Below are 56,669 nucleotides of genomic sequence, written 5' to 3'. Positions count from 1 at the left end.
CGCGTGCATGGCTGGCCCACGAATGATCTACTGACTACGCACGAACTACGGACTTCCAAGGGTTCGCTTCCCGTCGGTGACGGCCAATCTCAGTTCGACAGTCCGTTACGGACCGCCACCATGACAGCGGAGCGCAATATTGACGCTCATCAAGTCAAAGGAGAACAACGATGTCGAACAACCCCGGACGCAGCACCGCGTGGCAGTCAGCGCTGACCGTCGTCCAGACCGCGACACCTCCGGTACTACCCGACGGTGCGGAAGTGATGACCGTGGTGATCGAGTACCCGCCGGGCGACGCGGGCGCCCCACCGCATCGCCACCCGGGCGGACCAGCGTTCGGCTATGTGCTCGAAGGCGAGATCATGTTCGAGCTGGAAGGTGAGCCGCCGCGGGTCCTCAAAGCCGGCGAGGCGTTCTGGGAACCGGGCGGCGACGTCATTCACTACCAGGATGCCAACAACCGCTCGGATATCCCGCTGCGATTCCTCGTCACGATGCTGTGCGCGCCCGGCCAGCCGATGCTTGTCCTCGTCGACGACGAGGAAATCGCCGCGCGCCAAGACCGCCGCGTACCAGCCTGATCGACGGTTCCGCCCGGTCCTGACTCGTGTCGGGCGAGCCGGGCTACAACCGGCTGTGACCACGCCGTCCGCGCCAGCGCGGATAGTTTCGCATGACCAATGAGTTTCGGCGACAAGTACATCGGCGCTGAGATGTGTGACGACCAAGCCACGCCGCCTATCAACCCGCCGAACTCTCACTGCGGCCGCAGCGACTAGCAGGTGAGGGACTCAGTAAAGATCTGGAGCACAAGTTGCCGCGCGTGATGCGGACGTCTTGCGTAAATGGTGAGCGGTCCCCTCAGCTACCCGCCCAGGGCGCAGTCAATAGCGCCACGCTGGACTGCTGACGAACCTGGAGCGCGACTAAGGCGACCACGGCGACCGCGATCGCGGTGCGGCGCGGCATCCGGATTTGTACCCAGCGTCGGGTCCACCACCCGGCGGCGCCGCGCAGGACCATGCTGGCTGCCACGATGAGTAGCAGGGGAGCGGCGGGGTTGTAGCGCAGCGCAGCCTCCCATTGACCGTGCATCGTCAGATACACCGATCGTGTTGCGCCGCAGAGCGGATCCATGATGCCGGCGTAATGCAACGGCCCATGCATGTCAACCGACGGAACGCCCAGCACAGCGAGGACCAGCGCGCCCAGCAACCCGCTCAGCGCCAACCACGTCCAAACCGGCGATTCCGTTCGCCGCGCCGTCAGCGACACGGCCGGCCACCTGCCCGCACGAGCGGCGGATGAAGTGAAGTAGCCCATGTGGTCTCCTGCGATTGGCCCGACTTCCGCCATGTTACGAGCCCACTGTGCTGCAGCACCAGTGGGCTGCGAAGCCGCATCGGCATCGCAGGGGCGGCCGAGCTGCGCGGGCACAGACCGCTCACGGCCTAAAGCGCTCGACGACAACGAATTCCCGCGCTGTTCCGGACGGGCATGCACGGACATGGGCACTCGGCAACGATCTACGGTCGCGCCCAGTAAGCAGGGTGCGTTCGCCGAAGCGCCGAGGAAAGGCGGGTCGGAATGCGGTTTCGCGCTCGGGGTGGCGGCCTCTGGTGGCAACTGGTCGCACTGGTCGCGGTGATCGTGATCATGGGCGCGTTCTCGGTAGAGGCCGCGCGGCTTATCCGGCTGGGCACCGACGAAGTGGATTGCTCCAAACCACGCTGACCTGTCAGCCACGACCTACATGCTCAGAACCCGAGTCAACCCCGGCTCCGTGGAGCTATTGCACTACACCTATCTCCAGCACCGTCGACCTGCCCGGCGACCGCGCACCCGGGAGCAGCCACGGAGGACGGGAAAACGGTCCGCCACCCAAGGCGATCGCCGACACCGGGCGCCCGGATGCAGGAACTGTCAGACACTTACTCACCCAAACCGGCACCCAACCTGCTCCTCACCGACTTACCAGAATCCGAGCGGTCCACCGGCGGAGCAGTAGCCCCACAGTCCCGACCTGGACGGAGCTCACCGCATCCGCCTCAGCCACGCCGTGATGTCGCGATGTTCGCGCCAGGGGTTGTATGGCGTCGATCGGGCACCCGCACACCCTCTCCGCGCGGGCAAGTTAGCTGGTAACTCCGTTGCGAGGTCCGCGACGGCCCGTTTCCGGTACGGGCAGAGTGAAAATGCGGTAATTCCTACACGCGTCTGGCAGTGTCAAGGAGCTTGTCGGGCAGCTTGACCAAGGCGTTGATCTATACATCGACACGGCAATCAGCGTGGTAACAGTGGGATTTCTGGTTTTAGTGTGACATGGGCAGATGCACCCGCCAGAAGGGCCCCCGCCGGGTCGAGGCTCGCCGGGAATCGCCGTGGAAGTGCCGCGCGATTTCTACGTACCAGAATAGTAGGTGAGCTGCGCACATGTATAGCAGGTGACGCATACCGTCGGAAATAAACCAAACCGATTGCCCCAGTGAGATAGTCGCGCAGATCACACAATCGGCATGTCTCACCTGCGTAACCGGTTCTAACTGTCGAATCGCGAGCGCATAACGACATGGACTCAGCTCGAGGACCTACGGAGGATGGCCGTACAAGCTGCTACAGTGGGCGACATTGAGGTACAACGAGGTCCGCGCGAAATGGCGATTGCGGTCAGCGATAGCGCTGACGGTCGCTTTCTGGGCGCTGCTCATCGGCAGTGCGCCTGCCTCGCCGTGGATGGAACGTTCGGACAACCACGCGGCCCACGTACTCACAGCCAACGTGGCCGACCAGTTAGCTGTCGTTTCGGACCATTCGCACCTCGGACGAGATGCCGCAGCCGGATTTCCAGACACCTTCGCCACCGCTGTGCTCCCACGGGCAACTTCGGTTCTGGCGGCCCTCGGGTTGGCTCTCGCCGTGGTGGCGGCTTGGCTGTACGGCGGCCAAGCGGTCTTTGGGACGGTGCGCGGGCCACCGGGTGGCCCTAGAACTGTTACGTCAGGCCGTCAGTTGCTGACGCGCTTCTGTATTTCGCGGCGCTGATCGGGCAGCGCTAGACCGACCGCACTCACTCGAGAGCGGCTGGTCGCTGCCCGCTGCCATTTATCAATTGCCGCGCAATCAAGCCGCGGCGCTAATACAGAAGCGACGCCAATATGACCAATGTTCTGTCCATCCATTCCACCGACTATCACTCGTCGCGCCAGCGCGGGCTGGGCCGAAACCACCGGCCAGGGACGATGGTGGGACATACCCCGGTGCTGCGGATATCTGCGCCCCTCAGTGACCATAAGCGCGGCTTTTGGGCCAAGCTGGAAGGTTCTAATCCCGGCGGCATGAAAGACCGGCCCGCCATGTACATGGTGGAGCGCGGCAGGGCTCGCGGTGACCTGCGACCTGGTGCGCGCATCGTCGAATCCACCAGCGGCACCCTGGGTTTGGGGTTGGCACTGGCCGGCACCGTGTACGGGCACCCCGTAACCTTGGTCGCCGACCCTGGCATGGAGCCGATCATGCACCGGATGCTGTCTGCCTACGGCGCCGACATCGACGTGGTGACCGACCCGCATCCGCAGGGCGGCTGGCAGCAAGCCCGCCGAGACCGCGTCGCTGAATTACTGGATGCCCATCCACACTCGTGGTATCCCGATCAGTACAACAATCCTGACAACGTGGAGGCTTACCAGGGCTTGGCGCTCGAACTGCACGCGCAGCTGGGCCACATCGATGTGTTGGTGTGCTCAGTGGGCACCGGCGGTCACTCAGCGGGGATAGCGCGCGTCCTGCGTCAATTCAATCCCGATTTGCGATTGATCGGGGTGGACACCGTCGGGTCGACCATCTTCGGCCAACCGGCGGCTACCCGTTTGATGCGCGGACTGGGCTCGAGTATCTATCCGCGCAACGTCGACTACGACGCGTTCGATGAAGTGCACTGGGTAGCTCCGGCCGAGGCGGTGCGGACGTGCCGCACACTGGCGGCAACCCACTTCGCCAGCGGCGGATGGAGCGTCGGCGCCGTCGCGCTGGTCGCCGGCTGGGTGGCCCGAACCCACCCTGTGGACACGACCATCGCCGCTGTCTTCCCCGACGGACCGCAACGCTACTTCGACACCGTCTACAACGACGACTACTGCCGCCAGCACGGCCTTCTCGATGGGCATCCGCCCGAAGAGCCGGCAGCCATCGCCAATCCGACCGAACAGGTTGTCAACTCCTGGACACGGTGCGTCAATGTGGTCGATCCGGTGCGGGGTGACCGCTGATGGGTCTGGTCCGGCAATTCAGCAGCTTCGGCTGGCCCAGCCGCATCTTGATGGTCAACCAGTTCGGAATCAACCTCGGGTTCTACATGTTGATGCCGTATCTGGCCGGCTATCTGGCGGGGCCGCTGGGACTGGCGGCATGGGCAATCGGTCTGGTTCTGGGAGTACGCAACTTCTCCCAGCAGGGCATGTTCATCATCGGCGGTACCCTCGCTGACCGGCTTGGCTACAAGCCGCTTATCGTTGCCGGCTGCCTGTTGCGCACTGTCGGATTCGGGCTGCTGGTCTTCGCGCACTCACTACCTGCCATTTTGATCGCCTCGGCGGCAACAGGTTTCGCGGGAGCACTGTTCAACCCCGCGGTGCGCGCCTACCTCGCTGCTGATTCCGGACACCGCAGAGTCGAAGCGTTCGCAATGTTCAACGTGTTCTATCAGGCCGGCATCCTGGCCGGCCCGCTGGCAGGACTAGCGCTGATGGTGGTGGACTTCCGCATCGCGGCTGCTGTCGCCGCTGCAGTGTTCGCCGTGCTGACGGTGGCGCAGCTGTTCGCGTTGCCTCAGCACAGCGCCGACCCGCTCGATGAGAAGTCGGCCATACTCGACGACTGGCGCGTCATCGTGGCCAATCGACGATTCCTGTGGTTCGCCGCCGCGATGATCGGCTCCTACGTGTTGAGTTTCCAGGTCTATCTGGCCTTGCCGCTGCACGCCGCAGCACTGGCACCGCAACACGAATCCCTGCTTGTTGCAGCGGTATTCGTCGCTTCCGGGCTCGTCGCGGTGGGCGGACAGTTGCGCATCACGCGATGGTTTTCGGCCCGCTGGGGCGCCGGACGATCTCTGACGATCGGCATGACGATTCTGGCGATGTCCTTCGTGCCGCTGTTCGTGGTTCCCAACAGCGGGCGCTTCGGCGCCGCGGCGGCCATCGCGGCATTGCTGGTGTCGGCGACGCTACTGGCGGTCGGATCGGCGGCCGTGTTCCCCTTTGAGATGGACACGGTGGTGTCCTTGGCGGGCAACCGCCTCGTGGCGACGCACTACGGGTTCTACAACACCATCGTGGGAGTTGGCATCCTGATCGGCAATCTCGCCACCGGTGCACTCCTGCAGGCCGCCCGCGACGCCGGCACCGACGAATTGCTCTGGGGCGGACTCGCACTGGTGGGATTGGTAGCAGGACTTGCGTTGCATCGACTTGACCGCCGCGGACATCTAGCGCCCGCGCCAGTACTGGCTACATCGGCGCGAGAGTGAGTCATCGCGCTTTCTAGCCGGCGTGAGCACGGCGCAGGAACGGCGAAAATGGGCCGCTGTACGTTGGGCCGGCGATTTCGATGGCATAACGGCCCGGTGAACCCAAACCTGTGACGTCAAACGCCGAAAACACCGTCGGATAGAGCAGGCACATAGGGATCCAAGTCCGACGGTTGATCACCTCGGTGTTTGCTGCACGCCAGTTGTCTCAGGCTCTTTGCAGCGCTGCCTGTAGGCGCATGTCTGATGCTCAGACGAAATGAAAAGTATTGGTGCATAGGATATTTACTCGTTATCGAATCGTGGCGCATTGCACTTGGCATACGTTCACAACCATGTATTCTGAAACTATCTACTAATTAACTCCGTACTAAGCTCAGTAATAGATGTGCGTGGTACGCGAGAGGAGAACAACCATGAAGATGACCACTGCGGCGACCATTGCTTTTTCAGGTATCGCCACGTTCATGATCGCGTCGGCACCACCGGCCACTGCGGCGCCGACCGGACCGGGCACGGTGCAGGACACTGTCAGCAAACTAGAGTCGAACGGCTATAAGGTGATCCTCAACAAGGTGGGGTCCGCACCGTTGGATCAGTGCAGGGTCACCGGCGTGCGCCCGGGCCGCGACGTCACCGAATATCGCCAGAATCGCAGGGATCAACTCGTCGAGCGCGTCTTGTACACGACGGTCTACGTCGACGCTTCCTGCTGACCTAGGGCGGACGGGGTGGTCTTGTGTCGTACGACCACCCCATCCCTGCATCTGAGACGCTGCAGAATGGCATTGAGTTGTGCTGCACCGAAGGGCCGTTCGCGCTGTTGCCCTGCCTCGCTAAAGCCGCGAACGCAGTATCGCGGCTAGAGCGAGGACGTTTCGACGTGATTCGGACCGGCCGTGTGCGGTCCCCGTATGGCGCTATCGTAGATCCCCCACTACCGGAGCGTCCTCCCGTGATGGTTTCGAATCAAATGATCAGCCATCGGCGGCGGCTCAAGGTGTTGTGCAGCATGGCCTTGGCCGAACCCATTTGTCTCGGCATAAGCGTCGATGCCCAGACGCTACCCACGAACGCGGCCGGTACCGGCACACACATGCCGGACCCGGCGACCGCCGCCCTTTGGTTACGACGATCACCGTCGTGTGTGACGGGACTGCACCTCAGAGCCCGGTGCTCATGGGCAGCACTGGTTGTCGTGCTTCCTCGCGCTTCGATGCTTGGTGTGAGCGCCGAGTGCGCACATCAGCGCGCACTTGGCGACCGCGCGAACCACCGGGTGCCGCGCAACGCGTACCACTCCCGACGCTTTGGGCTTCACTTCTGTGCTCATCCCGTCTCCTCTCCGCATCGCGGAATACCCCCTAAGGGTATCGCTTGACCGCGGGCCACGTACAGCCGGCAGCCCACTTCTGTGTGGACCGAGAATGCGATTCGGGTTCATCGCGGTAGCGACGGCGTTGTCGGCACGCCATCGACCTACTATCGCACTTAGTAGCGGTGATACTATCTCGCTTAGTAGTAGGGGGCATCGGCGTACTGTCCCAGCAGACTCCGCAGCGATTGGCACACCAATTTGGCGAAGAAGCGCAATAAGGCACGAGGTAAGAGACGCACACCACCGACGAGCAGACAACGCAGCGCCGCGCGACGATCCCGCTCCCAACGGTCTGCTGGGGCCGCGCAATCCTCACATACCCACGGTGGTGCTTCCGGTGTAGCCGACGGCGGCCTGCGCGCCGTCCGCCCGGCTACGGCGATGGGCACATCGAACCCACCCGTGGGGGCCCATTTGTCGCCTTCCCGCGCGGTGGGTGCCTCATCACCGACATCCGTCGATCCCCCCCGTACGGGGGCGCAGCGCCGCGGTGTTGTGACATTTGGCTGCTCGCAGATCTTCGAGCAGCTGCCGCAAGTGCTCGCGGTGACTCATTGGGGACAGGCGGAGGGTCGGCCGATTCCCATCCGGATTACCGGCTGGCGCCGAGACGGTGCGGCCGCGTCGGCTCCACGATTGGAGCGGCTGGCCACCGTGCCGTCGCTGCCGGCCGGTAGCGGACGATTCGCCTATACCGTCAGTGTGTCGAACGTACCGGGCGGTGACTGGGAAGTCGGCACCGAGCGTACCGACGTGAGTCGGAGTGGAACGCGCCTACGGCGCGTCGTCATGCCGACTCGGCCCGCACAGCTGGCCTACGGCCCTGCAGTGACAGTGTGGTCGTGGCCGGTGCTGGTGTTGGCTGGTGCAGCACTGGCCTTAATGGTGCAGGCGCTACTTCTGGCCCGCACCGATGCCGACGTGGCCGCGGTTGTGATGGTCTCGGTCGTCAGCTGTGTGGTCGGATTTGCCGGCGCCAAGGCATGGTATTTGGTCGCGTCGCGCAAGCCGATACGGCGGTTCCTCAGCGGAGGGGCATGTATCCAGGGCTTTCTGCTGGCTGCGTTGACCACGCTGGCGATCGGCGGGGCCCTGATCGGCATCGGTGCCGGACAATTGCTGGACGCCACTACACCGGGCCTGTTCCTGGGGATGGCCCTGGGTCGGCCGGGCTGCTTCTTCACCGGTTGTTGTGCGGGCCGACCGACCGTGTCGCGGTGGGGGCTGTGGTCGTCGGATCGAACGATCGCGGTACGGCGGATACCGGTGCAGCTCTGGGAAGCTGCCGCCGCGCTGGTGATCGGACTGACGAGTTTGGCAGGCGTTCTCCTTGGCGGGTTACCCGTTGCAGGGTCCATATTCGTCGCCGCAATAGCCGCCTATACCGGTTTTCGACAGCTGCTGTTTCCCCTGCGCGCCGATCCGCACACCCGCCGCGGCCGGCATATCACGCTGGCCATCTGCGTCGTGCTGCTTGTCGGCGACCTCGCCGTCGCCGCGGCCGTCGGGTGGGGTGCATGACAACCGCTCGCCCCGACAGGTTCCGTCCAGAACCAACTGGGCCAACCCGGCGCGTGTTGTCACGTTCGAAACCCAGCGCCATGATTGAGGTGATGTCGTTGCTCTTGAACCCACGTGCCCACGTGGCCACGGCCGTGGTTGCGATGCTGACACTGGTTGGATGCAGTTCTCCGGCCGACCCGCTGAGTTCGCCCCCGGTGGTGCCGCCGCCCGCAGCACAGACCGAGTCTGCGGCCCTTGAGGCGCGTTCGGTAGGACCTCAGCAGTTCGCCGAGGTGATCGCCGCACCCGAGCGGGTCACGATCAATGTGCACGTGCCCTACGAAGGCGATATCGCCGGCACGGATCTCACCATTCCGTTCGACCAAATCGAGGCCCAGATCAACCGGTTGCCGACCGTTCGCAGCACTCCACTGGCGGTTTACTGCCGTACTGGACGGATGAGCCTGATCGCCGCCAGAACTTTGACCGACCTGGGATATCAAGACGTGGTGGAGTTAGCCGGCGGAATGCAGGCCTGGCAGCAAAGCGGCCGTACGCTGGTTTGGCGCTGACGGTCAACGGGGCTAAGTCAATCCTATCAACCCCGGCGGGACGATTTGCGCCGGACAGTACTGGCCGCGACGCAGTGCGCTGTCGGGTGCGCTCGTCCATGGGCGCCGAACACACTAACCATCCTTCACGTTGAGCTGCCAGCCATCCTCCGGTCGGCACTTTTCCCGTAGCGCCGCGAGAATGGCGAGTCTCTGGCGCTCACAGCGACATCGCATAGCCCGGCGTCGTCATCGTTGCGGAACGTCGCGCACTCGCCGTTGGCATTCCCACCGTTCATCGAGAAGCGCATCGATCAACGAGGTGTCAGGGCGTCCGCCTAGCCTGCGAATGGACGCGCTGATCGCGCTGAGCAGTTCGAGTTGGCGGTCGATGGCTTGGAGCTTCCCCATGTTCTCCCATTCGGCTCCACCGGTTCGAACGGCGGCGTTGACGCCTGCATCCAGATCTACTGTTCTGCTACACAGATGCTAATCGAGTCGTCTTCACACTCGACGCGACTCCTCGGTGACGCGACAGCGGTCGGAATTATCGACGGCGTCCAACGCGGTCAACAAGCTGGGTAGGCGAGATGTCGGCGATGCGAAAGCTGATTCATATCAACAGCATTCGGCGAAATCGCCGCTGCAGGTGGGAAGCGCCGCGCGGGCCGGCCGCTCGTCACGCAACAGGGTTAGACCGCAGGGGGATGGGTATTCGGCTGTGGACCGTGGGCCACGTCACGGTCAGCCCATGCGATACGTGTCAGGGAAATGGAGGACGGTATGAGTACGGCGAGCAAGATGCTGGAAACATATCCGCAAGACCTCGGTGGTATCGACCGCGCCGCGTTGACGTCCTGTATCGAGGCGTGTGTGGAGTGCGCGCAAGCGTGTACGGCGTGCGCTGACGCCTGCCTGAGTGAAGACTCGGTGCAGCAGCTCACCACCTGTGTGCGCACCAACCTCGACTGTGCCGATGTGTGCGCGGCGACCGGGCAGGTGCTGTCGCGCCATACCGGTTATGACGCCAATCTGACCCGCGTGGTTCTGGAGGCGTGTGCCACGGCATGTCGCTCCTGCGGGGACGAGTGTGACCGCCACGCCGGTCACCATGAGCACTGCCGCATTTGCGCGCAGTCCTGCCGGCGTTGTGAGCAAGCCTGCCGACAGCTGCTGACATCACTGGGCTGACCGCGTCCGGCCACTCACGAGCGCACCAGCCGATTGATGGCGTCGGTGGCCTCTTTGATCTTGGCGTCGGCGTCATCGCCGCCGGCGTGCGCGGCGTCGAGCACGCAGTGCTTGAGGTGATCGTCGAGTAGACCGAGCGCCACCGCTTGCAACGCCCGGGTCAGCGCGCTGACTTGGGTGAGGATGTCGATGCAGTACTGCTCGTCTGCGACCATCCGGTGCACTCCGCGCACCTGTCCTTCGATGCGCTTGAGACGGTCCAGGTAGCGGTCTTTGTCCGTCATGTAGCCATGTAGCGGCGGCGTCGCCGCGGGTGTGGCTTTCGTTGCTGATGTGGGCATTTGTTCCTCCCAGATGGTGCACCCGGGATTTGACACCCGGGACCGCAGGCCTACGCGTATCCCAGCGGATTCCTGTTCTGATGTAGTTCAGATATTGTCGCGCGAAATGCGGCGACGGGTGATGCTCGCCGCCGCATCCGCGCCGCGCCACACCACCCATCGCCGATGAAGGGTTAGGCAACAGCGTATTTGGCCGGGTCGGCGTCGAACTTGGGGACGCATCCAGCGCAGCACAGCCAGTAGGTGCGCCCGGCGTACTGGCGGACCCAGCCCTTGGCTTCAGCTTTGGCCTTGGCCACGAACCGCCCGGGCATAACCGGGCACTCGGCCGCGTCGACGCCTGGGTCCACCGGGTCGTGGTCATGGTCGTGGTGGTGGTGGCTGGTGCCGGTGGCAGCGCGGTGATCTGTCATGGGTTGGGGGTTTCCTTTCGGGTTCGGGATCAGACGTCAGCCAATCGCCGCCAAAATGGCGGTTTGGCTGTTCAAGGCTCGTGAGCGGCGAAAGTCATCAGACTCGCACCGCGGTATAGCCGGCTTCGTCGACAGCGGCGAGTACAGCCGCATCGTCGATCGGCTCAGTGCTGGTGACGACCAGCTTGCCGGTCGCCGCGCTGACGTCGACCTGCTCGACACCGTCGATCCCACCGACTTCCTCGCGCACCGACATCTCGCAGTGCCCGCAGGTCATGCCGGTGACCTGGAATTCGCTGGTGGCCATGATGGATTCCTTCCTCGCTAGCTGTGGGTAATGACTGTGTGGGCAGCGCCTTTCGCCGCATCGCGAAGGCGCCAACCGACGGTCACCTGTTTGCGCACATGACGACCACTCCCTTCATACCCGGGTGGGGTATGCGCTCCCAACAGTATACCCCCGGTGGGTATTCCGCCAGTGGCGGTCATCCGGGTCTTCGCCACACCCAGGAACGGACGCCCGCCGAGATCGGGGTGGCGACGCCATGCCCAGGCTCGCTCCGCGAGCGCCGGTCATCTCCGGGCCTGTTGTTCTACGGTGTGGGTACGTAGATAGGATGGCGGGCGGCGCGGACTGACCGCGGTTCCACATGCTGAAAGGACGACATTCGTGCGCAGATTGGCAAGGATCTTTGTCGCCGGGGCGGCGATGCTGGTGGCGTTAAGCGTCGGTATGCCGACGGCGACCGCGGCCCCTGAAAGCTGCCCTCATCGGTTCGGATCGCCGCAAAAGCTGACAGATGCCGGTGGTGCGGTGGTCCACCAGTGGTCGGTCAGTGACCTGCGCGCGAGTACCGACACGGCGCCCGGCTATCCATTGGCCGGTCGACTGTGGGAGGCCACAGCCTCGGTGGAGGCGTTGACGGGCACTGTGACACCGATCATTCCCAACGTGTACGCGGTGTCGGCTTCCGGTGAGCGCTATCAAGTGTTATGGCAAGTGGCCAGTCCGAACACCATTTCCGGCTCAACCATCAACCAAGGCCAGACCTCGACCGGCAAGGTCTACTTCGATGTGACCGGTGCCGACCCGATGGCGGTCATCTACACCACTAGCGGTTCGACTCTGGCGATGATGTGGTGCTGCAACGGCAACATGATGATGCCGATGCAAATGCCGATGATGGCGATGCCGATGCAAATGCCGATGGACGACTGTCCCTGTTGCGCACGAAATATGTAGTGGCTCAAAAACATTAGGTAGCCACGCAACTCGTCTTCGCGAACGTGTGCTGGTGTGCCCAATCGCCAACGGACAGCGGCAAGTGCTGGCCGGCGACAGCCGATCTTGGTCTCACCAGGTGCACACCCGAAGACAAACGGATGAATTGGGCTGTGGCCGTCCCCCGGCGGCTAACGTCAGATGTCCTACTCAAGGGGTCGGCTAGCCGGAACGTTCAGGCAGTCTTGTTGACCATGGTCTTGCCGCAGCAACAGGTCGGAGCCTGTTGGCCGGTGCAGGTGGGTGGGGCGGCTTTGGTCACGGTCAGCTCGCACGCGCAGTCCGTGTCCGGACAGCGGTAGACCTCTCCCTCGCGGAATGGCATGGTTTCCCACCTCTTTCGTTCGGATTGTGGGGTGTATTCCTCGACGCTAGATCCCGGCCCCTGGGGCAAGGTCAATAATGAAGGGCGAGGAGGTTTCGCCGTGGCGCCCTCGCAACTGACCATTGGGAAGGCTGCCCGGGACGCGGGCCTGACCCGCAAGGCCGTGCGGGTGTACGAGGCGAAAGGCCTGCTGCCGGTCCCCGAGCGGACGACGGCCGGCTACCGGCTCTACGACGAGCGCGACGTCGAGGTGCTGACCTTTATCCGCCGTGCCCGCACTCTTGGTCTGCGCTTGGACGACATTCGCGAAGTTCTCGCCATCCGCAACGGAGGCATCCCACCGTGCGCCATCGTTTGCGAGCTGCTCGACAAGAAGATCGCCGAGCTAGATTCCACCGTGGTGGAGCTGTTGGCGCTGCGCGCAACCCTTGCCCAAACCCGGCAACGAGCTGCCGACTGCACCGACGAACAACCCGTCACTGTCTGCGCGATCATCGAGGGCGCCACCGAGACAAAGTGAAAACTTCGTCGCTGTGCGCGGCAGGGACTCCGTACACCCTCGCTTGCGGGGCAGCGGAGCGCAGTCACATTTGCGATGATTTTCCGACCAGTCATATCGGCATGAAGCCCGTCCAGGTTTGGGGGGCGGATGCGGCACCTACGGCCAAGCCGCTGCACCTGCTTCAATTGTCCTTGTGCTGCAATGACTTCCGAGGGTGTGCGATCCACTGCGCCGACAACGATGCGTGTCAGGCGAGCAGCTGCCAAACCGGGCCGGCGAAGACGCCCATAACGAGGCTGAGCGTTGCGGCCAGGACCGCGGCGCGGGCGGGCCAATGCTGTGCCGCCGGTTCGTCGGCATCCCCGGTTTCGTCGGGGCGCCTGAAGGCCGGGACGATCCAGCGCAGGTAGTAGAACAGGCTGACGAGCGTGTTGACGAATACGACGACGGCCAACCACGCATACCGGCCATCCCAGGCCGTGGCGGCGGTAGTGACCTTGCCGATGAACACCGCGGTCGGCGGGGTGCCCACCAGACCGAGTAGCGCCACGACCAGCGCACCAGCCAGCCACGGGCGGGTTCGGGCCAAGCCGCGGTAAGAATCGAGATCGCGGCGCCCCGGCAGGGCCGCGGTCACTGCGAACGCCGCGATGTTGGTGACGGTGTAGCCGCCCAGGTAAAACAGCAGCGAGGGCAGCGCCAACTCGCTGCTGCCGGCGACGGTGATCGGCACGAGAAGATAGCCGACCTGGCTGACCGTGGACCACCCCAATAGCCGACGCGGGTCCTGTTGCCAATAGGCGGCCAGGTTCCCCAACGTCATGCTGGCGACGGCAAATACGGCGATCAACACCGGCCACGCCAGGGTGTCGGGCAACACAGTGGTGAGGCGATACAGCGCCACCAGGGCCCCGATTTTGGGCACGGTGGTCAGAAACGTCGCCGCCGTGGCGTTGGCGCCCTGCGCGGCGTCGGGTACCCAAAAGTGTGCCGGGACACCGCCGGCCTCGAACATCAGGCCCGCCAGCACCCCGACGACTCCGGCGGCGACTGCCACCGTCGGAGCGCCGCTCAGGGTCATCGCCAGCTGCGGGTAGCGCGTCGCGCCGGTGAGGCCGTAGAGAATCGTGACGCCCAGCATCAGCAGGATCCCGAACAACGCGCCCATGAGATAGGCCTTCATGGCGGCCTCCGCCGCGGCGGCCGAGCGCGCCAACCCGACCAGCCCGTAGAGCGGGATGCTGGCCAGAAAGTAGCCGGCCACCAGCAGCAGCAGGTCGTCTGCGCCGGCCAGAACGAGGACACCGGTGGACGAAAACATCAGCAGCGCATAGGTTTCGGCTTCCCGCGGCGAGGCCCGCATCTCCGCACCGGCCACCGCCCAGATCAACAACAACCCGGCCGCACAGGCGATGCGCGCCACCCCGGTCGCGGTGTCGACGGAAAACGCGCCCTCAAACGCCATTTGATCCGGGCCGACCATCTGCACCACGGCCACACCGATAACGCCGACCTGCGCCGCGGCCGCCATGACGCCGACCCACCACTGCCGCTGCCGGCGCAGAAACGACCCCGCGATCAGCGCCACCAGACCGGCGCCGAACATCATCATCTCCGACGCCATCAGCAGTGGCCGCATTGCCTCCTCGGGATTCACGGCTTATCTCCCGACGAGCGCGACCAGCGCGGCGGTGGCTGGTTCGATCAGGTCCAGCAGCGGTCGGGGAACCAGGCCGATGGCCACACTGAGCACGAGAAGCGTTGACACCGAGGCGGTTTCAGGGACCCGCAGGTCGGGGAAGTCGACAGCATGCCCACGTGTGGGACCGGTGAAGACGCGTTGCAGCGCGCGCAGAAACAGCGCGGCGGTGAGCAGGATGCCAGGTAGAGCCAAAGCGGTGACCGGCGAGGCGGCGATGCTGCCGGCGAAGATCTGGAATTCGGCGATGAAACCGGAAAAGCCGGGCAATCCCAGTGATGCGAACGCGCCCACGGCGAACAGCGTGGCGAGTTTGGGCGCGGAGCCGGCCAGGCCGCCGTAGGAGTCCATGTCATAGCTGCCCGCCCGGTCGTAGAACACCCCGGCGAGCAGAAACAGGGCGGCGGTGATCAGGCCGTGGCTGACCATCTGGGTGACCGCGCCGACCACCGCGACCTCCCGCGCGTCGGCGGTACCGGCCGCGGTCAGGCCAGCGGCGCCGACGGCCACCACGATGTAGCCCATGTGGTTGACCGAGGTGTAGGCGATCATGCGTTTGAGGTCGTTTTGGGCCAGCGCGACCAGCGCCCCGTAGATCACCGATACGACGCCGACGGCGATGATCGGCCACGCCCAATCGCGCCATGCCTGCGGCAGCATCGGCATCGCGATCCGCACGAACCCGTAGGTGCCCATTTTCAGCAGCACCCCGGCCAGCACCGCCGACCCGACCGCGGGCGCGTCGGTGTGCGCGGGCGGCAGCCAGGTATGGAACGGGACCGTGGGCGTCTTGACCGCCAGCCCGAGCAGGATCGCGGCCAGCACCAAGCCGCCCGCCAGCGGGCTGCGCGCCAATGGTGTGCTCGCCGCCAGCTCGACCATGTCGAAGGTGTGCGGATCGGCGGCGATGTAGAGGCCGATGAAGCCCACAAGTAAGGCCAGCGATCCCAGGAACGTGTAGAGGAAGAACTTCAGCGCCGAGCGGGCCGCGTCGCCGTGTCCCCAGCCGGCGATGACGAAGTACATCGCCACGATCGACAAATCGAAGAACACGAAGAACAAGATCAGATCCGCGGCGACGAACAAACCGAGGCTGACGCTTTGCAGGAACAGAAACAACGCGGCCTGCAACCGGGGCCGATCATCGTTGCGCAGCCCAAAGACGGCGCAGGCCAGGAAGATCACCGCGGTCATCACCACCAGCGGCAGCGACAGGCCGTCGATGCCGATGTGGTAGCTGCTGTTGACGCCCGGAATCCACGGGACCTGCTCCTCGAACGCCAGCGCGTTGATGCCCGGCGCGTCGTAGCGCGCCCACACCGCCACGATGAGCGCCAGATCGATCACCGTGACCGCCACCCACATCGCGTTGGCAGCGCGCCGGGCCAGCCGGGGCGCGGCCAGCAGCGCCAGCGCAGCGGCCAGCGGCAAGAACACGATCACACTGAGCACGACGTCACCTCACCGTCACGATGAGCACGAAGCCGGCGACCAGCAGCACCCCGGCGGCCAAGTAGTACCGATGCAGCTGCCCGGTTTGCGGTCGGCGCGCCAGCTGACCGAACCGTCCCACCCGCGCGGCCACCGCTTCCACCGCGCGGTCCACACCACCGGTGTCGGTCCGAGCCGCCCGGCCCGCCGCGCGCAACACAACGATCGCTGTGGCGTCGACCGCCCTGTCGAGCACCGTGTTATCGAATCGGGCCGCCACCCGGGCGGCGGCCATGGTCGGGGCAGCCACCACCAGATGCGCGCCGCGCTGCAGCCCCAACCACGATGCGGCCCACCGCGGTTCGGACACACCCCAGCGCGCCACCGCGGCCACCACGACGAGAGCAAGGGCCGCCGAACCAACCAGCTCCGCCACGCCAGGATGAGCGATCGGCTGGTCGCCGTCAAGGGCACGCGCAATGATCGAGCCCACCGGCGGCAGGGCCAACACCCCCGATACCACCGCCCCCACGGCGAGGACCACAAGAGGCGCCTGCTCGAGACCGGTGAGCCGGCGTGGTGCGGGTCGGACCGACGACGGGGCGGTCACCTCGGTCGCCGGCCGTGCCCACATCACCACCAGCATCTTCGCCGCATAGGCCGCCGACAGCGCCGAGGCAACTAACCCCAGGCCGTACAACACGGGGGAGTGCTGCGCGGCGGCGGTCAACACCGCATCCTTGGTGGCCCACAGCGACAGCGGCGCGATCCCGGCCAACGTCAGTGCCGCGATCGTGGCCGACCACCCCACCACCCGCCAGCGCCGCGCCACACCGTGCAGGTCGTCCAGACGCTGGGTGCCCAACAGCGACAACCAAGCGCCCGCGGCGAGGAACAAGCCCGCTTTGGTGGCGGCGTGCGCAACCAGGTGCGCGGCACCCCCGCCGACGGCAGCCACTCCCGCGGCCAGCACCACCAATCCCAGCTGCGCTGCGGTGGACGCGGCGAGCAGCTGCTTGATGTCACGCTGGGCGACCGCGACAGCGCCGAGCATCACCGCGGTGACCACACCCACCCACGCGGCCACGGTCGCAGCCCAGCCGGTGGCGGCCAGCAAGGGTTGGGTCCGCAACAACAAGAATCCGCCCATCGCCACCATCGCCGCCGAATGCAGCAGGGCGCTAACCGGACTGGGACCCGACATCGCCCGCGACAGCCAAAACGAAAACGGCAGCTGCGCCGCCTTGCCGAGCGCCGACACCAGCACCCCGAGCGCGATCACATCGCGCCACCCACTCTCGGCGTCGGCGAACCTATTCAGCGCCATCCCCGCCCCGCCGGCCAGCGCGGCGCCGGCGGCCAGATACAGGCCAAGATCGGCGGCGCGGGTGGTCACGAACGCGGTCAAACCATCCGATATGCGGTATTGCTCGCGCCACCAAAACCCGATCAGCGCATAGGACGCCGCCCCCATCACCTCCCAACCCAGCAGCAGCGCGGGCAGCGTCGCGGCGGTCACCGTCAGGATGGCGGCGGCGGCGAACACCAGCATCAACCCGTGAAAGCGGCCCCGCGCCTGGCGGATGTTGCCGGCAGAAAACATCAGCACCAGCAACGTCACGGTGGTGACCGCCGGCAGCACGGTCCCGGCCAGCGCGTCGACACCAAGACCAAACGGCGCGCCAGCCATGAACGCCACTTGCACCGACGGCCGCGCCACCGACACGATCGCCGACACCACGGCGCATCCAAGCGCGGTGGCCACCGAGATCACGTCGACCCACCGATCGTCGCGGCGCGAGATCAACAAAACGACCCCGACCGCGGCTGGCGCAGCGACCAGCAGCCACAGCAACATTGACGTCATGGGCTGCTCATCCGGAAAGCTCGGCTGCCATGTCGGTCATGTCCGCGCGACGCTCCCGGTGCAGCGCCGTGGCCACCGCGAACCCCATCGCCATCTCCACCGTCATGGCGGCGATGACCACCAGCAGCAGCACCTGGCCGCTGGGTGCGGGCATGACGAACCACCAAAACCCCGCGGCGGCAAGGATGATCGCGTTGATCATCAACTCCAGGCCCATCATCACCATCACCACGACTTGCTGAGACAACGCACCGTAGAGCCCGACGCTGAACACCGCTGCCGCCACCAACAACACCGTCTGCAAGGTCATCGGCCCACCCCTCCCGGTTGCGGGTCACGTGCGGGGCGGTGTTTGAGATCGTCACCCAAGCGGTCGTAACGGGTGCGGGCGGCGGCCAACACGACCCCGGCAACGATGGTGGCGACCATCACCGGGCTGATCACCGCCATGGTCAGCATGTGCGGACCCATCAACGCCTCGCCGAGTGCCATGGTGACGTCCGACGGGGGCTGGCCCTGCCGGGCGGGCCAGTCGATCAGCACAATCCCCGACGCCAGGAAGGCAAAGGTGGCCCCGGCAGCCACGAGTGCGCGGCGGTTGTCGTGAACCATGCTCATCGGCATCAGCGCCGGGTTCATGCCCATGAACATGACCATGTAGACCGCCATCACCGCCATCTCCATCACCATCATCAAGATGGTGACCACGCCGATGTAGTTCTGCTGCAACAGCACAACAGCAACACCGACCGCAATGAACGACGCCGCCAGCGCATACGTCGCGCGCGCCATCGAATCCACCCAGAACACCGCGGCCCCCGCGGCGACGGCGATGACCGCGAGCAGCCAGAACACGATATGCACAACCATGGTGTGTCAACTCCTCCAGATGGCGATGACCGCCACCACTAGGTCTTGCAACAACACGGCCGGCAACAACACGACCCAGCCGATCTCCATGAACTTGTCGGGCCGCAGCGCGGGTAGCGCTCGCCGCAGCCACACCAACACGCTAAGCAGCGCAACCGTTTTAACAACAGACCACACCCAGTCGGGCAGCAGCGGTCCGGCGCCGCCGCCGAGGAACATCGGCACGGCGAACGCCGCGCCGGCGACCAGAACGGCGTAGCGCCCGACGACGAACACAAGGCGGTCAACCCCGGATAGCTCGGCGGTCATGCCACCGGCGATGTCGTCTGCGAGCGCCGGGCTGAACGGGCCCCACACCGAAAACGCCAACACACCAAGGCAATACGCCACGAATGCGACCGGCATCCACACCACGAACCATAGGTCGTGCTGGGCGCTGGCCACATCGCCGACGCGCAAGCTGCCCGCCGCCGGGGTGGGCGCGACGAGGGCGAACATCAACGGCAGTTCATAACCCAGTGCGTGGGCGAGGAACCGATAGCCGCCGATCAATGAATGCACCGAATTGGGTCCCCAGCCGGCCAGCCACACCACCGCCCACATCGTCACGTCGACGGCGTTGACCCACATGACGCCGACATCGAGGTCCAGCAGTGTCCAATGCCCCAGCGGCACAACGACGATCATTAGCAGAGCGACCACGACCGGGCCGACGCACCCGATGCGCCACAGCAGCGTGTCGGCAGCCACCAGGGTTCGGCGACGCTGACGCATCAGGCGGGCCGCCTCAAACAGCGGTGCGGCCACCGCGCTACTCGCGCCGCGCGCGCCGTTGGCTCGTGCGGAAAGTGTGCTGTCCAGGCTCGCTGCGAACAGCGCCAGGACCGCGAGGAGCGCCGCGGCGGCAAGCGCCCACACGCCACTGACTGTTGTCACCTCAGGCATGGTGACCTCGCTCCGCGGGGGACAGCTCGATACCTAATCCGGCGACCACCAGCCGTGCCGTGGCCACGTCTAAACCCTCGACCAGGGCGGGCAGCATGTGCTCGACGGCGCTGTCGGGCATGTGCAACTGGGGCGCATCGGCCTCGTCTCCAACCGCACGTTGCACCACGTCGAGCCTTGTGAGCAGCCGATCGTAGGTATCTCCGGCCAGAGCCGCGGGCATTCCGTATCGGTCGCTGTCGTCGACCGCGATTAGGGCGAGGTCGCGCAGCGCCCAACGCAGCACACGGGAGCGGCGCACCACGGTGGCCAACGCATCGACCTGTTGGCCGGCGACGCGGCTGTCGACGGTGTGACCCAGCAGTACTTCGCGTAGCCGTCGTGCGCGAGCGGCGGCGCGAGGCCAGCCGGCCAGCACCAAGAGGTCGACGATATGGTCGGTTTGGCGGGCTGCCTGCATCCAGCTGCCCAGCGGCGGCTGCGGTTGTTCGTTGGAGGCGGCGCCCATCAGCTGAGGCTGAGCCGCGGTGATGACATCGCCCTGCAGCGCGCAGCGCAGCACCAGCCCGGCTGGCCAGTACGCGAGGAACGGACCCAGCCGCACGTGCAGCTCGTCCATCTCCAAGCCGTCGCGGTCTTCACCGCCTTGGGCCAACGCGATTCCCGCCGGTGCCATTTCCATATCGCTGTGGTCCATGTGGTGATGACCGCTGTGCCCCATGTCGTGATGACCATCCTGGCCGGGGTCACCGTGTGCGCCGTGGTCAGTCGGCTCGTGGCTGTCCTGCTCGGGATGGTGACGATCTGAGCCGCCGTGCGGTGAAGCGTCACCCTGCCTCTTGTGGTGATGGGTTGCGTGGTGGTCGCTGCCGTCGTCTCCGTTCGCATCGTGGCCGCCGTGGGCTGTTTCGGAGGGGGGACTGTCGGCGGGGCGGCCGTGCCCGGCGGCGCTGTGGGGCATGTGGTGACCTTCGGCGCCGGCGCCGGCGTCGTGCTGAGGCATCGGCGCGGCGGACTGTATTCGTCCGCGGGCATCTGTGCGCTGCCACCTGGTGTCGATAAGGACGCCAGCCGCGCGGTCCAGTTGTGAGCTCGTCGCCGACAGATCTGGGATGTCGACCCGAGCGCGGGGGCCTGGCAGCTGGTCCCAGAGGCGATCGATTAGGCCGTCGAACTCATCGTCGGCTGCGGTTCCACAGACCGCCAACACGTCGGCGTCGGCCGGTGAGACGGCTTGTGGCCATCCGCGCGCAGCGATCAGGTTCTGTGTTGCGGCGCGAAGCGCCCAATTGCCTGGCAGCTCGGCGATGAACACATGCGGGCGCCGGGCGGCGTAGGTGGCCAGCCATCGATTCAGGTCCACCGCAGTGCACCCTCTCGCCATGCCCAGGCGACCGCGACGAGCAGCGCGGCCAGAAACAGAAACATCTCGATGACTGCGGTGGCGCCCATCTCGACGACGACGACCGCCCAGGGATACATGAACAGCATTTCGACGTCGAAGGCCAGGAACACTAGCGTGGCCAGGTACCAGCGGACGTGATAGCGCGATAACGCGTGCTCCTCGGGCACCCATCCCGATTGGAAGGGCAGCGAGGTCAGCGGCCTAGAAGACACCGCCGTAAGTCGGTGCGCACCATAGAGACTCGCGACGCCGGCGACGGCGACCAGCAAGGTCCATGTCAGCCCGGCGTACATACGCACCTCCAGTGATCGCAATGCCCGCGACGCGACGCGGGCTGATATGCGCGCCCTCTAGACGTACCCCGTAGGGGTATTTTCTGCAAGGGTGACGCCTATCCCGCGCCGCGCGAACCCGGATAGCTGTCGGGAGCTGCTCATATCGGCAGCACGGTCGTGGTCACGAATTGGTCGCGGATCCAGCCGACGAAAACGGCCCATTCCCCGGTGACCAATGCGATACCGACCGCGATCAGCATGATGCCGCCGGCAATTTGTATGCGCCGGGTGTTGCGCCGCAGCCATCCGAACCAGCGCTGCATCGCGGTTGTGCCCAGTGCCAGCAGGACGAATGGCACGCCAAGGCCTAGGCAGTACGCGACGATGAGTAGCACACCGCGTGCCGCGGTTACCCCTTGCGTGCCGGCGGCAACAGAGAGGACGCCGGCTAGCGTGGGTCCCAAGCAGGGCGTCCAGCCGAGCCCGAATGTCGCGCCGAGCAGCGGTGCGCCGACAATGCCACTCACCCGGCGTGGATGAAACCTGATGTCGCGCTGCAGCATTGGGATGAACCCTATGAATACCAGGCCCATGACTATGGTGAGTACGCCGCCGATCTGCTGCAGTAGGTTGCTGTTGACTGCCAGGGCGCCGATCAGTCCGAACACTGACGCCGTCGCTGCAACAAACACGGCGGTGAACCCGGCGACAAACAGGAGGGCAGCACCGACTGCACTCCACGAATCCCGCGCTGTCTGCGGCTCATCAGGTGAGCCGTTCGCCCCTGTTGCGCCGGCCAGGTACGACAGATAGCCGGGCACCAAAGGGATGCAGCATGGCGAGGCGAATGAGACGGTACCGGCTAGTGCGGCCACGCCAAGCCCGAGCACCAGCGGCCCAGACGCTGCGGCAGCGCCGAACGCATCACCGATGCCCTGGGTGTGTACGGTCACGGCTCTGCCGCTATCCGCTGCACGACGGGCCGCAGATCCTCGGCGAGCAGGGCCCGCAAGAAGACGGCGGCGACGCGGTGCTTGCGGTCGAGGACCAGCGTGGTTGGTACCACGCTGGTGGGGTAGCCCTCGCCGAGGGCGATCAAGCTGCGCATCGACGGATCAAATATCGACGGGTAGCGGACATTCCGGTCGGTGACGAAATCCTTGGCCGCGGAACGATCATCGCGCACGTCGATGCCTAGGAATGCCACCCCGAGGGGTTCGGTCTCCTCGAACACCTTCTCGAGCTCAGGAGTTTCGGTGCGACACGGTGCGCACCAGGATCCCCAGATGTTGACCACGACTACCTTCCCGGCGAAATCGGATAAACGGATCGGTCGATCGTCCATCAGCGCGGGGCCCGAGAGGTTGCCGATGTTGCCTCGAGACTCCGGCGGATCGTAGAAGAGGTCGGTCTTGCCCCCGGGCGATACGAACTCAAATGTGCCGCCCTGCGCGACGGCATCGCGTCCAGTGGCACATCCCACCGCGATGAGGGCCGCGATGACGCACACCGCGAGTGCACGCAGGCGATTGGGCATTGATTCTCCATAGGTGATGGATTCCATCAGGTCTACTATGCGTGTACGTAGATCGTAGGCCCATGCGTGTGAACGACGTCGCGCGGGGCCCTGCGCTCGAAGGGGAGTCCGAATGGAGCAGCTACTCTTGGCGGCCGTCGCGCTGTCCTGCCCAATCGGTATGGGTGTCGTGGTGTTTCTGATGCGGCGCAGTCACGGGACCGATGTGGGAGGAAATGACTCGGCTGCGGGCAGAGGTCGACCAGCCGAAGTCTGAACGACAGCACCACATCTGAGGTTGCCCGGATTTGTTGCCGGCCTGGATGCTGCCCTACCACCGCGCCCTGCGAAAAGCAAATAGGCCGGAGACTTGCTACTAAGCTACGCAGTAGATACATATGACGGCGGGTCTGCAGACGAACGGAGCGTGTCCATGGCGGCGAGGAAAAGCCCCCGGACGACGGTGAAGTCTTCACGAGATGGACGCAAGGCCATCGCGCGTGCGCAGTCGAGCCGACGCAGCGGCTGGCTGTGGCTCGCCGCGGGTGTGGTGTCCGTAGCTCCCATTGTGGTAATCGTGATTATCAGCATCATGAAATCGCCCGGACAGCCCACCCCGCACACGGAATCGGCGAGCCTGCAGAGTCCGCCGGCCACCGTGGCCGTGGGCGCCGAAACGATGCCGCCGTGGCCGGCTCCTGCTGATGCGAGTGCGGCGGTGGCCGCAGCCGGGTTGCCGATGTTAGGTAGCGAAGGAGCCGTGGAGCACATTCACGCCCATCTGGATGTGCTCGTTAATGGTGAGCCTGTGGCGGTTCCAGCCGAGTTGGGTATCGACACCAAGCGCGGCACTATTAGCCCCCTGCACACCCATGACGGCAGTGGTGTGATTCACGTTGAGTCGCCGGTGAAAAGGCAGTTCAGCCTGGGGGAGGTTTCCACCGAATGGCAGGTGAGCCTGTCGGCGGACAACATCGGGGCGCTGCGCGCCGTCGACAGTAAGGCCGTGCGCGTTTTCGTCAACGGCACACAGCAGACCGGCAACCCGGCGGCCATCATGCTGGGCGATCGCGACGAGATCGCCGTGGTCTACGGCGTCCCCCAGCCTGGGGAAACCATTCCCTCCACATACGACTTCGCCGAAGGCGTGTGACGCCAGCCCCGCTTTAATGGAGTCATTTGCACAGGCCGACCGCGAAGGAGGCGACATGGCTGATCTGTCCGAATTCCAGCATCCACGGTTTGCGCGTATGTATGAGCGGATCAGCGCTGAGTCGGAGCAGCGTGGCACCGCGCAGCATCGCGATCGCGCCCTTGCTGGCTTGTCCGGCCGGGTGATTGAGGTCGGCGCCGGCAACGGCATGAACTTCGGCCACTATCCCACTACGGTCGCAGAAGTCGTCGCGGTCGAGCCTGAGGATCACCTGCGGGAACTGGCTGAGCGGGCTGCTGAAACCGCAGTTGCGGTGCCGGTACATGTGGTGGCCGGTCACGCGACCGCGCTGCCGGTGGAGGACGCGACCTTCGATGGTGCCGTTGCGTCGTTGGTGCTGTGCTCGGTCGCGGATGTGCCGGCCGCATTGGCCGAGCTGCGGCGGGTCCTCAAGCCGAACGGCCAGCTTCGGTTCTTCGAGCATGTGCGTTCGACCAAACCATGGTTCGCGTTGCTGGAGGATGCCCTCACGCCGCTGTGGTCACGGGTGGGTGGGGGCTGTCACCTCAACCGCGACACTGCCGCGGCTATCCGCGCCGCGGGATTCGACATCGAATCCCTTGAACGGTTCCACTACGCGCCGCTGAGGTTCTTTCCCTCCCAGGCCCACATTCTGGGCATCGCCCGCCCCGGCACGTGAGTTACCCAGCACCTGGATAGACGATGCGGCGTGTCACGAGATGCTTTAAGTCGGTGAGGATTTCCTCGGTGATACGGCCGCGGTCGTCGAGAGTGAGCTGAACGTTGATGGAGGCGGCGGGATAACCCAGCGCCAAGCGCACCGCAGCGTCCGGGGGCGAGGATCGCACCGCGATCGGCGCCGTGCCATCGGCATAGGGTTCCTGGGAAAGGAAGAAGCCGGCGTCCAGGTCGAGCCGGTTCGGTTCGGGGGGTCCGGCGGTGGTGTCGCTGGTGACGGTTTCATAGACCACGAGCCTGCCCGCCGCGCGGGCCGCGGCGACGGCTGCGGCCAGATCAGCCGCGCCGGGACGCGGTGGCCACGACACGATCAGCCCGACGGCGCCGCCGGGCCAGCCGGTGGCTCCGGCGCGCAGCGTCAGCACATTGTCACCGTCACGCCACGCCGGCCGCGCGAAATAACATCCGCTGCCGCAGCCGGTCAGCGTCAGCCCCGACTCACCCAGTGAGGCCGCCAAGCTGTAGTCCTGGTTGGGTTCCGCAGCGTAGTAGTCACCGCGCCGCGGTGTGGACAGCCGGACCACGAGCAACCCGTCACTGGCGGTCAGGCTGATCCCCACCTGACCGGCCAGGGCGCCCAGCGGTAGGACAGGACCGGTTGGTTGCGGTGGCGGCGCCGCCGAGGCTGTCCCGGTGGGCGGCGGTGTGGACACCAGCACAGAGCTGGCTGCCAGCACGCCCAACAGAAGCGCGGCTTCGATGGCCATTGCCCTCCGTAGCCACGTCACCTGATGGGTATCGCGGTGGATCAGCCTCGAGTGCAGCGCCGCCGCCGACGCTGCCACGACGAGCCCGAGTTTGATCAGCAGCACTTTGCCGTAGGTGGTGGAGACCAGTTGCGGCAAGGGGACTAACACCAGCGCGCTGATCACACCCGTGCCCACCACCACGAGATAGGTCACCAGCGCCAGCCGGAGATAAGAGGCCAAGACCCAACGGACCGCGTTCGACACCGCTCGCCACGCCACCACCGCCCGCGCCGTGTGCTCGAGCGCGCCGATCCAAACCGTGACCGCCGCCAGGTGCACCCCGGTCAGAACCGCGCCCCAGCCGCCGAATGTTGTGCCCGCATGCGAGCGGAGCCCGTCGGCCGCGATCACCACCGCCAGCGGAACCAAAGCCCACCGACCCCGACGCGCAAGGGCCAACGAAGCCAGCAGCCCACCGGTCTCAATCAACAGCAGCACACCCGCGCGGCCATCCCACACCGCGTTCACTGTGCCGGCGTCAATGGCCCGACCAGCGACCAAGGCCATGGCAGCGATGAGCGCAACCACCATCCCTGCTGGCGCCCACGACCGCACGGGTGACAAATCCGGCCGTGTGGCACGTGCAGTATCGGTCGCGCGGCGACTAATCAAACCACCGGCTGCAGCGGCCAACCCGGCGAAAAGCACCCAACGCATGGAACTTTCACCCCAGGCCGGCGTCGCGGAAGCGGTCGGCGCGGCAGCCGACACCGCAAGACCGACCGCGAACCGGAATTCCTGCTCGACCTGATCACCGTCACCGCCGGTGACGCGCCAACGGACGGTATAGGTCCCCGGCGCCAAGGCAGAAACCGGCGCGGTGGTGACGAAGAGGCCGTCGCGTGCGAGGCTGGCCGGCCCGACCGGTACTTCGCGGCGGGATTGATCCAGTACGACAACCGCGCGCGTGCCGATGGTGACGGGTTTGTTGAACAGCAGTGTGATCGCCTCAGGTGACGTCGCAACCGCGGTTTCTGCTGAGGGTTCGGTGAACAGCAACGTGGGATGCGCCTGCGCGGTACCCGCCCCCATACCCACCGATGTCTGCACGGCGATCGCAAACGCGATGAGCGCACACCGCAGCCAGGTCATGATGTGGGGAAACCGACTCGACCATTGGGCGCCATCGACGCAGAGGGCGCCATTGTGGAGCCGATATCTGCAACCCTCGCGTGGCGGCCGTCTGACATTACGGGAACGACGCGTCCGGCGCGGTGGCGCGTAACCTTGCATCGGTTGATGGGCCATGGCCTTCGTTCTGATGCTAAGACAACGGTTTTCGCTGATTGCAAGAACCGGGCGCGCCGGATTCTCGGCCTTTGTCGGGCGCTATCGCGGCCACGGCCGTCGTCGCTGGCAGGAGGAGGCTGCGCCAGTCTCCTTCGTCCCATAATCGTCGCGAGACGGTGGCGGGCATCAGCGGCTGCCGATCAGGCTCTTGCTGACCGCGCGAAGTCTGCGCGCTGCGCCCGTGCCGTCGTTGATGTTATGCATGGGAACAGGCCCTCGGTTTCCAAACCGCATGGAACGGCATTACGCTCTTGGTACGTAGACAATACGCATTCCGCCGAAGGGGCGCACCATGCGTGACACAGGCTCGACACGGACAGCCGGGAGGGCGACGGTGCGCACACGTGGATTTGGCGAACTCGAAGCTGTCATCATGGACCGCATCTGGAACCGTGGCTCCGGCACGACCACGACGGTGCGAGAGATTTTCGACGAACTAGCGGCAGAACGCGACATCGCCTACACCACAGTGATGTCCACGATGGACAATCTGCACAGCAAGGGCTACCTGGCGCGCGAGCGCGACGGCAAAGCCTACCGGTATTGGCCGACACTGACTCGTGAGCAACACAGCGCAAGCCTTATGCGTGAGGCGCTGGATTCCGGCGGCCAACCCGATTTGGTGCTCACCTACTTCCTCGAACAGATGGGCCCCGAAGAGTCGGCGCGTCTGCGCGCCGCGCTACGTCGACCCACGAGGCGAGCGGCCAAGCGCTAAGCGCCGGGGCCGGCTGAGAAGCAAAGTCGGTAGGCGGGCTCATGTGAGTCACCTCGGGTCTGGTCCAGGTGGCCCAAGCGCAGCTGGGCAGGCGTTCCCGGCGCTCACCTGACGACATGTCAATATCGACAGAGAGGGATTGATTATGGCACTGGCCATTTCGACCACATTGCACAGCTCGTTCGAGGACGCTGTTGAAAGGACTCGGAAAGCCTTGGCCGATCAGGGCTTCGGCGTGCTGACCGAGATCGACGTTAAGGCCACACTGAAGGCTAAGCTCGGTGAGGACATCGAGGATTATCTGATCTTGGGAGCCTGCAATCCGCCCTTAGCCCATAGGGCCATCGATGTCGATCGCCAAATCGGGCTGTTGCTTCCGTGCAACGTCGTGGTGCGTACCGATCCCGTCGCGAAGGGCACGGTCATTGTTGACGCGATGGATCCGCAGGTGATGGTGCAGGTCGCCGACGAGCCAGGCCTGCGCGAGGTGGCCGATGAAGCCGCGACGATGCTGCGCGCGGCCATCCGATCGCTCGCATAGACCAGCGCGGCCCGCTGAGCGGGCGAACGTTTTGCTCATGGAAGTTGAGGTCCAAATCCGGGCCGATACTGCGCGACGCGAGTCATTGCGGATTCGGCGGATGCCGCGCGACGAGTGCTTGCTGCGGCCGGCGGTGACAGAGCCGGTCAGGGGATCCGGTTGCGCGCCGGGGAGAACCGCTCTAGCTGGACGGGTGGTCCTCCGGGCGGCGGAGGAGGCAGCACGCGGGGCTGTCCGTCGGTCACGATGGTGACCGCACCGTTTTCTCGGTCCATGTTCAACGTGCCGTGCTGGAAGTTCTGCACAATCCATTGCGGCTCGTGAATCTGGCCGCTTGTGGGCAACCCGAGTGTGCTCCGCTCGCAACCCAGCGTCGCCCAGGCGTCATAGATCGCTCCAGTCAGAGGTTGGGCTCCGGTGGCCGGTGACCAGTAGATCGCTCCGTGGGTGAAGATGACGTAGCGTGCCTGGCCAGCGCCGGGGGCTTCTGGCGATCTCACCGGACCCAGCACACCGCTGTCGCCGCCGAGCGCTTGCCATCGCGCATAGATCGCCCCACCTCGCAACAACTCCTCCACGTCCTCTGTGGTGGGCGGTTGGTTGAAGCGCGCGGCGATATCGCGGATGCGATCCAGGAACGCGTAGGCGGCGTTGCCCGGGCATGCGGTATCGCCGACATCGCGGTGAGCGAAGATGCTCGGCAGTGTGCGGGTCATACCTTGCCGGAACCGGGTGTACGGGCCACCGGCGGATGTCAGCGCCACCGCGCCTCTGGGGTCGACGCCACCGAGCGCCAGCCGCCATCCCAACAGCCGCCCGACCGATCGCAGCTGCGCTGATGTCGGTACTTCCTTGCCGAAGTCACCGATCAGGCACACCGCCCACGTGTCCTTGTTGAATTCACCGGTGTGTGAGCCCTCGACCGGTTTATCAAGTCCGCCGAATCTGCCTTCGAAAACTTGACCATGCTTGTCGACGAGTGCGTTGTAGGCGATGTCGGCCCAACCCATGGAGCGTGTGTGATAGGCGTAGATCGAGCGCACGATCGCTGCTGATTCGTGTGGTGCATAGGTGTTGCCTGTTGCGGAGTGGTGGATGATCCCGGCACGAATTGCGTTGTCGTACACCGGCGCTGCTCGCCGCAGCGACTCGTCGGCGCCCCATTGACTGCGGCTGATGATGGAGACAGGTGGTGTCGCCGTGGCCGTGTCCGCCGATAAGGGCCGTTCAGCTGACGCGCGCGGTGTCCCGATGAGCATGGGCGCGGCGCCGGCCAGACCGAGAACTGCCGGCGCCGCGGCCGCCAATCTCAGGACGGCACGCCGCGAGACGGGCCGCCGCGGCCCTCCCGTGCATCGATCACACACGGCGACAGGCTAACTCGGGTTAGCCACAAATCAGGCTCGACCCGCCGCAGTGATATTAGCTCTGCGACTCGGCAGAGCCAGACGACCCGGCATTTGTCGAGTGGGCATTAGTACCGCAGCCGTCGACATTTGCGGTAGGGGATCGGTGTTATGAAGCGGGGTAGCGGGGCAGATGCGCCAAAGTGCAAACCGCCCAACCGATTTAGGAAGGCCATGCGATTGTACCGCTGATTCTTGCCGGCATCGGTTGATCAGTTGTAGGCGGCGATCCGCTCGCCGACAGCCGTTGGGAACGCGTCTGAGTCGGGAAAGCTATTGGCTTGCTAAAGATTCTTCAGAGGGTCCCCGCCCGAGTTATCTCGGACTTGGTTGCGTGGTCCGGTTACGTACGCAATGGCTATATATGCCAGGCTGTGGGCGGCTTCAGCCTGGTTGCACGGCGTACATGCGGAACGCGTTCGATAGCGACCACTTCCGTCCGGGGCGCAATCCGTGGGTCTGCCGGACCAGCCGGATGCGGCCTGTGGCCAGGAGAGTGGGCTCCTCGATCGGGTTTCCATAAATGATTCGCAGCGGGCGAGGTCTGCGGTCATAGGAGTCCAGCACGTTGTCGACTACGGCGGCGAAGCATGCTCCGCGCAGGGGGTTGTTCATGAAGACGACGGTGACATCGTCGGGGACTTTGTAGTTCACGGCGTCGGCGTTGACGATTGCGATGTCTTTGCAGCGCAGCCGGTCCTTGACACGCTCGACGTTGTCCTGGGCTATGTCGGCCAGCCGGGTCGAGAGTTCTACACCGATCACACGGCGAAATGGGTATCCCGCCGCCACTAGCACGGCACGGCCCATGCCCGCGCCGATGTCGAGGAAGACGTCGTCGGACGTCACGGTGTCCGGGGGCAGGATTCGTCGCAGCATCAGCCACCCGACCGGCTGGTATGGCTCGCGACCCTCGGCGGCTATCCCGAGGTCCTCGAGTCTGATCTCACCGGAGGTTCGCACGCCCAATCTCCGTTCGAAGAGCAGGTTCGTCATCCTCAGGCGCAGCCATACGTACGGGGGGCGGATGGTCGATGTAAACAGGCGGCGAAGCATGTTGAGGCCTGACTCGGGGATCTGCTCGGCTGGCACGTTGGTCTGTCGACGAAAGCTGCGCGATGTGGTCGTGCCAGGTTCCTTGTGACCAGTTGGTCTACTGGGAGCAATAGTACTAGCTTATTTAGTATTCCTGGTTCGGATCGTCTGACTTGTCCCTGGTCTCCGGCGACCCGTACGAGCGCTGCGCCAGCGACGAGTCCAAGCATTGCCCCCGACCCCGTGATCCCGACCCGATTCAAGTCGACACCATCGATGTCCGTCGATGAAGCGGCCGACGATAGCTCCCCACCCAAGAAATGCTCGACGCACGGAAAGGTGCAAAACCCGGGCGACTGCCGCCACCGTCGCGGCATACCGCGTGGCACAGCGCCGATGGCAATGTTGGTGACCGGCTTCAAGCTGGTGACCTGGCGGGGCGGAGTCGTAGAAGTTCCCCGTCAGATCACCGACGCGGGTGGCCGGAACCCGCATTGCAATTTGGTTATCGCAGCGGTCCGACGAACTGTTAGCAACGGGAGGAAGACTGGCTGCCGAGGGCAGTACAGCGTCTGCGCACGCACTAATCCACAGCCAATGGGCCGATTTCGAGGTCGTGAAGCAGATTCTGGTTGGCCCGATCGCAGGCCGACGTCGTTGCGTCGTGTGATGGTCGAGGTGCTGTTACGGCGTCACCGCCGGAGTGCGGCACCTGTACCGTACTATTCGGCTTAGTAGATAAGTGGGCCGTGAGTGTGCCGATCCCCGCTGGCACCCGAACACGAGTGATTGCGGTAGAGGGGTATGTGTGTCCTGATTGAGACGGTAACCGGCGCTGTCGTGCCGCCGAGGCTGCCGTGACCACTCTGGTCGCTTCCTTCCCGAGCCCGCCCCAAGGGGTGTGGCACCTTGGCGCGCTGCCGATCCGGGCGTACGCCATGTTCATCATCGCCGGCATCGTCGCCGCCCTGCTGATAGGGAACCGCCGCTGGATCGCCCGCGGCGGCGAACCGGGCGTCGTCTATGACATCGCGATATGGGCCATACCGTTTGGGTTGGTAGGTGGCCGGCTTTATCACGTGATCACCGACTGGCGCACCTACTTTGGCGATGACGGTCTCGGGGTGGCCGCCACACTGAGGATCTGGGACGGCGGCCTGGGAATCTGGGGTGCGGTGGCCCTCGGTGGTGTGGGCGCATGGATCGGCTGCCGGCGACGCGGTATTGCGTTGCCCGCCTTCGGCGACGCCGTCGCGCCGGGCATAGTGCTGGCCCAGGCGATTGGCCGCATCGGCAACTACTTCAACCAGGAGCTCTACGGCCGGCCCACCGATCTGCCGTGGGGTTTGGAGATTTACTACCGCCGTGACCCGGCGGGCGTTGTCGACGTGCATGCGGTCGACGGTGTGTCGACAGGTCAGGTCGCGGACGTGGTGCATCCCACCTTCCTGTATGAGTCGCTGTGGAACGTTGTGGTCTTCGGCATGCTGATTGGGGTCGATCGCCGATTCAGAATCGGCCATGGACGACTGTTCGCGCTTTATGTCGCCGGCTACTGTGTCGGCCGGTTCTTCGTCGAGTTGATGCGCAGCGACGCGGCGACCCAAATTGCCGGCATCCGGATCAACTCATTTACCGCAACGGTGGTATTGATCGGCGCCCTGATCTACTTCTTCCGCGCGCCGAAGGGTCGCGAGACTCTCGGGTCCAGTGCAGCCGGCGAAGCCGAGGCGAAGCGGGATGCTGCGGTCAGTCGTGACGACTCCGCCGTGCGGGCCGACAGCGGCGCGGATTCAGGTCGCGCGGCATCCGCTGACGAAGTAGGGATCGCATCAGTCGACGCGAAAACGCCTGATGACGACCGCGACAGCGAGAGCGAGAAACCTGAGAGATAACGATTCCTCAGTTACTGCAAGCTGCGCATTTGGTGGCGGGAAACTCAGGCTGGAGTGTGGCGGCGCCGCACGATGTGCCGCGTCTGGATGAGGGCCAGGGCAAGTAGGATCAGACCGACGGCGTAGATCGCTGCACCGGCGGCGATTTGCGTAGCCGTTGGGGGCTGCGTGCCGGCGGGCACGTAGAGCTCACGCTCGGCCGAGCTGGTTCCTTGCCAGCCGGAGTCGACGGGCAGCCACGCTTCGATGGTCTCTCCGGCGCGCCGGAACTCGACGTAGACGAACCACCGCCCGTCTTCGGGGAGGCGGATGGTGCCGGTGAACCTGCCGGCGCCGATTTCATTCAGCCGCGCGGTGAGCGTTTGGCCACCTCGGCGAGCCACGACGCTATCTGCTACGAGCTGGGAGTCGGCATCAGGGGCAACCGCGTCGAGCCGGACATTTCCACGGCCATCCCCAACCACCGTCAGTCGCAACGACGTAACCGGCTGCCCCTGTCCAGGATCGTGGGCGATGGCCTCGGGAACGGGCCCCAGCATCAACATGCCGGCACCCGCTAGTAGGGCAGCGGCGGTGGCGCCAACCGGATGTGTGCGCCAGGAGGTGGCCAGCACGAGCGCGACGCCGACCACGATGACTGGCGCGGCGACCACGCCGACGGCGGCGGCGGGTTGGCTGGCCACGCCGAGCGCCGAGGCCATCCAGGCCAGCGCGGCGACCGCGGCACCGGTTGCCCCGTAACGTGCGGCGTGTCCGCGCCAGGGCAGGTCGGCCACGGCGAGGCCAAGGACTGCCACCGGAAGGTCGGGTGTGCTGCGGCCGAGCAGGATCAGAGCCGCGACGACGATGAGCCGCATTGCGATGTAGACGGCGACAGCCTGTGCGACGGCGTAGGGCCGGGCAACGAGCGCACGGATGATGGCCACAGCGAGCAGGCCGGCGACCAAAACCACGGGCAGATAAAGGGTTTGGCTGAACTGTGGAACATCGGTGTCGTACTCGAGGACGGTCATCATTGCGCTGCCGAGCACCAATGCGGACAGGGCGGCCTCGATGATCCCGTGCCGTGTCGGTCGCAGGCCGGCCAGTAGCCCGATGGCCATCGTTGTGGAGGCGAACACGACCAGCATGTGCGGTGGACTCCACAGGACGGCGTCGCGGCCGAAGGCGTCGTGCCAGAACGCGTCCAGCGGAGCCGCGGCGAGTGTGACCGCGCCGCCCAAGCCGGCCAACAACAGGCCTGGCTGCCTGAGCGCGGCGCGGATCGAACGAGTACGCGCCAGGGCAACTAGTCCCCAGCCGAGGACCACCAGACCCACGACGGCAACGCTGCCGTACAACGCCAGGTGCGGTGCGATGAAGGCTGTATCTCGGCCGATGTCGGTGTGCCAGGCGTCGTCCCAGTAGGTGGCGAACACCGACACGGCCCCACCCGCGGCGGCAAGCGCGCCGTAGGGAGGCGAAAGTGTGATACTCGGTGAGTTCACATCTGAGACTGACATGTCTCAACTATGATGTTCGTGTGGCTCAGAGTCAAGAGAGTCCCGGAAACTCCGCTGAGGTTGATCCTCGGCTTATCGACGCGACCGCCGCGGCGATCGCTCGGTGGGGTCTGACCGAGACGACGCGAGAGCGGATCGCGGCCGAGGCCGGATTGTCGCGGGCGACGATCTACCGCCGGGACGTCACACGAGATCAACTCGTCGCAGCGCTGACTGCACGCGCAGCCCAGACGTTTCGCAACGCAATATGGCCCGCGATCACCGGACGCGGAACCGCGGCAGAACGGCTAGAGGCCGCACTGGAGGCGATGTGCGCGGCCGCCGACGAATACCTTCCCTTGCTCGCGGGAATGTTCCTCGCGCACGGCGAGGTCTTCCACCGGCCGGGCCAGGATGCGCTGACTGTCGATGTTTTCGCCGAGCCGTTCGAACGCCTCCTCATCGACGGTGCTGCCGATGGAACCCTGCGCCACGTGCCCGAGACAGTGACCGCGACCGTCCTGTTCAACATGGTCGGCTGGGGCTACATCCATCTACGCGCCAGTCACCACTGGGGCGCAGAAGCCGCGCGCCGCAGCGTCATTGGGCTGGCTCTGCACGGGCTGATCACGAAGGAGAGATGACTGGGTTCCGCGTCTGGACTGAGCCTGTGAATCACCGTCAACTTTCGATAATCCGCGTCACATACGGCGTCATTCCACTGGTTCGTACCGGTGAGATCTTGACCGGTACGCCTGTTTGCTGCGCCTCGAGCATTTGGCCGCCGCCGAGGTAGAGGGCTTCATGTTGGCTGCCGCCCGGACCCCAGAACAGAAGGTCGCCGCGCTTGGCCTCTGAGGGCGGAACCTGGCGACCCGCGGTGTACTGGTCCCCGGAGTAACGCGGAAGCAGTACACCGACGCCGGCGAACGCATAGCGCGTTAGGCCCGAGCAGTCGAAGCCCACCGTGTCGGCGCCGCCGTCGACGCCGCGACTCGGACCTGTCAGGCTGCCGCCGCCCCAGGAGTACGGCACGCCTATCTGGGAGCCGGCGCGACGGATCACGTACTCGATCGCCTGCCTGCCGTACACGCGGCGTCCGGGAGCCACAGTCGTTGGGCTACCTCCGATACCAAGGCTGCTGAGGAACTTTCGACCGAGGTCCAGCGTGGTCTGGGTGGCGACATTCGTCGCTTGCAGCGAGGCGTTCGCGATCGCGATGGGATCGCCCGGTGCGCCGGCGCTGAGAACTTTCGGCAACGTCGGATCCCACAGGCTCTCGTCGGCGACGGCCCGCCCGGGCAGGGTGAGGCCGAGCAATAGCCCGACAAGACCAAGAATGATTCCCAACCGGGACAAAATGGTCTCCACCACCCGTCAGCAATAGTTGAGTCGTCGACGTACGTAATAGGTACGTATCAGCCCACAGTAAGTCACTTCAGCCCCACAAGTAAACAATAATCACAAATTTCACTATTGTAACTTTGGCGTTTGCGGCTGTTATGCGGGCGGCGGCACCGCTCTGATAGCTTTCGGCGCGCGATATTGGGAGGTAAGGAATGGGGAGTTCGCCACTCACACCCCGCAAGAGCCGTAGGCGTGCGTGGTTGATCGCGGTCGGGGCGGGTTGCGTTGTGATCCTGGCCGTAATCGCCGTCGCGACACGCGGTTTCGGCATCGCCGAATCTGAGGACCGTCCCTCGAAGGAACTTACGGCGCAGAACCGTTGCGAATCTGAGGTGCTTAAGCAGTTGGCCTCGCCGTCGACGGCGAAACTGTCAAACGTTGAGGTGGCAAGTACGGACCTCGACCCGGACAGCAAGGATTTATTCTCACTACTCGACGGCCCTCTAAAAGGGGTCGACCATTCCCGCATTACGGTGCTTAACGTGTCTGGTGTTGTGGATGTCGAGGGCAGCGCGTTCGGCGACCCGATCCATGACCCCTTCAGCTGTCGTGCTTACTTCATCGACGGCAACCTGGCCAACACCCTCGTTCTCTTTGACCACGAACATTAGCCCTAGGCACATGGAACCTGTTTGACCTCCAGGACCTGATCGCGTTGCCAAAGGACGGCTGCCGACCTGCCCGCAGATGGTGTACGGCTCAGCGGTTCGCATGTTGCGAATCACTGAGTGGCAGACAGGCTTTGGAGAAAGTAACTGATTGACGGGGCGAATTCCTGCCCCATGTCTTCGGCCGTGCGAAGGGTGCGGGACATGCTGACCGGCGCGACTTGAGCAGCGGGCATCAAATCGCTGATGCGGTGAGCAAGCTCGGTTGGGTGCCGGTCGTCATCGCCCGGGATGATGAGCGTGGGGGTGGTTAGGGCAGCGAGTTCGGCGGGCGACCGAAATGCGCGGTCGTGGCCGATGCCCGCTGCCGCTGCGACGCTGGCTGCATCGGCTCGCGGGATTGCGTCGTGGACGAGGTTGACGATGAGCGGCTGTAGGTGGGGCAGGTACAGATCCCATCCGGCTTCGATGCCACGGGTGCGAACGCGGTCGGCGAACTCTTCCATCATTGCCGTTTCGGCAGTCTTTGCCTCGTCGTCCTCGATATCTTCCGGGCTGATCACCACCACGCACCGGATCCGGTCGGAATGCTCGAGGCAGGCGCGAAGCGCGACGGTGCCCCCAAGACCCGCACCGATGAGCCCTGCCGTTTGCGCCTCGACGGCATTCATGAGCGACAGAACGTCTTGCACGTACCGATCCCACGTGTGTCGTGCGGGGTCCGCACAGACGGAACGCCCGTAACCCCGAATATCGGGGAGGATGACGCGATAGCGGTCGGTCAGCTGTTGGGCGAGAGGCCGCATGCTGTGGCGATCGGGGCCCCCGCCGTGCAGCATGATCAGGGCCGGACCGTCGCCCACGACGGTGGCGTAGAGCGGCCACCCGTCGGAGCCGGTGTAGGTCAGTTCCGTCATCGTCGGATCTCCAATCTGCCTTGAGATCGTGGCGCATCAGAGTACCGATGACAATTCGGATACCGGGTGGTGGTGGCGGTCCTTGCGAGATAATCCGTACATGGTTGTTCGAGTTGTGTGGAACCGCTGATGTACGAGGGCTTTGTCGACACGGAGGTGGCCCGGTGCCATTACTCGCGAACGGGAGACGGTCCGCCGCTATTGCTGATCCCTGGCGGCGGCGGTTGGAGATTCAACTTTCAAGCCATGATTCCCGTTCTCGCGCAACGCCATACGGTGTATGCGCTTGATCCGCCAGGACAAGGCCTAACGGAGATCGTTGAGACGTCCTTTCCCGCCGGCGTCGAGGACATCGCCCGGTCCATCGGAGGATTCCTTGACGCCGTCGGCCTTCCCCGCACTGCGATCGTCGGGCATTCGTGGGGCGGGGGCTTCGCGCTGCGGTTCGCCGAGCTCCACCCGGATCGAGTCGACCGGCTGGCGCTGATCGCACCCGGCGGGCTGGACATCAGAGATGTGTGGGAATTCCGTCTTGTGCGTATCCCACTTCTCGGCGAGGTTGCCTTCTGCCTGACGTCCGCGGTCGCGGCGCGTCACATGATGAGAAAGTCCTTCGCACACCGCGAGCGAATCCCCTACGACCGGGTGGACGACGTACTGCGGGCGATGCGTTCCCCCGGAACACGTTTGGCCAGGCTTCGCGACATGTTGCGCGTCGAACGGTCAGTGCGATGGGCTGACACCGAACGGGATCTTCACCTCGTTGAAGCGCCGACCCTAATCCTCTGGGGCGATCAGGATCGCTACTTCCCGGTCAGCCTCATCGACCGCTTCACTGCTCGATTGCCGAGCGTCGAGACACACATCGTGTCTGGGGGAGGGCACTCACTGCACGACGACTGCCCCGAGGAGACCTACGAGTTCCTGCTTCCCTTCCTCACATCCGACCGGACGACCCAGTAACGGAGCTTCGGTCACTCGCTGTGGTGATGTCCACCGTCAGTTTCGTGTGAGAGATCCGTGGCGGGAGGGGGAGGTTCGACCGGCGCCGGTGCAGTGGGCGGCGGAGGCACCTCGGTATCCGGGGTAGCGGCCGGTTCTGGGTGATCGTGATGGCCGTCTGCATGGCCGCTCATCGGTGCGTGGTAGTCGTGCTTGGCGCCAGCCGGCGCGTGGTGGTCATTCAGTAAGCCTGAAGCCACTCCGAGCGCCGCCGCGGCCGCGATCACGGTGCTGCCGCCGCCCAGCACAATCGCGTTTCCGAAACCCGATATCGGCACTGCTCGGTGGCCTCGATACCACATCCAGCCGGCTCCCATGACGACGTAGCACTCGAGCAGGAGTGCGAAGAGGCCGGCGGCCTCGACCACTTCGGGTTCACCGGCGTGTGGGCCGAAGGGCCCGCCCGCTGTCCGAGACAAAACCCACAGCGCGGCGGCACCGACATTCGCCATGATCCCGGCGGCCAGCACTATCGCAGCAGGCCGAGCCGGCGCCACGAGCGCCCAAACCAGTTGAAACAGCGCGATAGAGGCGAAGAACAGACCTGACGGCGTCCACTCTTGCAAGTGCGCCGGCAGTACGGCGAAATGAATCATCGCTCCGCCGAAGGAAGCGATCGCCGCGAGGCGAGCAGCAAGCCTCCCGTCGGTCTTCTTCGCTACGTTCGGTGTCACTCGATCGATGATGACAGTGCCCACCCAAACGTTGAGGAAGCGAAACCACATCTCGACCGCACTGAGACGCCTCCGTCATAATCTCTCGCCTCACGGCGGGTTATCACTCGGCTTGGCCTGTGGCCCAGCCCGGGGGCCGCGTGTGGCGCGAGCTCGACGCCCGTCCTATGAGGGTCCGTGCATACTTGAGTGCGAGACTGGCTCGCGGTGTGGAACACGCTGTCGGACAGCATGATTGGGTCGCTAAACCGTGGCCGCGACGTATCAACCAGTCTTTGGTTCTTGATCGCCGCATTCGGCTGCTGGCACTGGGCACCGTGCTGGTCGTCATCGGGTTTCACAGAACAGCCCCAGGAGCGCGTGCGACGAGGTCACCGCCAGACGTCATGCACCTGCGGTCGGTACTCCCACCGTTCATCGAGAAGCTGATCGATCAAGGCGATGTCGGGGCGCCCCGACACGCGCTGACGGCGCTCAGCCCTCCGAGTTGGCGGTCAATGGCATTCAAGTTTCGCACGACTCTCCGGTCGAATGGACCGTAGTAGTGCCGCATCGGGCAATGCCCGGGCTTACAGAACTACGATGCAGGTACGGAGGTGGTAGCTCTGGCGTCGTGATACCCGACGTAGTGCCGCGGTGTCGCCGTGGGCATTGGATAGCCCAAGAGCACATCCCGTAGAGAGGTGAGGAGGGCATTGTGCTACTCGATGGAATCAACCACATCGCCTGGATTTCCAAGGACGCCGCCCGACTCGGCCGGTTTTACGCCGACGTGTTCGGCGCAGAGGTCGGGCCGACCCGCCCCCATGGACAGGACGGTCAAGAGACGATGACCATTATTCGCATTGGCCCGCATACCCATCTGAACATTTTCGTGATCGAGGGCAACACCGAGGCGGACCGTCAAACGCCGATGTGGGGCCGCGGGCGCATCGATCACTTCGGTCTACAGGCCGCCTCGCCTGAGGCGTTCGCCACCATCCGGCAACGACTGATCGACCGCGGCGCAAGTGATGGCACCATAAACGATTTCGGAGAAGTGAACAGCATTTTCTTCCGTGACCCCGACGGACTCGAAGGCGAAGTGCTCATTGCCAAAACCTCGACCTGAGGCACCCGGCAATCAGCGCGCTTACCAGTCTTCGGCGTCGCAGGTAAGCTAATTGGGCCAAGTCGAGAAGCGGATCGCCGATGAAAGAGCGCGGACTCCTGATTGCTGTCCTCGTGCTCCCGTTCGTCATCGCGGCGTGCAGTGGCAGCGGTGATGATCAGCAGCGCGCGACCGCGTCGGCCGTCTCGAATCCGCCCAGCGCTGCGACGCGGACCGCGCCCGACGCCGAGGAGCCCACCGTCCCCGGAGGTGAGGCCGCGTCTACGAAGGCGGCGGCGCCGCCTAGGCCATCGATCACCATCCTGACGCCCACCGACGGTTCGACAGCCCGCAGTGGCGAGGTGACGGTGTCCGTCTCGGTAGAGGACTTCAACGTCGTGGAGCAGCAGGTCCGGCCGCCGTTTCCACCACAGGTGGCCGGAGAGGGCCACGTCCACTTCTACCTCGACACCGAGACGCTTCCAACAACCCACTCGCCCCCGGCCACGGGCACCTACCGCTCCATATCCGAGACCACCCACGCGTGGACCGGCATTGCCCCCGGCAGGCACACATTCGCGGTCCAGCTGATCGGCAACGACCACGCTCCACTCAGCCCGCTCGCGCAGGACCAGGTCACCATCACCGTCGAGTAGCACGGCTCTAACATGCTGGGGGACAGGATGATTGGGGTTTGTAAACCCTCTCGAAGAGAAGGGTCACGGTGACGTATCGACATGACGCGATACTGACCGCACTTACCCCGGCCGAGCGCAATGCGGTGCTGCAGCAGCAGCACGACGCGCTCACCCGGCGCGTCGCCGAGGCACACGCCGCGCTGGCCCTTATCGACACCGCGCTGGGCTGCGAACACGGCGACCTGGCGGTCTGCCCCCGCTTCCAGGCTGTGCTGGCCGACCGCGTCAAACACCGTTAGCTCAACCGGTCTCGCGCCGATCTGGCCCAGAGGGTGTGGTGGCACGCGATGGGCTCGTCGCCTCGTCTGCTTCGCGCCAGGCTTCTCGGCCCGAGTGCGCTGCGAGCACGGCAACGACCAGGGCGACCACGGGGTCGGCCCACCACCAGCCGACTGCGGCGTTGAGTCCCAGCCCGGCCAGCACGGTGATGGACAGGGCGTTGGACATCCACGTTTCGGAGGACTGGGCGACCAGCACGGGGTTGTTCAGCGCCCGCCCGGTGCGCCGCTGGGTTAGGGCGACCGGGATCATGACGATCAGGGCGACCACGTTGAGCACGATGCCGATCAGCGACTCGCCAGCCTTGTCTTGCGTGACCAGATCACGGATCGATTCGAACGCCACATAAGCGGCGAGGGCGTAAAAGGTCATCGCGATGGCGCGCAGCGCGGGCCGTTGGCGGGCGTGCGCGCCGCCGCGCAGCTGCCAAATGACCACGGCGGCGGCGAAGACCTCGATCCCCGAGTCGATGCCGAAGCCAACCAGTGCGATGGATCCTGCTGACAGTCCGGCGGTGACGGCGATGACGCCTTCGAGCACGTCCCAGACGACGATGAACCACGCGAGTGCCAGCCCGCGCCGAACGAGGGTTTCGTCAGAAGGCTGCGTCATGGCGAACCGGTCGTCGGGGTGAGGCGTTTCCTGCTGGTGTGCCTTCGCGCGTCTTGAATGCTCGGGATCACGACGGCGCCGCCGCCGTCGCGGTGTGCGGCGATGATGTCGGTCGGCCGACCGGTGTGACGGCTAGTGGCTTGGCGCGGCCGGCGCGCACACCGTTGGCGATGACGACGACCTCGGCGAGTTCGTGGACCAGCACGACGGCGGCCAGGCCGAGGACCCCGAACAGGGCGAGCGGGATCAGCGCGGTGATCAGGGCCAGGGACAGGCCGACGTTTTGCAGCATGATGCGTCGCGCGCGGCGGGCGTGGCCGAAGGTCTGGGGGAGGTGGCGGAGGTCTTCGCCCATCAATGCCACGTCGGCCGTTTCGATGGCCACGTCGGTGCCCATCGCGCCCATCGCGATACCCAGGTCGGCGGTGGCCAGTGCGGGGGCGTCGTTGACGCCGTCGCCGACCATGGCGGTGGAGCGTTCGGTTCGCAGATTTTCGATCAACCGGGCTTTGTCTTCGGGACGCAGCTCGGCGTGCACGGCGTCGATGCCGACGTCGCGGGCGAGCGCGGATGCGGTGGTGTGGTTGTCGCCGGTGAGCATGGCGACGTGGTAGCCGTCGCGGCGCAGCTGGGCGACGACCTCGGCGGCCTCGGGCCGCAGTTCGTCGCGCACGGCGATCGCGCCGATCACCTGGCCGTTGTCTTCGACGAGGACCGCGGTGGCGCCGGCCTGCTGCATGCGCGCGACATCGCCGGCCAGTGCTCCTGGCTCGAGCCAGCCTGGGCGGCCCAGCCGGATGGTGTGCCCGTCGCGGCGGCCGGTGAGGCCGGCTCCGGTCGCAGCTTCGACGTCGGTGGCCGGGGTGACGTTGTCGACGGCGGCCAGGATCGCCGCGGCCAGCGGGTGTTCGCTGCGCGCTTCCAGCGCCGCAGCCAGGTCCAGGACGTGTTCGCGGGTGGCGCCGTTGGTGGTGGCGATATCGATGACGGCGGGCCGGTTGGCGGTCAGGGTGCCGGTCTTGTCGAGGGCGACACCGCGGACTGCGCCCAGAGCTTCCAGTGCGGCACCGCCCTTGACCAGTGCGCCGAGTCGGCTGGCCGCGCCGATCGCGGCCACCACGGTGACCGGCACCGAGATCGCCAACGCACACGGGGAGGCCGCGACCAGCACGACCAGCGCGCGTTCGATCCACGTGGTCGGGTCGCCGAAGATGCTGCCGATCACCGCGATCAGCGTCGCGGTGATCATCACCCCCGGCACGAGAGGTTTGGCGATGCGGTCGGCCAGGCGTTGGGAAGCGCCCTTGCGGGATTGTTCGGCCTCCACGATGCGCACGATGCGGGCCAGCGAGTTGTCCTCGGCGGTGGTGGTGACCTCGACCTCGAGTGAACCGGTGCCGTTGATGGACCCGGCGAACACCTCGTCACCGGGTCCTGCCTCGACGGGCACCGACTCGCCGGTGATGGCCGAGACGTCCAGCGCGGTGCGGCCGTGGCGGATGACGCCGTCAGTGGCCATGCGCTCACCGGGTTTGACCACCATCCGGTCGCCGATCCGCAATTCGGCTGGGGCGACGATGATTTCGGTGCCGTCGCGCAGGATGGTTGCCTCTTCGGGCACCAGCGACAGCAATGCGCGCAGGCCGCGTCGGGTGCGGGCCAGCGAGTACTCCTCGAGGCCCTCACTGATGGAGAACAGGAACGCCAGCATGGCGGCCTCGCCGACCTCGCCGAGGATCACCGCGCCCACGGCGGCGATGGTCATCAGTGTGCCGACGCCGATCTTGCCCGTGGCCAGCCGCTTGAGCGTGGAGGGAACGAAGGTGTAGGCGCCGACGACCAGGGACAGCGCTTCCAGCGTGAGAATGACCGGTCGCGCCGCATCCGCGAAGCCAGCAATCAGCGCCCCTAGCAGCAGCACACCCGAGATGGCGGCGAACTGCAGTTCGCGCACCTGCCACAGGCGTTCGGGCTCGTGCTCCTCGGCCTGTTCGTCGGTCGCGGCTTCGTCGTGGCCGCAGCCGCACGCGTCGCTCATTTGCTTCCCCTCGTCTTGGTCGTTCCCCTGGCACGGGTTCCGTAATTGGGGCATAGCGCCACCTTGTTGCCGGTGGCGGCCAGTAGCGTCTCGGCCGAGGCCAGCAGATCCATCAGCTCCGGGCGGGTCAGCGAGTAGAACATCTGCCGGCCCTCGGGACGGCCGGTTACCAGACCGCACTCACGCAGACAGGCCAGATGCGCCGACACGGTCGACTGCGCCGCTCCGAGCAAGCCGGTCAGATCCACCACGCGGGCTTCGCCTTCGGTGAGTCGCTCCAGGATCGCCAGCCGGGTCGGGTCGGACAGGCCGTGAAACAGCGCCACAGCCGGTGTCAGGTCTGTGGTGAATCGCGTTGAGGATCTACCCGTTGTCATCGCCATTCGACGATGATAGCGTACAAACCAAATTGATCGGGAAATTACGGTGATAGCGTTCACAGGCGTTGATTCGGGAGGTGGAGATGATCGAATCCGAACGCAAGCGGTGGTGGGCCTTGGCCGGGTTGCTGATCGCGGTGATCACGGTCGCGTTCGACATCACGATCAGAACGTGACGCCTGCTCGACACACAACCCACCCGCCCTCGGGCCGAAAAGCGTTCGGTCACAACCCAATCAGCGGACCGAGCGATGGGATGACTCGAACACCGTTGCCGATCGTAGAAAGGGGTAACTGCGATGTTGATGAACCGGGCCGAGACCGGGCTGGTGAATTCGCCGCCGCGGCGCTGGCTGCAACGCATCTATGAGGTGCCGGTGCTGCTGCGGTTTGGCGGCCGCCTGCTGCCCGGCACCCGAGCATTGGAGATCGGCTGCGGGTCAGGATACGGCTCGAAGCTGATCTTGGAGCGGTTTGGGGCGGACACCGTGGACGCGGTGGATCTGGACCCGGCGATGATCCGTCGCGCCGGCCGGCGCCTGGCCCGCTACGGGGATCGGGTCCGGCTGGCCGAGGGCAGCGCCACCGATCTGCGCACCGCACTGGATGCCGACGACGACAGCTACGGCGCGGTCTTCGATTTCGGGATCGTGCACCATATCCCGGATTGGCGAAAAGCCACCGCCGAAGTCGCCCGGGTGATCGCACCGGGTGGTCGGTTCTACTTCGAGGAGGTCACCTCCCACGCCCTGGCGCGCCCCATCTACCGGCGGTTGTTTGATCACCCCACCGACGACCGATTCAGCGCCGAACAGTTCCTCGATGAACTGGCCCACCACGGCCTGGTGGTGCTCGGATCGCTCACCCGAATCCAGGGTGATTACCTGCTCGGCGCTGCCGCCAAGCCCGTGCGCACCGGGGGTGGGCGGTGATGGCGATTGCTGTGCTGGCTCTGTTCGCCGCCATGATGCTGGTGATGGGCGCCCTGCGCGCAGCGATTCAACGACGCCACACCGGCGAGATCGGCACGCGACGCACACTGCGCCCTGACGGCTCACTGGAGTGGTGGGCGTTGGCCGGAACCGACCTCGGTTGGCTGACTGTGGGGATCGGGGCACCCGTCGCCGACCTGGCCGGCATGTCGCCGCTGGCGATCCTGGATCATTCGGTGCTGCGCGGGGTCGGTGTCGCGATCGCGGTGCTCGGCATACTCTTGGCTTTCGCCGCTCAGATGGTCATGGGCGCGTCCTGGCGGACCGGGATCGACGAGGCGGAACGCACGACTCTGGTCACCGCCGGTGCCTTCCGGGTCGTTCGCAACCCGATCTTCACCGCCGCAACTGTCGCGTTTATCGGACTGGCGCTCATGGTGCCCAACGCGGTGGCAGTCGCCGGCCTTGTGGTCTCGGTGATCGGCATAGAAGCACAGGTGCGCTTCGCCGAAGAGCCCTACCTACGCCGGAGCCACGGCTTGGCTTATCTCGACTACGCCTCCCGCGTGGGCCGCTTTCTACCCGGCATCGGCCGTCTGCAACCTGAACATCAGCACCGGAGCTAGAGCCGATGTGGGCGAAACGGAGTGATTTGTTGCGTTACTCACCGCGGATCGCGGGCTGCGGCCGATACGCACGTCGCCAAAATTGCTGCGTCACAACCGAATAACTATGGCACCTTCGGCGGTCGAACACCGCCGTATACACCGTGGTTAAGGAGGTGACATGCATGATGCTCGAGGATCTCGCGGCGTGTTGCTGCGATGACCCTGCTTGCCCACCGTGGGCATGCGGGTACCAATGCTGCTGAGCCCGTGCGGGTGATGCAGCGGTTCAGCTGCGCCGCCAGACATCAGCGCATCCGATGATGAAGGGACGATCAGGTGACCGAATGTGAAAGTGTCCAAGCGACGTTCGCGTTCGTCGACCTGTCCGGATTCAGCGTCCTGACTGAAATGTGCGGTGATGAACAGGCGGCCAGTCTGGCGGGCCGCCTGCTTGCCGTGACCCGTGAGTCGCTCGGGCCGGGCGTCGCCATCGTCAAGACGATGGGTGATGCGGTCATGCTGCGTGCCGGCGAGACCGAGCCGATGGTGGCGACGATCCTGCAGCTCGCTGACCGGGCCGCCGATGAGGACGGCTTCCTCGCGCTGCGGGCTGGCATGCACCGCGGCAGTGCCGTGCACCGCGACAACGACTACTTCGGACACGGTGTGAATGTGGCCGCGCGCATCACGGTGCTGGCCGGTGCAGGGCAGGCTCTGGTCACCGACAACGTTCGTCAGGGCTGCGCGCAGCTCGGTCTCTCGCCAGATCCTTTGGGCGCCAAGGAACTCCGCAACATTGCGACACCGATGGAGGTGTACGCGGTCAGCTTGGCGGCGGCCCGCTATCCCACCGACGCGGTGTGCCGCGTGCGCGTCGACCCTGCCAGGGCGGCCAGCCATCTGCGTCACGCCGATCGCGACTGGTGGTTCTGCTCACCGCGGTGCGCTCAACGATTCGCCGCCGCACCAGCGCAATACGCGAGGGTCGAAACAGTAAGCGATCGCCACCAGCGCGGGATTACCCGGGACTGAGGCACAGATCGGGCTTACCTGGCGGGCCGGCCCAGGACCATCGGCGCTGCTGTTATTCATGCTGCGGCGTGGGCCTGCGCCCATGCGTTGAAACCGCCGATCAGATCACTAACCTGTCCGAATCCGTCGGCCCGCATCAGTGACGCGGCCACGCTGGAGCGCCAGCCTCCTGCGCAATGCACCACGATCGGCTTGTCGCTAGGAACTTTCGCCAACTGGGTGCGTAGCTGGGCCAGCGGGATGTGCACCGCGCCCGGAATGGTGCCGACGTCGCGTTCGCCGGGATTGCGGATGTCGATCACTGTGACCGCATTCTCGGCCCGTAGCAGGTCGAGCTCAGCGACGCTGACCCGTGGCGCCGGTTGAACGAGATCGGTCAGCTCCGCCGGGAAGGCAGCCTCAGTGCCGACGGTCAGATAACCGATCACGTTGTCGGAGCCGATGCGGGCCAGCCGCATGGCCGCGGTCTGCTCGTCACCGGGATTGGTGATCAGCGCGATGTTCGCGCCCACCTCGGCGACCATGCCGCCGGTTTCGGCGAAGCGGCCGTCGAAGCCGACGTTGACCGATCCACGGAGATGACCGGCCGCGAAGTCGTCGACCGACCGGGCATCGACCACCCGGACGCCGGCCTGCAGCGCGGCCCGTAGCTGAGCCGCGCTCATCGGGGGAATCCTGCGGTGCTGATCCAGCAGTGGGTGAACCCGCTTGTTCATCGCCGCGTCCATCGAGAAGTATGCGGGTGCCGCGGGCTGGCCGTGGGTGATCAGCTCGACGAAGTCGTCCTCGGTCATCGGCTGCACCGACGGGTTGGTGCGGCGCTGCTCGCCGATCGTCGAGGTCAGCTCGGCCGAGAGGTTCTTTCCGCATGACGAACCCGCGCCGTGGGCGGGCATCACCGTGACGTCATCGGGCAGCGCCAGCAGCTTGTCGTGGATGCTGTGATACATCGCCCGCGCCAGGTCGGCGGTCGAACCGTCACCCAGATTGACCAGATCCGGACGACCCACATCGCCGACGAACAACGCGTCACCGGTCAGCACCGCGACGGGCTCGACGTCGGGACGTTCACGCACCAGGACACTGATCGATTCCCAGGTGTGCCCGGGGGTGGAGAGGATCTCCAGGTCGACCTCACCGAGCGAGAGGTGCTGCCCGTCAGACAGCCGGCGGATCGGGTAGTCGGTCTGGGCGGCCGCACCGAAGCCGATCCACCCGCCGGTCGCCTCAACCAGCTCCAGGTGGCCCGAGACGAAGTCCGCGTGAAAGTGGGTGTTGATTACGCCTTCGATTGTCAACCCGTGCTTGGCGGCGTCGTCGAGGTATTCGGTGATGTCGCGGCGCGGGTCGACAACCACTGCGCGCCCGGTGATTTCGTCGCCAATCAGATACGACGCGTGCGACAAGCACTCGATGTAGTACTGCTCCAGAATCATCGTCTTTCCTCCTCTAGGTGGGCCCTACTGCCTCAACTCGGGGACCCTCACACCTAAGCAACAATACCCGCGGGGGTATTTTATTCCGACGCTGCAGATACCCGCCGGGGTATGTGTAGCATAGCCACGACATACCCCCGGTGGTATTGCACGCCAAGGGTGCGGCTGCTCGACGTTGACAGGGAGGACGACATGATGGTGTCGAACACCTCGATGAGCGGTTCGGTGGCGAGCTCGCCGACATGACGGCCCTGACCGTTGCCCTGGCCGTGGTCGTCGGGGTCTCGCTGGGACTGCTGGGCGGGGGTGGCTCAATCCTGACCGTGCCGCTGTTGACCTACGTCGCAGGGCTGGATGTCAAAGAGGCGATCGCAAGTTCGCTTCTGGTCGTCGGCGTCACCAGCTTGGTCGGCGTAATCGCTCATATCTGGGCCGGGCGCGTGCGGTGGCGCGTCGCACTACCGTTCGGCGCGGCGGCCATGGCCGGGGCTTTCTTCGGCGGCCTACTGGCCGGCGTCATCCCCGAGACGGTGCTGCTGATTGCCTTCGCGGTGATCATGATCGCCGCCGCGATTGCGATGCTGCGCGATCGCAAGAGCACTTCCGCCGGCGACGAGGCTCGGCATGTTCAGGTGGCCAATGTGGCCGTGCTTGGTGTCGCCGTCGGTGCGTTGAGCGGACTCGTCGGCGCGGGTGGCGGTTTCCTGCTGGTACCTGCGCTGGCGCTGCTGGCCGGACTTCCGATGCCCGCCGCGGTCGGTACCTCGTTGGTGGTGATCGCGATGCAATCGTTGGCCGGTCTGGCTGGCCACCTGACCGGTGTACTGATCGACTGGAGCCTGGCAGCGATGGTCACGGCAGCGGCGGTGGTGGGCGGTCTGATCGGCGGACGGCTAACCGGCAGGGTCGACCCCGAAGCGCTGCGCAAGCTGTTCGGCTGGTTGGTTCTGCTACTGGCGGCGGTGATCCTCGCGCAGGAGACAACTCCTGCGCTCGGTGCCGCGTCGGCCGTCCTGACCATGATCGGCGCAGGCGTCTATGTCACCTGCAGCCGCACCATGTACTGGCCGCTGCGTCGGATCATCGCCCACACGAAGCCGGCTGCGGCGGGCTGACTGCTGTGAGCGTCCGGGAAGCATACCCCCACGGGTAATGTTGAAATCTGTGAAACCGCAGGAAAGGAAGCCACAATGGTTGGCGACGAAGACAGCATCGCCGCAGTATTAAACCGGCTGCGGCGCGCTCAAGGGCAGCTCGCCGGCGTGATTTCGATGATCGAGCAGGGACGCGACTGCAAAGATGTGGTCACCCAACTCGCCGCCGTCTCACGAGCCCTCGACCGGGCGGGATTCAAGATCGTCGCGACCGGCCTGCGCGAATGCATCACCGGTGACGGCACCCAGAGCGCCAAGCCGATGACCGAAGCCGAACTCGAGAAGCTCTTCCTTGCACTCGCCTGACCCGCCAACTCCATCTACCTCACCGATTCTCTTTCGTGGCCTACGGACACGGGGTCGGATTGCGTCGGTCCGAGCTGGCGGCGGCCGGCTGGGCTGAACGGGTAGAGCAGTTGGGCGAGGTAGCCGGTGCGATTGTTGGGTGTGGCGGCCATGCCGAGCTGAGTGCAGTCGAGCCGGCGGGTGGTCGTAGGAGTAGGTACCCATCAGGTGATCCCATACCAGGGTGAACAGCCCGAAGTTGACGTCACCGATGCCGGCCCACTTCATGGTGAAAGCGGTGCCCTGGAGGGCCAGCAAATACTTCGCGGGCCGCCCTAGCCTTGCGGGGGCAGGCGTGATCCTGGAATGGCACGAACCGAACCCACCGCTGTTCAGGCTGTCGTCGTCCTGATTGCGGACAATCGCATCTGGATGATGTTCTGCCACACCAGCTATCGCCAGTGTCATGGTCAGCCCGACCTATACCCCTGACCGCCTCATCAATAAGTGCGACGGGCGATGTCCGCACTCACTCGACACTGCCCTGACCGTGGCGGCCAAAGTGTATCGGCGACGCGCTGGCGCCGTTATGTGCAGCAGTTGGGGTCGAGGACAGCGCACAAGGCAGCGACAGCATCGCTGTGGGGACGGTGGTAGACGCTCATCCCACGGCGGTCGGATTCGACGAGTCCGGCCCGCCGGAGCTGGGTGAGGTGGTGGCTGATTGTGGATTCGGTCAACCTCGGACCGGGTCCGCCTTCGAGGCGACGAATGGACCTGGCGTCCCGCCACCGCCGTCGTCGTGATCGCACACACCGACTGCCGCGGAACCCTGGCCGATACCGTCTGCGGCTCGATCAACTTTCATGCTGACCATAACCACGCGCAGTCCTGCCTCGACGACCACCCCGGGTTGCATGGCTACATCGTCGGGCAGGCCGACGCAATCGCCTTGGCCGACTGCGCCTTTCGACGTTTGCTCGTCAGCTGACGAGCCGTCCGACACGAAGAAGGATGGACCAACAGCGGTGCCATGCTCAGCCGGAAGTTGTTAGTGAGCCCGACGGCATAGTCGGGTGTTATCGGCGGCGGCGGTTCATCCGCGACCGAATGGTGGGCTACCTAAGCTCAGAGGGTTCACATGCGCTGCGAATTACTTGACAGTCGAGTCTGACGGCTTTGTTCTGCTGCCAGGCACTGCGACTGTCACTATATGGCGGGGGACCGGGTCACTGGGGATGTCAAATGCTGTGTGTTGCATCAGTGAGGTCAAGTGCGGCGGCGGCCCCTTCGGAAATGCTTTGTGCCGCAACGCGATGAGGAATCCGATGCGTATGTCATTGCCTTGGTACGTTGCGGCCTGCTTGAGGTAGGCTGACTTGTCGCTCATCGGCACCTGAGTGTCGTCGACCTTCATCTCTATGTGAATTGCGAAATCGCCGAATTTCAGGCGCAGATCAACCCGACCGCCGCCCACATGCGACACTTCATACTCGGCGCGCGCACCGAGGGCAGCAACTAAGTAATTGTACAGATCTTCCTGAATCGCGCTTTCAACTGCCGATGGGTCGAACAAGTACGGGTAGTGACCAGACTCGCCAGCGGTTCGACTGACGACAAAGTTGAGCACAAGTCGAAGGACTTCGTCGACTACAGGGATCACCTCGCCCCTGTAGTCCGGACATTCTTTAAACTTTTCCCGAATGCCGTCGTAGACCTCCCGCTGAACCATGTTCAAATGGGCACGGCCAGCGTCGATGTGCTCCATGCCAACTGCAAGCGCTGCCAACGTATCCGGGGAGATCTGCCTCAAGAGAGCTTCATCGGGTGATCCGGCTACTACCAACTGACTAATTGGGGCGGGAAGGGGCGGTGCCGAAGCGCCGCCAGGAGCTTTTCCCGGCAACTCACCACCCCTCGCAGCGCGCCGAGCAGCGTCGATCACTTTTCGCGCCGCCTTTAGCTGTTCCTCTAGCCCTTCATCGGGTTCGACCGCAACACGACCTTCGAGATTGTCGGCGTGCTGTTCAAGATTGCTGAGGTGGCCAGCCTTGCTAGCGAACCCGCTTTCGATCACCGGGTGGATGAGCTTTTGGACACCGCCAACGTCAAGGTCTGAATAATGGACCTCGAACGAACGGCTATGCAGATAAACGTTTAAGAGATCGCTGACAATAACTTCGGCCTGGTAGAAGGCGTCTTTAGTGAATTCAGCGCGCAGGCGGTCCAGATCGTCTATGACGCCGGCCCAGGCGGCGAGGACTGCGCGCGTGCGGTCCCCGTACCAATGGTCCAATCCAGCAGTGTCTGTTGTAAATTGGCGGATTCGAGTGCGGACCTCCTCGATCGTGCTCGGAGAAAGAGCCGCACTGTGCAACGCCCTCAACGGCGTCTCCGCGACGATGGCAGCGACGAGTTGTTGCAGGGCTGAGAGCACTTGGCGCATGACCGCTGCGTCAGCCCTACCATGATTGGTCGCTGCCACGTCTAGGTAGCGATCGGCTTCGTCAAGGTGTGGAGCCATGTCGATAATCGTGTTGGCGCGCAGCGCGCGCGATATCGACATCATCGCCAACGCCCAGACCGCATCGGGCTCTACAGCACCAGCGAGTTCTGAGTTTGAAGATTCTGTAGGATCGAGCGCGGCGAGGCCACGAATTCGAACTGCGAGCACGTCTGCTTCCGGCCAAATATCCGCCGCGACGCTGACCGAGCGTATGGCTGCTCGCGCGATCGGCAGGTTCATCGGAGCGTCGAATCGATCAAGAAGTGCGAGCAGCCCGAAGTGTGAGCCGTATCCAGAAGCCACGACCTTTGTGAGGACTTCAAGGGCGTCAGCTGCAACAAGGTCTGAAGCCTTATCGCGTTGGGCATCGTTGAGAATCGATTCGACGACCGAGGGAAGAGTTGTGGCCAGGAGCCTACCGGTGGCGCGGATCGCGCCCTTTGCCGCGGTCAGAGCATCAAGAGACTCGCGCATTAACGTCGGTTCTCTTGTGGCCATGACGGATTCAGCTACTGCGGTGAGAGCAGCCACCGCGTGCTCGTGGGGTGTATCTCCGGCGTCGCGCGCGGCCAATTGCGCTAGAAGCGGCAAAGCGGGTTTTCCCGCAAGCGATGCTGCGTCTTGGGTGATTCGGCCCCACCCACCCACTCTGTCAATAGCGTCGTCCGGGAATGGGTGGCCTGCCGACGTCTCAGCAAGGGTGGTCAAAGCGTCGGCGAGCGTGATGTTCTCGTGTGCGTTCAATCGCCTCCTTTTCTACCTAGCTGCGGATTTTCCTTGTGCGTAGTGACCACTCGGTCAGGCCGTCCTACCAGACATATTGGTCGCCTGTCGCGATGAGTCGACTAGCGTCAGGAAGCAGGTCAAGAAGTGGCCCTGTGTTTCGAGTGGCCACAAATATCTGCATAGGAGCGTCGTCGGCGACCTCGATGAGTGCGGCAATCATGGTGGCGAGGTCTCCATCGGGGATCTCCTCTGCGGCCGGCGAGTCGAGTAGAAGCAGTCCTGGATGTCGGCCAAGTCCTGCCACGTAGCCGTGTCGGATCAGGGCGATCACTGTCGCCACCTTTACCCGGAGTTGCTCGCCAGGTGTGAGCGCACCGTAGGTCGCCGGATCACCGCCCTTAAGGAGCTTCATGTTGGCCGCGCCATCCAGTTTCACGTCGCTGAGGCTGTCACCGCCGAAGCTAATGGTTAGGCGTTCGATATCGGCGGAGATCGCGGCCAGCAGGGGATCCTGGCCATCTTTGACCCACCTTTTGAGGACAGTCTCGGCTGCTGTGGCAACTGCAAGCTGGATGGGATCGACGGGCGGTCCAGTTGTCGCGGGGACTGGCTGCGCAAGAGCATCAGCAGCGCCTTCAGCTCTGGCGATATCCAGTTCCAACCGCTGTCGTTCCTCTGCTGCAGTAAGCAAAGTTGCGTCGAATTCAGCTTCTGCGGTGGCTGTCTCACGTGCTTCGGCGAGTTCTGCCAGCTGGTCTTGCAGCGCAGATATTGCCGCATCGGTGTCTTCCAGCGCTTGCTTCAGCGCATCAATTTCGTCGCGAGGCGGGGGATCAGGATCTTCCGCCTCCGTGTCCGCCGACCGCGATGTGTCGGCTGTGGACGTGGCCTCGACGGTCGCTTGCACATCTTCAAGATGGAGGTCGTTGGTGCAGACGGAGCACTTGTGTGAGTCGGACTCTGCCGCTCGGCGTTCCTCAGTCACGGCCGCGGTGCATCGCGGGCACACGGTTGGTTCCATCTGATGGAAGAACTTTGTGAGAAGAGCGTCCTCGTACTCTGTGTGTTGTCGGGCGTGGGCCGCCTTCAATTGCTGTGAAATAGATTGTCTTGCAGCAGATTGCTGTAGCTTTTGAAGCTCGATACGGTTTATCTCGAGAGTCGCTTGACTTGCGCGGGCACTTGCTGCCGTAATCTTCGCGAGGTCGGGAGTTCCCGACCGTAACGCAGAAATCCGCGATCGGAGACTGTCCACCTTCGACTGCGCCTCTAATCGCGACGCCGTGACTGCGTCCGTTGCGGTCTTCGTACGCTCCTCGGCGGTCACCTGTTCAGCGTTAAGAGTTCCGGCAACTGTTGACGCTGCTGCAAGAACAGGTACCCAGTCCGTACCGATGAACATCTGCATCAACCGTACGCTGAGGGTTGGTTCCTTGCCGATGATCGAAGCGAGGTACTTCGGCCGCACCCAAAGTGCGTTTGTATATGCCGGCCACTGATGCGAGGTGGGCTTCCCTGACTGCGACACCGTGATGGGATCAAGCCTGAGTCTGTTGAGCATGACCGAGTTCATCGCGTCTTCGAAGGAGTCTCGATCAAAGGTTGTCAGCACGTTGCCGACTGCTCCGTCAGCGGCGAGGAGTGACACGGTTCCTGTCGTGGCATGGCCATCCGCGGCGTCGAATTGGACGCGTAAGGTCTCGTGGCCGACGCCCCAGTCAACCTCGACATGCTGAATCCATCGCTGCACATCAGGAGAAAATTCAGAGCAACGCCCCGACAACGACCACAACAGCACGTTCAAAACTGATGACTTGCCGCGAAGGTTTCGTTCAGATCCCAAACCGTTTACGCCGTCTTGGGGAAGCCACTCGAAGTGAAACGGGACTAGAGCTCGTCTGACGAGTTTGTCTTCTCGTCCGTCAGCCGTGTCCGCGTCGCCGGAGGTTTCGTCTGGCAGCGATTGAGGAAGTGCCGGTGCTGGATTCGCGGTGGCCGGTCCTGGGGCGACGTCGAGTTCACTTGAACCGGCCGCCTCTTCAATCGGGAAACCCTCGGCATCGGGATGATCTGGCGCAAGGCGCTTTGTGCCGCTGAACATCATGCGTTTTGCACGGAGGCGGACGGGGACTCCCTTCGACGACGACGTGGGGATGCCGAGTTCGTTAAGCACGCCGTCCACAACCTCGACTCCGAGGTCGATCGGATCCTTCTTCTTTCGGCCAAGTGTCTTGACGATTTCCTCGGCGAGGGCACTCATTCTCCGTCTCCTTCGAGACCGCCGTTGCTCTGTGTTGTCAGCGCTTGCAGTCGCGCCCGCACCCCATCAGCAATCGACCCGATACGCAGCCCCAACTCCGTGCCGGCATATGTTGCCTGCTCGTACTGACGTTCCTTCAGTTTCGAGCCAACCGTGTCTCCGGCGACGAGCGACACGAGTTCGGCCTGGCGCACGTACCAGCTCAATACGGGATCTGTGGCGAGTTCGGCGACCGAGGCCGCGCCCCGCGCCGTGAGGAACAAGGTGTTTCGTTGGCTCTTGGATCCTGGTTCACCGCTGCGGCGGAATGTCGCGAGCCCGTACGTCTCCAGTAGTGCAACCGCGTCATCGATTGCCTCGTATGCGCCGTAGAGCCAACGCGGAGTGGGGTACCACCGTAGGTCAGGTTCAGGATCGTCAAGCAGTGCTTGCGCAGTCTTGAGGTAAGAGTCCGCAATAGCCTCATTCTCGACCTGGGTGATCAGCTCATCAGCGAGATAATCCGGATTTCGCATCCAGAAGTCCATCGCCTGCAATCGAAGTTCGCTTCGAACTGCTTTGACCGCGAGATCGGGGTCGCTGTCGACAGCAGCTTCGCCGCAGCTGTCTAGGAGCACGAGCAGTCTTATTGCGTGTTGGGTTCGTGTATGAGATGGGCGTGCGCTCGTAGCTGACGGGTCGACTGTCATTGACGCCCCCTTTCGTCAGAGCCTGCTGGCGAGCCGGCCGAGCCGTCGAGAGCGAAACCGTGCTAATCACCCCGCTGACGTTCACGACGATATATGGAATCAGGTGGTCCAATCGGGCAGTGCTGGGTATTCCGCGCGTCGCCAGAGAGCTTGTAAGCGCTTCTGTTGGACCCGCGCTTCAACGTTCTACGGAATGTCGGAGCAGCTCCTTAAAATCGTGCTTTCAGCTATCGAGACTGCTCAGTCTGAAAGGCGGCGAAGCGCATGCCGAAGCCGAAGAATGTTCTGAGGGACGTACATCTGGAAGTCGAGAGAGCGAAGGCGCCGCGCATCTGCTCTGCTCATAAGACCGGAGCACACTCCCACAAGATCCAGCCGGGGCAACTGTGCCTCGTCATCACAGAGCAACGGATCAAGAAGAACTACTGCGCCTCGGGCGCGGCCGCGGTTTTGGATCTCGCCACCACCGAACTTTCGGAGCTGCAATCTCACTTGGTTGTGCTCCGTCAACAACTCAGCGTCTGACGACTGGTATAACCCGGACGACGGTCGATACCTGCACGTTTGCAACGAAGATTGACAAGCTCCTGCGACACGCCGAACTTTTGTCAAAGTAGCCCGGCGTTTCTTGTCAATCTTCGTTGCATCTCGACACCTCGAGCCGAGTAGATCCGCCGAGGCAGCGCCGTTCGCAACCGTGATGGTTCGTGGCGTCGTACGGCTTCGGCCGAATCAAGGCCGCTGCCACCGGCGAAGTGAGGTGGAGACGGTACGGCCTGGCGTCGACGACCTCTGCCGCTGCCGCAGGTCTGGTCGATGAGTTCGAGTATCCGCGCAACCGGATCGCAGGCTCGATACCGCTGGGCGAGAATTGCGGCGCGTACGGTACGACGGATCCCGCAGGGGCGTGTCGAGGTCGACCCCAACGCCGAACGCCGCTACGCGCGCTGCGGTCATCGGCTTGTCTTCACGACCGCCCGCGATGACTGCGTACCCCGTAGCTGCCGTTGGTGACGACGACATCGGCGAGAGGGAGGAGGACGTCGAAGGGGATGAACGGCGCGATCCGCGCATTGGGCGGTACCCGCAGCTCACCGTCGCCCGATTGTCGGCCCAATGTCGCAACAACGAGCATGTCGGTATCAGCCAGCCGCACGTCGTGGGAAAGCCGACGGCAGCGCAACCCGAACCGAACCGCGGCGAAGTGCCGGGTGTGGTGTCGGCGGTGTGTGGCGGTCAGGCCGCCCTGGTTGCTGGTGGTGCGGGGCCGCCGGGTTCACCGGCGTTG

At 64.6% G+C, this 56,669-nt stretch carries 56 protein-coding genes and 2 pseudogenes; 29 read left to right on the top strand and 29 right to left on the bottom strand.

Features of this window, described 5'->3' with window-relative positions; all coding sequences use genetic code 11:
• Positions 1–170: 170 nt before the first annotated feature.
• Positions 171–584, top strand: coding sequence for a cupin domain-containing protein (locus tag AU194_RS06975; RefSeq protein WP_059088510.1), 414 nt, complete (start codon positions 171–173; stop codon positions 582–584).
• A gap of 280 nt (positions 585–864) precedes the next feature.
• On the opposite strand, the gene AU194_RS06970 is transcribed toward AU194_RS06975, so the two are convergent.
• Positions 865–1,326 (bottom strand): DUF2752 domain-containing protein, encoded by a 462-nt coding sequence (locus tag AU194_RS06970; RefSeq protein WP_059088509.1) that lies wholly within the window; start codon positions 1,324–1,326, stop codon positions 865–867.
• Between the two features lie 264 nt (positions 1,327–1,590).
• Here AU194_RS06970 and AU194_RS31680 point away from each other — a divergent pair, with 264 nt between their 5' ends.
• The 7 genes from AU194_RS31680 (at position 1,591) to AU194_RS06940 (ending at position 10,150) form a co-directional block, all read left to right on the top strand.
• Positions 1,591–1,737, top strand: coding sequence for a hypothetical protein (locus tag AU194_RS31680; protein WP_157575935.1), 147 nt, complete (start codon positions 1,591–1,593; stop codon positions 1,735–1,737).
• Between the two features lie 1,421 nt (positions 1,738–3,158).
• Positions 3,159–4,268 carry a PLP-dependent cysteine synthase family protein gene (locus tag AU194_RS06965; RefSeq protein ID WP_059088508.1) on the top strand — a complete coding sequence of 370 codons (1,110 nt, stop codon included), beginning with the start codon at positions 3,159–3,161 and terminating at the stop codon, positions 4,266–4,268.
• Positions 4,268–5,527, top strand: coding sequence for an MFS transporter (locus AU194_RS06960; protein WP_197417537.1), 1,260 nt, complete (start codon positions 4,268–4,270; stop codon positions 5,525–5,527). The genes AU194_RS06965 and AU194_RS06960 overlap by 1 nt, the downstream gene beginning before the upstream one ends.
• A 416-nt stretch (positions 5,528–5,943) precedes the next feature.
• On the top strand, positions 5,944–6,243 hold the full coding sequence (locus AU194_RS06955) for a hypothetical protein (protein WP_059088506.1): 300 nt from the start codon (positions 5,944–5,946) through the stop codon (positions 6,241–6,243).
• A gap of 1,298 nt (positions 6,244–7,541) precedes the next feature.
• Positions 7,542–8,426 carry a prolipoprotein diacylglyceryl transferase family protein gene (locus tag AU194_RS06950; RefSeq protein ID WP_231743204.1) on the top strand — a complete coding sequence of 295 codons (885 nt, stop codon included), beginning with the start codon at positions 7,542–7,544 and terminating at the stop codon, positions 8,424–8,426.
• Between the two features lie 122 nt (positions 8,427–8,548).
• The gene (locus AU194_RS06945) at positions 8,549–8,980 is read left to right on the top strand and encodes a rhodanese-like domain-containing protein (RefSeq protein WP_231743203.1); all 432 of its coding nucleotides are present in this window, start codon (positions 8,549–8,551) and stop codon (positions 8,978–8,980) included.
• A 762-nt stretch (positions 8,981–9,742) separates the two neighbouring features.
• Positions 9,743–10,150: a four-helix bundle copper-binding protein gene (locus AU194_RS06940; RefSeq protein WP_059088560.1), complete on the top strand. Its 408-nt coding sequence runs from the start codon at positions 9,743–9,745 to the stop codon at positions 10,148–10,150.
• 14 nt (positions 10,151–10,164) lie between these two features.
• Here the strand turns inward: AU194_RS06940 and AU194_RS06935 are convergent, their stop codons facing one another.
• From AU194_RS06935 to AU194_RS06925, 3 genes are all read right to left on the bottom strand, one after another.
• Complete coding sequence (locus tag AU194_RS06935; protein WP_059088505.1) at positions 10,165–10,491, bottom strand: metal-sensitive transcriptional regulator; 327 nt, start codon at positions 10,489–10,491, stop codon at positions 10,165–10,167.
• A 173-nt stretch (positions 10,492–10,664) separates the two neighbouring features.
• Positions 10,665–10,904 carry a YHS domain-containing protein gene (locus tag AU194_RS06930; protein WP_059088504.1) on the bottom strand — a complete coding sequence of 80 codons (240 nt, stop codon included), beginning with the start codon at positions 10,902–10,904 and terminating at the stop codon, positions 10,665–10,667.
• Between the two features lie 97 nt (positions 10,905–11,001).
• Entirely contained in the window at positions 11,002–11,211 is a 210-nt protein-coding gene (locus AU194_RS06925; protein WP_059088503.1) for a heavy-metal-associated domain-containing protein, read from the bottom strand.
• A gap of 363 nt (positions 11,212–11,574) precedes the next feature.
• Between AU194_RS06925 and AU194_RS06920 the strand changes: the two genes are divergently transcribed.
• Positions 11,575–12,147: a DUF1942 domain-containing protein gene (locus AU194_RS06920; protein ID WP_059088502.1), complete on the top strand. Its 573-nt coding sequence runs from the start codon at positions 11,575–11,577 to the stop codon at positions 12,145–12,147.
• A 395-nt stretch (positions 12,148–12,542) separates the two neighbouring features.
• Positions 12,543–13,031, top strand: a complete 489-nt coding sequence (locus AU194_RS06915; protein ID WP_231743202.1) for a MerR family transcriptional regulator — start codon at positions 12,543–12,545, stop codon at positions 13,029–13,031.
• 229 nt (positions 13,032–13,260) lie between these two features.
• On the opposite strand, the gene AU194_RS06910 is transcribed toward AU194_RS06915, so the two are convergent.
• The 10 genes from AU194_RS06910 to AU194_RS06860 form a co-directional block, all read right to left on the bottom strand.
• Positions 13,261–14,652, bottom strand: coding sequence for an NADH-quinone oxidoreductase subunit N (locus AU194_RS06910; protein ID WP_059088501.1), 1,392 nt, complete (start codon positions 14,650–14,652; stop codon positions 13,261–13,263).
• A gap of 21 nt (positions 14,653–14,673) precedes the next feature.
• Positions 14,674–16,164, bottom strand: coding sequence for a NuoM family protein (locus tag AU194_RS06905; RefSeq protein WP_059088500.1), 1,491 nt, complete (start codon positions 16,162–16,164; stop codon positions 14,674–14,676).
• A 4-nt stretch (positions 16,165–16,168) separates the two neighbouring features.
• Positions 16,169–18,010, bottom strand: a complete 1,842-nt coding sequence (locus tag AU194_RS06900; protein ID WP_059088499.1) for a proton-conducting transporter membrane subunit — start codon at positions 18,008–18,010, stop codon at positions 16,169–16,171.
• 7 nt (positions 18,011–18,017) lie between these two features.
• Entirely contained in the window at positions 18,018–18,320 is a 303-nt protein-coding gene (locus AU194_RS06895) for an NADH-quinone oxidoreductase subunit K (RefSeq protein ID WP_059088498.1), read from the bottom strand.
• Complete coding sequence (locus AU194_RS06890; protein ID WP_059088497.1) at positions 18,317–18,880, bottom strand: NADH-quinone oxidoreductase subunit J; 564 nt, start codon at positions 18,878–18,880, stop codon at positions 18,317–18,319. The genes AU194_RS06895 and AU194_RS06890 overlap by 4 nt, the downstream gene beginning before the upstream one ends.
• Positions 18,881–18,886: 6 nt before the next feature.
• A complete protein-coding gene (locus AU194_RS06885; RefSeq protein ID WP_059088496.1) occupies positions 18,887–19,825 on the bottom strand; it encodes a complex I subunit 1 family protein in 939 nt (312 codons plus the stop codon).
• Positions 19,818–21,188 (bottom strand): hypothetical protein, encoded by a 1,371-nt coding sequence (locus AU194_RS32535; RefSeq protein WP_231743201.1) that lies wholly within the window; start codon positions 21,186–21,188, stop codon positions 19,818–19,820. The genes AU194_RS06885 and AU194_RS32535 overlap by 8 nt, the downstream gene beginning before the upstream one ends.
• Positions 21,179–21,523, bottom strand: a complete 345-nt coding sequence (locus tag AU194_RS06870; RefSeq protein ID WP_059088493.1) for an NADH-quinone oxidoreductase subunit A — start codon at positions 21,521–21,523, stop codon at positions 21,179–21,181. Before AU194_RS06870 ends, AU194_RS32535 begins: the two co-directional genes overlap by 10 nt.
• Positions 21,524–21,663: 140 nt before the next feature.
• On the bottom strand, positions 21,664–22,458 hold the full coding sequence (locus tag AU194_RS06865) for a cytochrome c biogenesis CcdA family protein (RefSeq protein ID WP_059088492.1): 795 nt from the start codon (positions 22,456–22,458) through the stop codon (positions 21,664–21,666).
• Positions 22,455–23,042, bottom strand: coding sequence for a TlpA disulfide reductase family protein (locus tag AU194_RS06860; protein ID WP_059088558.1), 588 nt, complete (start codon positions 23,040–23,042; stop codon positions 22,455–22,457). Before AU194_RS06860 ends, AU194_RS06865 begins: the two co-directional genes overlap by 4 nt.
• A gap of 412 nt (positions 23,043–23,454) precedes the next feature.
• Between AU194_RS06860 and AU194_RS06855 the strand changes: the two genes are divergently transcribed.
• Together AU194_RS06855 and AU194_RS06850 are read left to right on the top strand one after the other, a co-directional pair.
• Positions 23,455–24,174 (top strand): hypothetical protein, encoded by a 720-nt coding sequence (locus AU194_RS06855; protein WP_059088557.1) that lies wholly within the window; start codon positions 23,455–23,457, stop codon positions 24,172–24,174.
• A gap of 55 nt (positions 24,175–24,229) precedes the next feature.
• Entirely contained in the window at positions 24,230–24,874 is a 645-nt protein-coding gene (locus tag AU194_RS06850) for a class I SAM-dependent methyltransferase (protein ID WP_059088556.1), read from the top strand.
• 1 nt (position 24,875) lies between these two features.
• Here AU194_RS06850 and AU194_RS06845 read toward each other — a convergent pair whose 3' ends face one another.
• Complete coding sequence (locus AU194_RS06845) at positions 24,876–26,774, bottom strand: copper resistance CopC/CopD family protein (protein ID WP_059088491.1); 1,899 nt, start codon at positions 26,772–26,774, stop codon at positions 24,876–24,878.
• 532 nt (positions 26,775–27,306) lie between these two features.
• On the opposite strand from AU194_RS06845, the gene AU194_RS06840 reads away from it, so the two are divergent.
• Positions 27,307–27,690 carry a BlaI/MecI/CopY family transcriptional regulator gene (locus AU194_RS06840; RefSeq protein ID WP_059088490.1) on the top strand — a complete coding sequence of 128 codons (384 nt, stop codon included), beginning with the start codon at positions 27,307–27,309 and terminating at the stop codon, positions 27,688–27,690.
• A 145-nt stretch (positions 27,691–27,835) separates the two neighbouring features.
• Positions 27,836–28,231: a DUF302 domain-containing protein gene (locus tag AU194_RS06835; protein WP_059088489.1), complete on the top strand. Its 396-nt coding sequence runs from the start codon at positions 27,836–27,838 to the stop codon at positions 28,229–28,231.
• Between the two features lie 146 nt (positions 28,232–28,377).
• Here the strand turns inward: AU194_RS06835 and AU194_RS06830 are convergent, their stop codons facing one another.
• Together AU194_RS06830 and AU194_RS06825 are read right to left on the bottom strand one after the other, a co-directional pair.
• On the bottom strand, positions 28,378–29,358 hold the full coding sequence (locus tag AU194_RS06830; RefSeq protein ID WP_059088488.1) for an N-acetylmuramoyl-L-alanine amidase: 981 nt from the start codon (positions 29,356–29,358) through the stop codon (positions 28,378–28,380).
• Between the two features lie 663 nt (positions 29,359–30,021).
• The gene (locus tag AU194_RS06825) at positions 30,022–30,600 is read right to left on the bottom strand and encodes a methyltransferase domain-containing protein (protein ID WP_231743200.1); all 579 of its coding nucleotides are present in this window, start codon (positions 30,598–30,600) and stop codon (positions 30,022–30,024) included.
• Positions 30,601–31,529: 929 nt separating this feature from the next.
• On the opposite strand from AU194_RS06825, the pseudogene lgt reads away from it, so the two are divergent.
• Positions 31,530–32,561: pseudogene (gene lgt / locus AU194_RS06820) on the top strand (prolipoprotein diacylglyceryl transferase); the annotation flags it as partial.
• Between the two features lie 50 nt (positions 32,562–32,611).
• On the opposite strand, the gene AU194_RS06815 reads toward lgt, so the two are convergent.
• Positions 32,612–33,991: a hypothetical protein gene (locus AU194_RS06815; protein ID WP_059088485.1), complete on the bottom strand. Its 1,380-nt coding sequence runs from the start codon at positions 33,989–33,991 to the stop codon at positions 32,612–32,614.
• 53 nt (positions 33,992–34,044) lie between these two features.
• Between AU194_RS06815 and AU194_RS06810 the strand changes: the two genes are divergently transcribed.
• On the top strand, positions 34,045–34,692 hold the full coding sequence (locus tag AU194_RS06810; RefSeq protein ID WP_231743199.1) for a TetR/AcrR family transcriptional regulator: 648 nt from the start codon (positions 34,045–34,047) through the stop codon (positions 34,690–34,692).
• A gap of 37 nt (positions 34,693–34,729) precedes the next feature.
• Here the strand turns inward: AU194_RS06810 and ripB are convergent, their stop codons facing one another.
• Complete coding sequence (gene ripB / locus AU194_RS06805; protein WP_231743214.1) at positions 34,730–35,368, bottom strand: NlpC/P60 family peptidoglycan endopeptidase RipB; 639 nt, start codon at positions 35,366–35,368, stop codon at positions 34,730–34,732.
• 314 nt (positions 35,369–35,682) lie between these two features.
• On the opposite strand from ripB, the gene AU194_RS06800 reads away from it, so the two are divergent.
• Positions 35,683–36,066 (top strand): hypothetical protein, encoded by a 384-nt coding sequence (locus AU194_RS06800; RefSeq protein ID WP_231743198.1) that lies wholly within the window; start codon positions 35,683–35,685, stop codon positions 36,064–36,066.
• Between the two features lie 110 nt (positions 36,067–36,176).
• On the opposite strand, the gene AU194_RS06795 is transcribed toward AU194_RS06800, so the two are convergent.
• Positions 36,177–36,980: an alpha/beta fold hydrolase gene (locus tag AU194_RS06795; protein WP_059088482.1), complete on the bottom strand. Its 804-nt coding sequence runs from the start codon at positions 36,978–36,980 to the stop codon at positions 36,177–36,179.
• Between the two features lie 117 nt (positions 36,981–37,097).
• Here AU194_RS06795 and AU194_RS06790 point away from each other — a divergent pair, with 117 nt between their 5' ends.
• Complete coding sequence (locus AU194_RS06790; protein ID WP_157575934.1) at positions 37,098–37,943, top strand: alpha/beta fold hydrolase; 846 nt, start codon at positions 37,098–37,100, stop codon at positions 37,941–37,943.
• An 11-nt stretch (positions 37,944–37,954) separates the two neighbouring features.
• On the opposite strand, the gene AU194_RS06785 is transcribed toward AU194_RS06790, so the two are convergent.
• Positions 37,955–38,680, bottom strand: a complete 726-nt coding sequence (locus AU194_RS06785; protein WP_231743197.1) for a hypothetical protein — start codon at positions 38,678–38,680, stop codon at positions 37,955–37,957.
• A gap of 673 nt (positions 38,681–39,353) precedes the next feature.
• Here AU194_RS06785 and AU194_RS06780 point away from each other — a divergent pair.
• The 3 genes from AU194_RS06780 to AU194_RS06770 all read left to right on the top strand — a co-directional run bounded on the left by AU194_RS06780 (position 39,354) and on the right by AU194_RS06770 (position 40,683).
• On the top strand, positions 39,354–39,767 hold the full coding sequence (locus AU194_RS06780) for a VOC family protein (RefSeq protein WP_059088479.1): 414 nt from the start codon (positions 39,354–39,356) through the stop codon (positions 39,765–39,767).
• Positions 39,768–39,847: 80 nt separating this feature from the next.
• Entirely contained in the window at positions 39,848–40,402 is a 555-nt protein-coding gene (locus tag AU194_RS06775) for a DUF4399 domain-containing protein (RefSeq protein WP_059088478.1), read from the top strand.
• 68 nt (positions 40,403–40,470) lie between these two features.
• A complete protein-coding gene (locus AU194_RS06770; RefSeq protein WP_231743196.1) occupies positions 40,471–40,683 on the top strand; it encodes a hypothetical protein in 213 nt (70 codons plus the stop codon).
• 1 nt (position 40,684) lies between these two features.
• On the opposite strand, the gene AU194_RS06765 is transcribed toward AU194_RS06770, so the two are convergent.
• The 3 genes from AU194_RS06765 to AU194_RS06755 all read right to left on the bottom strand — a co-directional run bounded on the left by AU194_RS06765 (position 40,685) and on the right by AU194_RS06755 (position 43,756).
• Positions 40,685–41,263: a cation transporter gene (locus AU194_RS06765; protein ID WP_197417535.1), complete on the bottom strand. Its 579-nt coding sequence runs from the start codon at positions 41,261–41,263 to the stop codon at positions 40,685–40,687.
• A 139-nt stretch (positions 41,264–41,402) separates the two neighbouring features.
• Positions 41,403–43,427: a heavy metal translocating P-type ATPase gene (locus AU194_RS06760; RefSeq protein ID WP_369804040.1), complete on the bottom strand. Its 2,025-nt coding sequence runs from the start codon at positions 43,425–43,427 to the stop codon at positions 41,403–41,405.
• Entirely contained in the window at positions 43,370–43,756 is a 387-nt protein-coding gene (locus tag AU194_RS06755) for a metalloregulator ArsR/SmtB family transcription factor (protein WP_059088475.1), read from the bottom strand. Before AU194_RS06755 ends, AU194_RS06760 begins: the two co-directional genes overlap by 58 nt.
• A 302-nt stretch (positions 43,757–44,058) precedes the next feature.
• Between AU194_RS06755 and AU194_RS06750 the strand changes: the two genes are divergently transcribed.
• From AU194_RS06750 to AU194_RS06740, 3 genes are all read left to right on the top strand, one after another.
• Complete coding sequence (locus AU194_RS06750) at positions 44,059–44,685, top strand: class I SAM-dependent methyltransferase (RefSeq protein WP_059088554.1); 627 nt, start codon at positions 44,059–44,061, stop codon at positions 44,683–44,685.
• The gene (locus tag AU194_RS06745) at positions 44,685–45,311 is read left to right on the top strand and encodes an isoprenylcysteine carboxylmethyltransferase family protein (RefSeq protein WP_082698512.1); all 627 of its coding nucleotides are present in this window, start codon (positions 44,685–44,687) and stop codon (positions 45,309–45,311) included. Before AU194_RS06750 ends, AU194_RS06745 begins: the two co-directional genes overlap by 1 nt.
• 318 nt (positions 45,312–45,629) lie before the next feature.
• Positions 45,630–46,325, top strand: coding sequence for an adenylate/guanylate cyclase domain-containing protein (locus AU194_RS06740; protein WP_059088474.1), 696 nt, complete (start codon positions 45,630–45,632; stop codon positions 46,323–46,325).
• Positions 46,326–46,381: 56 nt separating this feature from the next.
• On the opposite strand, the gene AU194_RS06735 is transcribed toward AU194_RS06740, so the two are convergent.
• The gene (locus AU194_RS06735; RefSeq protein WP_059088473.1) at positions 46,382–47,761 is read right to left on the bottom strand and encodes an MBL fold metallo-hydrolase; all 1,380 of its coding nucleotides are present in this window, start codon (positions 47,759–47,761) and stop codon (positions 46,382–46,384) included.
• Between the two features lie 242 nt (positions 47,762–48,003).
• Here AU194_RS06735 and AU194_RS06730 point away from each other — a divergent pair, with 242 nt between their 5' ends.
• Entirely contained in the window at positions 48,004–48,876 is an 873-nt protein-coding gene (locus AU194_RS06730) for a sulfite exporter TauE/SafE family protein (protein ID WP_059088472.1), read from the top strand.
• Positions 48,877–48,951: 75 nt separating this feature from the next.
• The gene (locus tag AU194_RS06725) at positions 48,952–49,221 is read left to right on the top strand and encodes a metal-sensitive transcriptional regulator (RefSeq protein WP_059088471.1); all 270 of its coding nucleotides are present in this window, start codon (positions 48,952–48,954) and stop codon (positions 49,219–49,221) included.
• Between the two features lie 566 nt (positions 49,222–49,787).
• On the opposite strand, the pseudogene AU194_RS30975 reads toward AU194_RS06725, so the two are convergent.
• Positions 49,788–49,940: pseudogene (locus AU194_RS30975) on the bottom strand (ArsR family transcriptional regulator); the annotation flags it as partial.
• On the opposite strand from AU194_RS30975, the gene merB reads away from it, so the two are divergent.
• A complete protein-coding gene (gene merB, locus AU194_RS06720; protein ID WP_082698511.1) occupies positions 49,925–50,191 on the top strand; it encodes an organomercurial lyase in 267 nt (88 codons plus the stop codon). The pseudogene AU194_RS30975 and the gene merB overlap by 16 nt on opposite strands.
• A gap of 162 nt (positions 50,192–50,353) precedes the next feature.
• Here the strand turns inward: merB and AU194_RS06715 are convergent, their stop codons facing one another.
• From AU194_RS06715 to AU194_RS06705, 3 genes are all read right to left on the bottom strand, one after another.
• Positions 50,354–52,450 carry a hypothetical protein gene (locus tag AU194_RS06715; RefSeq protein WP_157575933.1) on the bottom strand — a complete coding sequence of 699 codons (2,097 nt, stop codon included), beginning with the start codon at positions 52,448–52,450 and terminating at the stop codon, positions 50,354–50,356.
• A 64-nt stretch (positions 52,451–52,514) separates the two neighbouring features.
• Entirely contained in the window at positions 52,515–54,692 is a 2,178-nt protein-coding gene (locus AU194_RS31675) for a hypothetical protein (protein ID WP_157575932.1), read from the bottom strand.
• Complete coding sequence (locus AU194_RS06705; RefSeq protein ID WP_157575931.1) at positions 54,689–55,309, bottom strand: hypothetical protein; 621 nt, start codon at positions 55,307–55,309, stop codon at positions 54,689–54,691. Before AU194_RS06705 ends, AU194_RS31675 begins: the two co-directional genes overlap by 4 nt.
• A gap of 336 nt (positions 55,310–55,645) precedes the next feature.
• Here AU194_RS06705 and AU194_RS31670 point away from each other — a divergent pair, with 336 nt between their 5' ends.
• Together AU194_RS31670 and AU194_RS32525 are read left to right on the top strand one after the other, a co-directional pair.
• Positions 55,646–55,906 carry a hypothetical protein gene (locus AU194_RS31670; protein WP_157575930.1) on the top strand — a complete coding sequence of 87 codons (261 nt, stop codon included), beginning with the start codon at positions 55,646–55,648 and terminating at the stop codon, positions 55,904–55,906.
• A gap of 457 nt (positions 55,907–56,363) precedes the next feature.
• The coding region (locus AU194_RS32525) for a hypothetical protein (RefSeq protein WP_231743194.1) at positions 56,364–56,669 on the top strand (306 nt) is incomplete at its 3' end.

Source organism: Mycobacterium sp. GA-2829, from assembly GCF_001499965.1.
Classification (GTDB): Bacteria; Actinomycetota; Actinomycetes; order Mycobacteriales; family Mycobacteriaceae; genus Mycobacterium.
The sequence above is the reverse complement of the archived record's forward strand: the minus strand, read 5'-3'. Positions and strand labels throughout refer to the sequence as shown.

What these genes read in the sequence shown, in the direction of transcription:
- AU194_RS06900 (WP_059088499.1), bottom strand. Translation starts at nt 18,010, where the DNA reads ATGACGTCAATGTTGCTGTGGCTGCTGGTCGCTGCGCCAGCCGCGGTC.
- AU194_RS31675 (WP_157575932.1), bottom strand. Translation starts at nt 54,692, where the DNA reads ATGAGTGCCCTCGCCGAGGAAATCGTCAAGACACTTGGCCGAAAGAAG.
- AU194_RS06745 (WP_082698512.1), top strand. Translation starts at nt 44,685, where the DNA reads ATGGCGATTGCTGTGCTGGCTCTGTTCGCCGCCATGATGCTGGTGATG.
- AU194_RS06760 (WP_369804040.1), bottom strand. Translation starts at nt 43,427, where the DNA reads ATGCCCCAATTACGGAACCCGTGCCAGGGGAACGACCAAGACGAGGGG.
- AU194_RS06955 (WP_059088506.1), top strand. Translation starts at nt 5,944, where the DNA reads ATGAAGATGACCACTGCGGCGACCATTGCTTTTTCAGGTATCGCCACG.
- AU194_RS06910 (WP_059088501.1), bottom strand. Translation starts at nt 14,652, where the DNA reads ATGCGGCCACTGCTGATGGCGTCGGAGATGATGATGTTCGGCGCCGGT.
- AU194_RS06850 (WP_059088556.1), top strand. Translation starts at nt 24,230, where the DNA reads ATGGCTGATCTGTCCGAATTCCAGCATCCACGGTTTGCGCGTATGTAT.
- AU194_RS31680 (WP_157575935.1), top strand. Translation starts at nt 1,591, where the DNA reads ATGCGGTTTCGCGCTCGGGGTGGCGGCCTCTGGTGGCAACTGGTCGCA.
- AU194_RS06835 (WP_059088489.1), top strand. Translation starts at nt 27,836, where the DNA reads ATGGCACTGGCCATTTCGACCACATTGCACAGCTCGTTCGAGGACGCT.
- AU194_RS06870 (WP_059088493.1), bottom strand. Translation starts at nt 21,523, where the DNA reads ATGTACGCCGGGCTGACATGGACCTTGCTGGTCGCCGTCGCCGGCGTC.
- AU194_RS06775 (WP_059088478.1), top strand. Translation starts at nt 39,848, where the DNA reads ATGAAAGAGCGCGGACTCCTGATTGCTGTCCTCGTGCTCCCGTTCGTC.
- AU194_RS06895 (WP_059088498.1), bottom strand. Translation starts at nt 18,320, where the DNA reads ATGACCTTGCAGACGGTGTTGTTGGTGGCGGCAGCGGTGTTCAGCGTC.
- AU194_RS06935 (WP_059088505.1), bottom strand. Translation starts at nt 10,491, where the DNA reads ATGCCCACATCAGCAACGAAAGCCACACCCGCGGCGACGCCGCCGCTA.
- AU194_RS06930 (WP_059088504.1), bottom strand. Translation starts at nt 10,904, where the DNA reads ATGACAGATCACCGCGCTGCCACCGGCACCAGCCACCACCACCACGAC.
- AU194_RS06855 (WP_059088557.1), top strand. Translation starts at nt 23,455, where the DNA reads ATGGCGGCGAGGAAAAGCCCCCGGACGACGGTGAAGTCTTCACGAGAT.
- AU194_RS31670 (WP_157575930.1), top strand. Translation starts at nt 55,646, where the DNA reads ATGCCGAAGCCGAAGAATGTTCTGAGGGACGTACATCTGGAAGTCGAG.
- AU194_RS06885 (WP_059088496.1), bottom strand. Translation starts at nt 19,825, where the DNA reads ATGCCTGAGGTGACAACAGTCAGTGGCGTGTGGGCGCTTGCCGCCGCG.
- AU194_RS06735 (WP_059088473.1), bottom strand. Translation starts at nt 47,761, where the DNA reads ATGATTCTGGAGCAGTACTACATCGAGTGCTTGTCGCACGCGTCGTAT.
- AU194_RS06750 (WP_059088554.1), top strand. Translation starts at nt 44,059, where the DNA reads ATGAACCGGGCCGAGACCGGGCTGGTGAATTCGCCGCCGCGGCGCTGG.
- AU194_RS06890 (WP_059088497.1), bottom strand. Translation starts at nt 18,880, where the DNA reads ATGGTTGTGCATATCGTGTTCTGGCTGCTCGCGGTCATCGCCGTCGCC.
- AU194_RS06860 (WP_059088558.1), bottom strand. Translation starts at nt 23,042, where the DNA reads ATGCCCAATCGCCTGCGTGCACTCGCGGTGTGCGTCATCGCGGCCCTC.
- AU194_RS06970 (WP_059088509.1), bottom strand. Translation starts at nt 1,326, where the DNA reads ATGGGCTACTTCACTTCATCCGCCGCTCGTGCGGGCAGGTGGCCGGCC.
- AU194_RS06725 (WP_059088471.1), top strand. Translation starts at nt 48,952, where the DNA reads ATGGTTGGCGACGAAGACAGCATCGCCGCAGTATTAAACCGGCTGCGG.
- AU194_RS06730 (WP_059088472.1), top strand. Translation starts at nt 48,004, where the DNA reads ATGACGGCCCTGACCGTTGCCCTGGCCGTGGTCGTCGGGGTCTCGCTG.
- AU194_RS06925 (WP_059088503.1), bottom strand. Translation starts at nt 11,211, where the DNA reads ATGGCCACCAGCGAATTCCAGGTCACCGGCATGACCTGCGGGCACTGC.
- AU194_RS06960 (WP_197417537.1), top strand. Translation starts at nt 4,268, where the DNA reads ATGGGTCTGGTCCGGCAATTCAGCAGCTTCGGCTGGCCCAGCCGCATC.
- AU194_RS06755 (WP_059088475.1), bottom strand. Translation starts at nt 43,756, where the DNA reads ATGGCGATGACAACGGGTAGATCCTCAACGCGATTCACCACAGACCTG.
- AU194_RS06795 (WP_059088482.1), bottom strand. Translation starts at nt 36,980, where the DNA reads ATGACGGAACTGACCTACACCGGCTCCGACGGGTGGCCGCTCTACGCC.
- AU194_RS06965 (WP_059088508.1), top strand. Translation starts at nt 3,159, where the DNA reads ATGACCAATGTTCTGTCCATCCATTCCACCGACTATCACTCGTCGCGC.
- AU194_RS06940 (WP_059088560.1), top strand. Translation starts at nt 9,743, where the DNA reads ATGAGTACGGCGAGCAAGATGCTGGAAACATATCCGCAAGACCTCGGT.
- AU194_RS06845 (WP_059088491.1), bottom strand. Translation starts at nt 26,774, where the DNA reads ATGACCTGGCTGCGGTGTGCGCTCATCGCGTTTGCGATCGCCGTGCAG.
- AU194_RS06975 (WP_059088510.1), top strand. Translation starts at nt 171, where the DNA reads ATGTCGAACAACCCCGGACGCAGCACCGCGTGGCAGTCAGCGCTGACC.